The sequence below is a fragment of the Achromobacter sp. 2789STDY5608621 genome (assembly GCF_001299375.1).
In the GTDB taxonomy this organism is placed as follows: domain Bacteria; phylum Pseudomonadota; class Gammaproteobacteria; order Burkholderiales; family Burkholderiaceae_B; genus Achromobacter; species Achromobacter insuavis.
In genome coordinates, this window is record NZ_CYTU01000005.1 from 167,633 (window position 1) to 213,329 (window position 45,697).

Here is a 45,697-nt window from a genome sequence, read left to right on the forward strand (position 1 = left end):
GCAAGCTATGTTTCAGTCGATTGCGCCCCTGCCGGACGTGAAAACGGGGCCCAGCGGGCCCCGTCCGTCGCGCCTATCGCGCACGCCGCGCGCATCGCTCAGCTGGCGTCCCAGGCCGCCAGGTATTCCTTCCAGTGCGCCGCGTCGCTGGCCGCCAGCGTATCGCGCACCAGCGCGATTTCGGCATCGTAGGCGGTGCGGTCGATTTCGCCGCGCAGGAAGCGGAAGCGGCAATACACCAGCCAGGTGTTGACCACGTCGGTCTCGCAATAGGCGCGGACCTCGTCGGCGCGGCCCTGGCTCCAGGCCTCCCAGACCTTGCTGCCGTCCATGCCGAGCTTGCCCGGGAAGCCGCACAGCTTGGCCAGTTCGTCCAGCGGCGCGTTGGCGCGGCCGTTGTACTTGGCCAGCAGGTCCATCAGGTCGGTGTGGCGGGAGTGATAGCGCGAGATGTAGTTGTTGAACTTGAAATCGCGGTCTTCCTCGCCCATGTCCCAGTAGCGCGGCGCGGGCACGCCCTGGATCAGGCTGCGATAGTGCAGCACCGGCAGGTCGAAGCCCGAGCCGTTCCAGCTGACCAGCTTGGGCGTGTAGCGCTCGATGGTCTTGAAGAAACCGGCCAGCAAGGCGGCTTCGGGATCGTCGGGCTGGCCCAGCGTCTTGACGCGAAAGCCCTGGTCGTCGCGGAACACACAACCCACCACCGCGACCTTGTGCAGGTGCAGCGGCAGGAAGTCGTGGCCCACGGCCTCGCGGCGCGCGGTCAGCGCGCGCTCGACCACTTCGGCGTCGGGGACGTCGGCGCTCCAGCCGTTGAGCTTGCGCAGGCCGTCCGCGTCGGGAATGGTCTCGAGGTCGAATACCAGGGTGGGCGTCATTTGGCGGGCAGGTACTGCATCGGATCCACGGGGGTGCCCTGGCGGCGGATCTCGAAATGCAGGCGCGGCGAGGTGGTGTCGCTCTGGCCGATTTCGGCGATCTTGGCGCCGCGCTTGACGTCCTGGCCGGTCTTCACGAGCAGCGTGCGGTTATGCGCGTACGCCGTGATGAAGCCGTTCTGGTGGTTGACGATGATCAGGTTGCCCAGGCCGCGCACGCCGTTGCCGCTGTACATGACCTTGCCATCCGCCGCGGCGTTGACCGGGTCGCCCAGCGCGCCGGCGATGTCGATGCCCTTGCTGTTGTTGTTGAAGCCCTGCATGATCTGGCCGCCCGCCGGCCAGGCCCAGTTGATCACGCCGGCATCGGCGGCGCGGGTGACAGGCTTGTTCTCGGCCGGGGTCGGCGTGGGCGGCGGCAGCGACGCCGTGGCGGTGGCCGAGGTGTCGCCGGGCTGGTCCAGCGGACGCGGCTGAGGCTTGGTGCTGGCGATGGGCGCGGGTTGCGCGCCGCCGCCCGACGAACCGGACATCTTCAACACCTGTCCGACCGAAATCTGGTTGGGGTCGCTGAGGTTGTTCCAGCGCTTGACGTTCTCGACATCGACGTTGTTGGCGCGAGCGATCTTGTAGAGCGTGTCGCCCGGCTTGACGACGTAGCTGCCGCCCGGCTGGGCGGCGGCGGCCGGTTGCCCGCCGGCCAGGTCGACGACCGGCGCGCGCGTGCCTTTGGAAGCGCAGCCGGCCAGGATGGCCAGGCTGAGGACGCCCGCCACGAAAAGCGGGCGGCGCAGGCGCGTCATGGACACGCCAAGGGTCATATCGGTCAGTTGCAACTGCCCGTTGAGCATACGTTTCTCCTGTTTGCTCAAGATTGTATTCCGGCACGCAGCGGCACAAAGCGCACGGCCTCTAATTCAGTTCGTTTCCAGCTGGCCGCGCCCGTGCGTTCGATCAGCACCAGGCGCTGGTTCGAGCCCCCTTCGGGAGCGATCAGGCGTCCACCCGGCGCCAGCTGCAGGAGCAGCGCTTGCGGGATGGTCAGGCCGGCGGCAGCCACAACGATAGCATCGAACGGCGCCACGCCGGGCAGGCCCAGCATGCCGTCGCCGTAGATCAAGCGGATCCGCGTGGTCAGCCGCAAGGCGCGCAGATGCTCGCGCGCCAGCTCGTAGAGGCCGCGGATGCGCTCGATGGAATGGACCTCGCGCACGAACTGCGCCAGCACCGCGGCCTGGTAGCCGCAACCGGCGCCGACTTCCAGCACGCGGGTGGGCGTGCGGTCTTCGCAGATGGCGGCGATCATGCGCGCCACCACCCACGGTTGCGAGATGGTCTGCGAGTGGCCGATGGGCAGCGCCGCGTCTTCGTAGGCGCGGCTGGCCAGCGCCTCGTCGACGAACAGGTGGCGCGGCACCGCGGCCATGGCATTGAGCACGCGCTCGTCGCTGACGCCCTGTCCGCGCAGGCGCTGCACCATGGCCTGGCGCAGGCGATCGGAATTGAGCCCCAGGTTGCCGCCGGCAGCCGGCGTCGGCGCCTTGGCCTGGCTTTGCAGGGTGGCGGCCGAAATGCGGGTATTGCTGTTGGCCGGCGTAACGCCGGGACTGAGCCGTCCGGAATCGTAGCGGACCGGGCTGGGCCGCCCGGGCACGGCCTGGGAAACGTCCGGCTGGCTTATGCGTCGGCGCATAGCGGCTCCGCCCAGGTCCGGATTTCTTCGAGCTGGCCGTGCTGGGTCAGATCCAGGCGCAGCGGCGTGACCGACACCCTGCCCTGCGCCACCGCGTGGAAATCCGTGCCCGGCGTGGCGTCCGCGGCCTGCCCCACCGGCCCGATCCAGTAGACCGTGTCGCCGTAAGGGGTGGTGGTGCGCACCACCGGCTGCGACGGATGGCGCTTGCCCAGGCGGGTGACCTCGAAGCCGTGCATGTCGTCGAAGCGGCGGCTGGGGATGTTGACGTTCAGCAGCACCGGCGCGGCCAGCGGCTGGGCCAGGTGGCGCTCGACCACCAGGCGGGCGGCGCGGGCGGCCGAGTCGATGTGCTCCCAGCCCTTCTCGGCCAGCGAGAAGGCGATGGCCGGGATGCCGAACAGGTAGCCCTCGCTGGCGGCGGCGACGGTGCCCGAATAGAGCGTGTCGTCGCCCATGTTGGCGCCGTTGTTGATGCCGGACACCACCAGGTCGGGGCGCGTGTCCATCAGCCCGGTCAGGGCGACGTGGACGCAGTCGGACGGCGTGCCATTGACGGCGATGAAGCCGTTGGAGGCGGTGCGCACCGACAGCGGGCGGTTCAGCGTCAGGGAATTGGACGCGCCGCTGTGGTTGGTCTCGGGCGCGACGACGGTCAGATCGCCGAGGCCTTCCAGCGCCTTGACCAGCGCTTCGAGCCCAGGGGCCGAGTAACCATCATCGTTCGAAACCAGAATTCGCATTGTGCATCCGAAAGAAAATAAAACGCGGGTGGACCGGCTGGATTGTACCGTCCGCGGAAGGCGCCGGCATGTCCCCGTCCACCTGTCCCCCGATGACCCGCTCGCATACCCGTACCCGGCCCGGCCGGCGACCGGGGTAGAATCCGCAGCCACCGAGACAACTGCACGATAACAACGGACCCCTCTAGAACATGGCGATCACCGAACCGTCCCTGGCGTTCACCGCGGCGCTCATCCTGCTGGCCTACCTGATCGGCTCCGTGCCGTTCGCCGTGGTGGTCAGCAAACTCATGGGGCTGCAGGACCCTCGCAGCTACGGCTCGAAGAACCCCGGCGCGACCAACGTGCTGCGCACCGGCAACAAGACCGCCGCCGCCCTGACCCTGCTGGGCGACGCCGCCAAGGGCTGGTTCGCCGTCTGGCTGGCGGTCAAGCTGGCCCCCGGCATCGCCCCCGCCCCCCTGGCCGCGGTGGCCGTGGCGGCCTTCCTGGGCCATCTGTATCCGATTTTCCTGGGCTTCAAGGGCGGCAAGGGCGTGGCCACCGCCCTGGGCGTGCTGGTCGCCATCCAGCCCTGGCTGGCGGTCGCCACGGCGGCCACCTGGCTGATCATCGCGGTGTTCTTCCGCTACTCGTCGCTGGCCTCGCTGGTGGCGGCGTTCTTCGCCCCGGTCTACTACGTGTTCGGCTCGGGCCTGGCCTGGCATGCCCAGCCGGCCATGGGCGTGGCCCTGGCCATCATCGGCGTGCTGTTGTTCTACCGCCACCGCGCCAACATCACGCGCCTGGTGCAAGGCACCGAAAGCCGCATCGGCGGCAAGAAAAAGTGACGCCCCGTCCGGCGGGCCGGCATGGCCGCCGCGGCGCGGGATGAAAAAAAGGGGGCTGCGGCCCCCTTTTTCATTGCCTGTCTCGGTCAGGCGATATCGGCCAGGTCCCAGCGCGGCCGCACGGTGAAGCCGTGGGCGTCCGGGTCCAGCGTCACCAGCCCGGCCTTGACCCGCTCGGCCGCCGCGAAGGCGATCATGGCGCCGTTGTCGGTGCACAGCGCCAGCGGCGGGAAATAGGCCTGGGCCTTCAAGGGCTTGAGCGCGGCGGCCAGCTTGGCGCGCAGCAGCTGGTTGGCGCCGACCCCGCCGGCCACCACCAGGCGGCGCAGGCCGGTCTGCTTCAAGGCGCGGATCGACTTGGCGGCCAGCACCTCGACGATCGCGGCCTGGGTCGCCGCGGCCAGGTCGGCGCGGGTCTGTTCATTCAGCCCGCCGTCCTGCTCGGTGGCCTTGACCCGGGTCAGCACGGCGGTCTTCAGGCCGCTGAAGCTGAAATCCAGGTCGCCGCTGTGCAGCATGGGGCGCGGCAGGTCGAAACGCGTGGCATCGCCCTGCGTCGCCAGGCGCGCCAGCGCCGGACCGCCGGGATAGCCCAGGCCCATCAGCTTGGCGGACTTGTCGAAGGCTTCGCCGGCGGCGTCGTCCAGGGTTTCGCCCAGCAATTCGTAGCGCCCCACCCCGTCGACCCGCATCAATTGCGTGTGGCCGCCCGACACCAGCAGCGCGACGAAGGGAAACTCGGGCCGCGGATCGGCCAGCATCGGCGACAGCAGGTGGCCTTCGAGGTGATGGATGGGAATGGCCGGCAGGTGGCGCGACCAGGCGAACGACTGCGCCACGCTGGCGCCCACCAGCAGCGCGCCGGCCAGGCCGGGACCCGCGGTGTAGGCGACCGCGTCGATGTCCGACATTTCCAGGCCCGCTTCGCGCAGCACCTGGTGGGTCAGCGGCACCACGCGCCGGATATGGTCGCGCGAGGCGAGTTCGGGCACCACGCCCCCGTATTCCTGGTGCATGGCGATCTGGGTATGCAGGGCGTGCGCGAGCAGGCCGCGTTCCGTACAGACGGCTGCGACGCCCGTTTCGTCGCAGGAGCTTTCAAAGCCGAGAATAATCATGGCGGCAGAGTTTACAACTGATGCGAAAATACGCCCGTTTACAAAATGACCGAGGGCGGCAACGCCCCCTCCCGACAAACCGAGCCTGCAAGCACCCTGGGGATAAGAATGCTGGAGAAGCTATTCAACCTGCGTGAACACGGCACGACCGCGAGAACCGAGATCGTGGCCGGCCTGACGACATTCCTGACGATGTCGTACATCATCTTCGTGAACCCGGACATCCTGTCGTCCACCGGCATGGACCGCAACGCCGTGTTCGTCGCCACCTGCCTGGCCGCCGCGCTGGGCTCGCTGGTGATGGCGCTGATCGCCAACTGGCCGATCGGCATGGCGCCGGGCATGGGGCTGAACGCCTTCTTCGCCTTCACCGTGGTCAAGACCATGGGCTACACCTGGGAGCAGGCGCTGGGCGCCGTGTTCATCTCGGGCGTGATCTTCCTGATCCTGACCATCTCGGGCATCCGGGTCTGGCTGGTCAAGGGCATTCCGCATTCGCTGCGCAGCGCCATCGCCGCCGGTATCGGCCTGTTCCTGGCCATTATCGCGCTGTCGAGCGCCGGCATCGTGGTCGCGCATCCGGCCACCAAGGTGACGCTGGGCGACCTGACCACGCCGGGACCGCTGTTCGCCATCCTGGGCTTTTTCATCATCGCCTCGCTGGACGCGCTGCGCGTGCGCGGCGCCATCCTGATCGGCATCCTGGTGGTCACGGTGCTGTCGATGGCGCTGGGCTACAACGAATTCAAGGGCGTGTTCGCGGCGCCGCCGAGCCTGGCGCCGACGCTGTTCAAGATGGACATCCTGGGCGCGCTGCACACCGGCTTCGTGCACGTCATCCTGGTGTTCGTGCTGGTCGAGGTGTTCGACGCCACCGGCACGCTGGTGGGCGTGGCCAAGCGCGCCGGCCTGATGCCGGAGGGTCGCCCCAACCGCCTGGGCCGCGCGCTGTTCGCCGACAGCACCGCCATCGTCGCCGGCTCGATGCTGGGCACCAGCAGCACCACCGCCTACGTCGAAAGCGCCTCGGGCGTGCAGGCCGGCGGCCGCACCGGCCTGACCGCCCTGGTCGTGGCCCTGCTGTTCCTGGCCGCGCTGTTCATCTCGCCGCTGGCCGGCGCCGTGCCCGCCTACGCCACCGCGCCCGCCCTGCTCTACGTGGCCGGCCTGATGATGCGCGAGCTGATCGACATCGACTGGAACGACGTCTGCGAAGCCACCCCGGCCGCGCTGACCGCGCTGGTGATGCCGTTCACCTACTCCATCGCCAACGGCATCGCCTTCGGCTTCATCAGCTACGTGGTGCTCAAGACCGCCACGGGCCGCGTGCGCGACGTGCATCCGGCCACCTGGCTGGTGGCGATCCTGTTCGTGATCCGCTACGCATTCTTCCCGGAATAACGTCCGCCAGACGCGCCATGCGAAACCGCCGCGCTTCCGATCCGGAAGGCGGCGGTTTTTTCATGCCGGCGCGCGTCCCCGCCGTCAGGCCACGGCGGTCCAGACCGCGAGTTCATAGCCATCGAGGTCGGCGAAGTGGAAGCGGCGGCCGCCGGGGAAATCGAAGGCCTCGCGGCTGATGCGGCCGCCCGACGCCGTCACGCGGCGCTGCGCGTCAGCCAGGTCGTCGGCGTACAGGATCACCAGCGGCCCGCCCGGGCGCACCGGCTCGCCGGTGGTGAAGCCGCCCTTCAGGCGACCATCGGTGAATTCGGTGTAGGTCGGCCCGTAGTCGGTGAACGACCAGCCGAAGGCGTCGCCATAGAAGCGCTTGCTGCGCGCGATGTCGGCGACGTTGAATTCGATGTTGTCGATCTGGTGGTTGTTGCCGGTGGCGCCCATGCGTGTCTCCCGCGGATATCGAAGAAAACCGCATCATCTCGCGAATCGCCTGCCCACGTCTCGCCAAAGCGCGGCAAGTGCGACGCGGAACCCCGACAGTGACAGGCGCACCGGTGAAGCCGGCAGGGTCCGCACCTGCCCCAGCCAATCGCCGCCATTGAGGTCCGCTATCAACCCGCCGGCCCTCATGGTTGCTGTCGGAGGCGGTTGAATTCGCCGATACACTCCCCATGTATATAAGACTATGGAGCCGACCTTGTCTCGCCACACCCCGCATTCCTCCTGTCCCCGCCGCCGCGAGCGCCGCGCATGAGCACCCTCGCCCGTATCCCCTTCTCGGTGCTGGACCTGGCGCCGATCGTGCAAGGCCGCGATGCCGCCGACGCCTTCCGCAACAGCGTGGCAGTGGCGCAGCACGTTGAACGCCTGGGCTACAAGCGCTTCTGGCTGGCCGAGCACCACAACATCAACGGCGTGGCCAGCAGCGCCACGGCGGTGCTGATCGGCCACATCGCCGGGCACACCTCGACGCTGCGCGTCGGCTCGGGCGGCGTGATGCTGCCCAACCATGCGCCGCTGATCATCGCCGAGCAGTTCGGCACGCTCGAAACCCTGTACCCCGGCCGCATCGACCTGGGCCTGGGCCGCGCGCCCGGCAGCGACGGCGCCACGCAGCACGCGCTGCGCCGCGGTCCGCGCAGCGGCCTGGAATTCCCGGCGCTGGTCGAGGAACTGCGCGGATTTCTCGCGCCCTCGCGTCCCGGCCAGCCGGTGCGCGCGATTCCCGGCGAAGGCCTGGACATCCCCATCTGGCTGCTGGGTTCGAGCGACTTCAGCGCCCGGCTGGCGGCCGAGCTGGGCCTGCCGTTCTCGTTCGCCGGCCACTTCTCGCCCGAGGGCATGGCGGCGATGCGCCTGTATCGCCACCTGTTCAAACCGTCCGAGACGCTGGCCCGCCCCTACGCCATGATCGGCGTGCCGGTGATCGCCGCGGCGACCGACGAGGAAGCCCGCCGCCAGGCCACCACGCAGCAACTCAAGTTCCTGTCGCTGGTGCGCGGCAACCGCCTGCAGCTGCAGCCGCCGGTCGACAGCATGGACGGGCTCTGGAACGAGTGGGAACGCGAGGCCGTGAACCAGCGCCTGGGCGCCGCCATCGTCGGCGGCCCCGAGACCGTCAAGCGCCGGCTGGAGGCCCTGGTGGCCGAAACGGAAGCCGACGAAGTCATGATCGTGTCCGATTTCTTCGATATCGCCGATCGCCTGCGTTCCTTCGAGATCGTCGCCGCGCTCAAGCAGCGCGACGGCATGTCCACAACAACCGCGGCGTGAGGCCGGCGGCCCCGCCGTCAGCCCCGCAAGCCCCGCAGACTGCGCTCGCCACAGCGCCAACCATTGCGACGTGACCGGTCCCCGCTCTACTATGGACTGGCAGGACCGGCAATACCGCGTCGCCGAATCCGGTTCGGGGCATGCCTCCCCCGCGCCGCAGATATCGACTTTTTGCGCCGCGCCAGCGGCAAGGATCCAAAATGAGTATTGTTGAACTGACCAAAGACACTTTCCAGGAAGCCATCACGCCGGACGGCACCCTGATCGTGGACTTCTGGGCGCCCTGGTGTGGCCCGTGCCGCGGTTTCGCCCCGGTCTTCGAGCAGGCCGCCACCGAGCATCCGGACGTCACGTTCGCCAAGGTCAACACCGACGTCGAGCAGGAACTGGCCGGCGCGCTGGGCATCCGTTCGATTCCCACGCTGATGGTGTTCCGTGAAAAGGTCCTGCTGTTCTCGCAACCGGGCGCCTTGTCGGGCGGCCAGCTCAATGAGCTGCTTGCCAAGATCAAGGAAGTGGACATGGAAAAGGTCCACCAGGAAATCGCCGCGGCCCAGGACAGCCAGGACGCGTGATGCGCAAGGGCCCCTCGGGGCCCTTGTGTTTTTCACGCCAGTTGTTCCCAGGCCGAGCGGCCGCGCGTGATGTTGGCCGCCGTCATCTCCAGGTCGGCCACGGCGTCGCGCGGCACCGTGAAGCGCAACGCCACGCCGTCGGCGCTGAAATCCTCCTGCACGATCACCGCGCCGGCCTGCGCCAGCCGCGACTTCAATAGCGGCAGCTCGGCGAAGCCGCAGGCGCACGCCACCGTGGCCAGGTCCACGATCTCGGCGCGCGGACCGTTGCGCAGGCAGTTGGCGGCGCAACCGCCATAGGCCCGCACCAGCCCGCCGGCGCCCAGCTTGACGCCCCCGAACCAGCGCACCACCAGCACCGCCACGCGGTCCATGCCCTGCCCTTCGATCGCCTGCAGGATCGGGCGTCCGGCCGTGCCGCCGGGCTCGCCATCGTCATTGAAGCGGTATTCCTGGCCGATGCGGTAGGCCCAGCAGTTGTGGGTGGCCTCGGGGTCGCTGTGCGCCGCGAAGAACGCCATGGCCTCGTCGATGCTGGAGACGGGCGCGGCATGCGCGACGAAGCGGCTTTTCTTGATGTCTTCCTCGTGCGAGCAGACAGCGGTCAAGGTGGTGGTCATAGCCCGGCATTGTAAGGGCCGGATCCAGGCCGGACCCCGGCCGCGCCTGGCGCGGCCAGGACGGACGGCTCCGGCGCGCGGGCCTCAGCCGTGGCAGTCGGCGACTTCCTGGTCCAGGTAGACGTCGAAGGCCACGTCGCGCGCCCACTTGGCCGGCAGGGCCTTCCAGGCGCCGGCCCGCGCCCATTCGCGCATGCGCGCATCGAGCCAGGCCTGCGTGGCGGTGTCGGCCGCCGGCAGCAGCCACACGCGTTCCTGGCGGGCGCCGTCGGCGCCCAGCGTGGCCGAGAATTTCTTCCATTCGGGAAAGCGCATCAGCGGCTCCCACACCGCGTCGTCGACCAGGCCGATGTCGCAGCCGCCTTCGCGCACCGCCACCAGCGCGTCCGACGGCACGCGGTAGGTGCGCACCACCGCGCCCCAGCTGCGGGCCAGCGCCTGCGCGCCGACGGCGGCCTCGGCCATGCAGACGCTGCGGCCGCGGGCATCGCTGCCCTGGCGCATGCGGGTATCGCTGCGGATCACGGCCTTGGGACGCGCGGCGTAGCCGGTGGCGACCGCCGCCAGCGACGCGGGCAGCGCCTGCCCCGGCTGCGCGCGGTCGGCCAGCACCACGTCGACCTCGCCGGCGGCCAGCAGGCGGGCCGCGTCGGCGGCCGCCACCTGCCGCAGGCTGAACGGCAGGCCCAGATCCTGCGCCAGCTTCTCGGCCATGGCGAGGTCCAGCCCTTCGGGGGTGCGGATCTTGGCGCCGGCCGCCGGCGCGGGCGCCAGGTACGGCACGCCCACCACCAGCTCGCCGCGCTGGCGCGCGGCCGCCAGGCCGTCGGCCGGCGCCGCGCCGCTGGCCGCGGACAGCAAGGCCGATACGCCGATCAGGAGACAAAACACGCGCCGCATCCCTGGCCTCACACGTACTGGTAGCGCAGCAGCCGGTGCTTGAGGTTCTCGAGCACGAACTGGTCGATCAGCGCGGCCAGCACCGCGATGACCAGGATGTTGGTCATCACGCCGGTCATGTCGGCGATCTCGCCCGAATAGGCCAGCGAACGGCCCAGGCCCTTGCCGAAGCCGATCAGCATCTCGGCCGAAATCAGCGCGCGCCAGGCGTTGCCGAACGCCAGCTGGGCGCCGGTGATCAGCTCGGGCATGACGGCCGGCAGGTACACGCGCTTGACCAGGCCCCAGGGCGTGGCGCCCATGACGCGGGCGGCCGAGACGTGCACGCGCTGCACCGACTCGGTGGCGTTCATCACGCTCAGGGCCGCCGGGAAGAACGCCGACAGCGCCACCACCACGATGATCGGCGTGCTGCCGAAGCCCATCACGATCAGGAACAGCGGCACCCAGGCGATCGACGGAATCGACTGCAGGATGACGATGGCGCTGCGCAGCACTTCGCGAAAGAAGAACAGCACTGCCGCCACCAGGCCAAAACCGATGCCCGCCGCCAGCGCCAGGCCGTAGCCCGCGCCCAGCCGGCCCAGCGTGCCCATCAGGCTCTGGTGGAACGATTGCTTGCCCAGGTCTTCGAACAGGCGTTCGAGCACCGCCGGCACGCCCGGCATCAGGAAGTCGGGCAAGGCGAACGCCGCCGCCTGCCACAGCGCCAGGATGAACAGGACGCCCAGCACGCCCGCCAGATGCTTGCGGGCGCCGGTCACACGGGTCGATGCGCTCAAAGCTTGCGAGCCTCTTGCCAGGACAGGTCGACGATGCTGGAGACGTCGTACGGCTTGCCGTCGCGCGTCTTGAGCGAACCCTGGGCCTGCAGGATGTCGGCGATCTCCTGCATGCGCTTGGTGTCCTTCTCGGTCAGCTTGGGCGTGAACACCTGCGTGCTGATGGCCTCGGCGATCACCGTCTCGCGCGGCAGCTCGCCACGGTTCAGGGTCTTGAGCGTGGGCTCGGCGATGAAGTACGAGGCGATCAGCTTGGAGGCCTGGGCCGGTTCCTTCTGCAGCAGCGCGATGGCCTGGTTCTGAGCGTCCAGCGCCTTCCAGACGTCATCCTTGCGCTTGGCCAGCGTCTCGCCCGAGGTGATCACCACCATGCACGGGAATGGCCAGGCCTGGCCCACTTCGTAGATCTGCTTGACCGGCGCCACCAGCTGCGCGATGCGGTCGTAGGGTTCGAACAGGAAGGCCGCGTCGACGCGCTTGCCCACCAGCGACTGCACCGCCACCGCCGGGCTCACGCCCATCACGTTGACGTCGTCCGCGCCCAGGTTGCCCTGCTTGAGCACCACGCCCTTGAGCACCACGTCGGCGGTGCTGCCCTCGGCCTGCGAGGCCAGCGTCTTGCCCTTCAGGCCGGCGATGTCCTTGATGCCCGAATCGTCGCGCACGATCAGCGAGTGGTAGCCCTGCTGCGCGCCGCCCACCACCTTCAGGTCCGCGCCTTTCGAGGCCCAGGCCACGGCATTGGTGAAGCCCAGCACGCCGATGTCCAGCTGGCCGCCGACGATGGCCTTGATCAGGTCGGTGCCCGACTTGAACTCGATCAGCTCGGAATCCAGGCCGGCCTTCTTGTAGTAGCCGCCCTCCTGCGCCACGATGGCCTGCGCATCGTCCATCACGCGCAGGTAGCCGACGCGGAATTTCTCGGCGGCCATGGCGGGCGCCGCCGCCAGGAGCGCCGCGGCCAGCGGCAGGGACAGCCATTGCTTGAATTTCATGGGAAAAGCTCCAGGGAATCGAGGATGGCCGGCGCCGGTGGCGCCGTCCGTAAACCGGAAAATCAGGGAATCAGGCCGCCAGCGCCAGGTCGGCGTGGGCCGACGAACCGCCGACGGCGATGCCCAGCAGGCGCAGGATCTCGCGCTTCTCGGCGGCCAGGTCGGACAGGTCGTGGCTCTTGGCGCGATGGGCCAGGTTGAATTCGCGCAGCACCCGCGCCGGACGCGGGCTGAACACCACGATGCGGTCGGCCAGGAACAGCGCCTCGTCGACGTCGTGAGTCACCAGCAGCACGGTGGGCTTTTCCTGCGCGATCAGCTGGCGCAGCACGTCCTGCAGCGCCAGGCGCGTCAGCGCGTCGAGCGCGCCGAAGGGTTCGTCCATCAGCATGGTCTGCGGCTGCGCGATGAAGGCGCGGGCCAGCGCGGCGCGCTGGCGCATGCCGCCGGACACCTGATGCGGGTAATAGTGCTCGAAGCCGGCCAGGCTGACGCGCGCCAGCCACTCGCGCGCCGCCTCGCGGGCGCGCTTCTTGGGGGTCTTCTGGAATTCCAGCGCCAGCGCCACGTTGTCTTCCAGCGTCAGCCACGGATACAGCGCGTGTTCCTGGAACACCAGCGTGCGGCTGGGATGCGGGCCCGTCACGGCCTTGCCGTCAGCCAGCACCTGCCCTTGCGTGGGCTTTTCCAGGCCGGCGGCCAGGTGCAGCAGGGTCGACTTGCCGCAGCCGGACGGGCCGACCAGCGCGACCAGCTCGCCGGTCTTGAATTCGCTGGTGAAGCCGTCGACGACCGGCAGGTCGCCGAAGTGCTTGTGGACGTGGTCGAAAGTCAGGTTCATGGAACGAATCGTGGGCGCGCGTTGGGGAACGGGCCTAATCTAACAATTCGTTATATGAATCCAAACGATCAATATCGAATGTTCTTAAGACTTGTGGTTATAAACAAAGCACCTCAGGCCGCCGCCTGCGCGCGGCTGGCGTGGCGCTGCAGTCCGAATGCGATCAGGAAGCCCAGCAGCACCGACATCGCCGCCGCCAGGAAGATCGCCGGATAGCCGAAGCCGCCCGAGATGTAGCCCGCCACCGGGCCGGTGGCGCCCAGGGCCAGGTCCAGGAAGGCGGAATACGCGCCCAGCGCGGCGCCGCGGCTGCCGGCCGGCACGCGCGCCACGGCCTCGACGCCGATGGCCGGGAACACCAGCGCGAAGCCGCAGCCGGTCAGGGCCGCGCCCACCAGCGCGGCGGTGGGATTGGGCGCTAGCCACAGCAGCGCCAGGCCGGCGGCCTCGACCAGGAACGACACCTGCGCCACCTTGAAGCCGCCAAAGCGCGTGATGGTGCCGGCGAACAGCAGGCGCACGCCGATGAAGGCGCAGCCGAACGCGCTGAGCGCGTGCGCCGCGCCCTCCCACGAGAAGCTGGCGTAGTACAGCGCCACGAAGGCCGCCAGCGTGCCAAAGCCGACCGAGCCCAGCCCCAGCGCCATGCCGTGCGGGAACACCCGCAGCACCACGCTCTTGAAGGCCATGCGATGCCCGCCGACGATGGCCACCGCGGCCCGCGCCAGCGCCAGCCCCAGGCCGGCCAGGCCCAGCAGCAGCACCGCGCCGCCCAGCGCGCCCATGCTCCATTCGGTTTCCAGGTAGACGCCCAGCGGCGCGCCCAGCGCCAGCCCGCCGTAGGTGCAGATGCCGTTCCAGGAGATCACCCGCGCCGTGTGCAGCGGGCCGACCCGGGCAATCGCCCAGGTGGCCGAGCCGGTGCCGACCCAGCTTTCGCCGAAGCCCAGCGCCAGCCGGCTGACGATGATGGCGCCCAGGCTGAGCCAGGCGCTGCGCTCAAAGGCATAGGCCAGCAGCAGGAACACGCCGCTGGCGGCGCAGGCCGCCATGCCGATCACCACGGTCTGCTTGGGTCCGACCGTATCGGCCATGCGGCCGGCGTGCGAGCGGCTCAGCAGCGTGGCTACGTACTGCACGCTGATGGCCAGCCCCGCCAGCACCGAGCCGTAACCGAGCTGGCCGTGCACGTAGCCGGGCAGCACCGCGAGCGGCAGGCCGATGGCCAGGTAACAGATGAAGGTGAAAAAGGCGATCGCGACGATGCGCGAGGTCAACGCGAACGTCCCGATGGGCTGGCCATCGGGCGTGGTATGAGGTGTGGGAGGCATGGCTGACTGGGTGGAACCTGGCGCAACGGGCCAGGGTTTACCCGGATGATAGCCCAGCAGGATTGCGGCTGGCTGAACGGGATTCGGCCAGCCGCCTCGATGCGGGGATCAGGCTTGGGGGATCAGGCTTCGATACCGCGCGAGGACAGGTAGTCTTCGTAGCCGCCGCGGTAGTCGACGATCTCGCCCGAGGGCAGGATCTCGATCACGCGGGTGGCCAGGCCCGACACGAATTCGCGGTCGTGCGAGACGAACACCAGCGTGCCTTCGTACTTTTCCAGCGCGAACTGCAGCGATTCGATCGATTCCATGTCCAGGTGGTTGGTCGGCTCGTCGAGCAGCATGACGTTGTGGCGGCCCAGCATCAGGCGGCCGAAGGTCATGCGGTTCTTTTCGCCGCCGGACAGCACCTTGGGCGCCTTGGGCAGGTCGTCCGCCGAGAACAGCAGGCGGCCCAGCACCGAACGGATCGACTGGTCGTCGTCGCCCGGCTGGCGATGGTCGCCCATCCAGTCGAGCAGGTTGATGTCGGTCTGCAGGAACTGATCCGACACGTCCTGGGCCATGTAGCCCAGGTCGGCGTTTTCCGACCACTTGACGCTGCCGGCGTCCGGCGCCAGGTCGGTGGCCAGCAGGCGCAGCAAGGTGGTCTTGCCGACGCCGTTGGCGCCGATGATGGCGATCTTCTCGCCGGCATCGACCATGGCCGAGAAGTTGCGGATCACGGGCGCGTCGTAGGACTTGGACAGGCCTTCGACCGTGACCGCCAGGCGGTGCATGACCTTGTTCTGCTCGAAGCGGATGTACGGGTTCTGGCGCGACGAGGGCTTGACCACGACCTGCTCGGCCTTGATGCGGTCGATCTGCTTGAGGCGCGAGGTGGCCTGGCGCGACTTGGACTTGTTGGCGGCGAAACGGCGCACGAAGTCCTGCAGTTCGGTGACGCGTTCCTTGGCCTTGGCGTTGTTGGCCACCAGGCGCTCGCGGGCCTGGGTCGAGGCCAGCATGTAGTCGTCGTAGTTGCCCGGGTAGATGCGGATCTCGCCATAGTCCAGGTCGGCCATGTGGGTGCAGACCTGGTTCAGGAAGTGACGATCGTGGCTGATGATGATCATCGTGCTCTGGTAGCTGTTGAGCACGCTTTCCAGCCAGCGGATGGTGTTGATGTCCAGGTTGTTGGTCGGTTCGTCCAGCAGCAGCACGTCCGGGTTCGAGAACAGCGCCTGCGCCAGCAGCACGCGCAGCTTCCAGCCCGGCGCCACTTCGCGCATCGGCAGGTTGTGCTGGTCCACGGCGATTTCCAGGCCCAGCAGCAGCTCGCCGGCGCGGGCTTCGGCGGTGTAGCCGTCATATTCGGCGAACTTGGCTTCCAGGTCGGCCGCGCGCATGTAGTCGTCTTCCGACGCTTCCGGGTTGGCGTAGATCGCGTCGCGCTCGGACATCGCGGCCCACATCTCGGTGTGGCCCATCATCACCACGTCCAGCACGCGCAGGTCCTCGAAGGCGAACTGGTCCTGGCGCAGCTTGCCCAGGCGCACGCCCGGCTCCAGCGAGACGTTGCCGGCCGACGACTCCAGGTCGCCGCCGATGATCTTCATGAACGTCGACTTGCCGGACCCGTTGGCCCCGATCAGCCCGTAGCGGTTGCCTTCCCCGAACTTGACGCTGACGTTCTCGAAAAGGGGCTTGGGACCGAACTGGATGGTGAGATTGGCGGTGGATATCACGGTGGTGTCTTGGGGGGAATCTTGGTTTTGAGGTCGCGCAGCGGCCAAAGCGGATGCGGCGAAACCCGATAGTGTACCAAGCCCATCTGTCCGGAGCTTGCCACGCAAGCGCACAGGCGTGGCGCTCGGGCTGGCGTCGAGTGCCATTTGTTGTCTTAAAGTAAAAATTTGTATTAAATCGGGTACCATTGCGCCCTCGACACGCGCGCTTCCTGCCCGCCGGGCCATGGAGGCTGACTCAACCCCTAGCCGCCGTCCCGTGACCGATTCGTCCCCGCCTTCCGGAAACGTCAAGTTCTATTTCCGCTCATTGATCGTCGCCGCGCTGGTCGCGATCACCATGTTGTGGGCGACGCCCCGACTGACGCCCAGTTCGGATCTGCTGACCTACGCCATTGCCCGACTGCAGGCGCGGCTGGTGGGCGGCTATTACAGTCCCGCGCATCGCAACGACACCACCGTGGTGCTGATCGACGACGATTCGCTCGATCCGCAAAAAGGCGCCTGGCCCGTCCCCTACCGCACGCATGCCCGCTGGCTGCGCAATATCGGCCTGATCCACAAGCCCCGCGCCATCTTCCTTGACATCACCTTCGGCCGCGAACGGGACGACCCGACCTTGCCGGAGCTGGTCTCTGCCCTGTGCGAGCTGCGGGACGCCGGCGTGCCGGTGTTCCTGGCCGCGCTGCCTGGCGACGATGGCGGACTGCGGCTGCGCGATGGCCTGGCCACGCCGGCCGGCCAGCCGCCCTGCTTCACCCTGGTGGACGTGCGCTATTCGGCCAGCAAGGTCGACCGGCTGGTGTGGAGTTATCCGCTCTGGTCCGACGGCGACACGCGCAGCGCCGCGCTGGCGATGGCGCAGGACGTGGCCGGCATCGCGCTGCCCAAGGGCGAAGAGGCCATGGCCCTGACCTGGGGGGTCGACAACCTGGGCCAGCGGCCTTTCTCGCCCGACTGCCGCCTGGCGCGCGGCGGCTATCCCGAAATGCTGCCGGGTTACGTGCGCAGGCTGCTGTACGGCCCCGAGGCGAGCAAGCCGATCTGCCCCTACACCCGCACGCTGACCTTGTCCGAACTGCGCGCCGCCGATACCGACCAGGCCCGCCTGGAGGACCTGCTCACGGACCGCTACGTCATGATCGGCGCGGCGTTGAGCGGCTTCAACGACACTGTGCTGTCGCCCGTGCACGACGTGATCCCCGGGGTCTTCATGCACGCCATGGCGCTGGACAACCTGCTGACCTACCGGGACCACTACAAGCGCGCGCTGGAATGGGAAATCTGGCCACCCAACATCCTGTGGCTGCTGGGCATCCCCATCGTCATGGCGGCGCACTTCCTGCACTGGCTGGCCCAGTGGCTGGCCGTGCAACTGCGCGAAATCAATGGCTGGACCAGACGCTGGCTGGTGCCGCCGAAATCATGGCGGCTGACCGCGGCGACGCCCCCGGCCGAGGGCACCGAGATGCTGCCGCAGCGGCCCGCGCGGTGGATCGCGCTGGGCGCCGCGCGCGGCCCGCTGACGCGCCTGCGCCTGCTGCGCGCCATCTGCGCCGATCGCGCCTGCCGCCGCTGGCTGGCGCGCAAGGTCGCGGAAAAGCTGCTGATCGCGCTGGCGCTGACACTGGGCAAGGCGGCCTCCATCCTGCTGTCTTCGCTGGTGGTCATGTACATCGTGCTGATTGCGCAGGAATGGGTGGACGTCGGCACCCTGCCCATTGTCGACCTGGCGGTCATGGCGCTGGCCGCGCACTGGCTCGGCTGGACCGACACCGTCACCAAGTTTCTCGGCGGCAAGCCCAAGGCGGACACGACCACCCCGCCCCCGGCGCCGCCGCAATCTTCCGCCAAACCTCAGGAGTAGAACCGCATGATCCAGCCTTCCTCCATGATTGCCGCCGCCCTCGCGGCGTTGGCCCTGTACGGCGCGCCGGCCCTGGCGGCCGACCAGATCGTCGGCGCCAGCCTCAAGCCGCTGCCGCTCTATGCACAGCCGGGCGGCGGAACGCCGGCCGCCCAATCCGATGGCCAGGGCATGCCGTGGCCGGTACTGGAAAGCCGCGAAGAGTTCTACCGGGTGAAGGTGAACGGCGCCGACTACTGGGTGGACAGCATGCAGGTGCGCGTGGCGCGCAATTCGTCGGCGCAGTGCGGCCCGGTGGTCAAGCGCGTGCCCGGTCCCACCGGCTCCACCGCCGGCGCCGGCGAAAATGCCTGCCGCTGACATGGCGATGCCCTTCCATCACGCGCCCCGCCTCGCGGCCCTGACCCTGGCGATGGTCCTGGCTGGCTGTGCCAACATGCCCGGCGCCGGCCTGTCGTTCAAGACCGGGGAATTGCCGCCCGCCCCCACCGACCGCAAGTGGCCCGACGCCGACCGCGACGCTCGCAATCAGCGCGCGCAACACATGGGCCTGGTTGCCATGCCCGAGATGCAGGGCTACCTGAACGGCCTGCTCGGCCGTATCAAGGATGCCGCCGGCGTGCCCGGCTGGCCAGGCGCGGTGTACGTCACCGCTTCCCCGGCGCTGGAGGCCTACAGCACCGGCGCGGGCAATATCTACCTGTCGATCGGATGGCTGTCGTCCGCGGAGTCCGAGGACGAGATCGTCGCCATCCTGTCGCACGAATTTGGCCACATCTACCTGGACTATCACCAGCTGGAAGCGGCCAATACGACCAGCGACCAGGTCGCCACGCTGGCGGCGCTGGGCGTGGCCCTGGCGCAAAAGGCCGGCAGCGCGACGGGCTGGAGCCCGGTGGACAGCGTGATCGCTTCCTATGCCTTCGGCAAGGACGTGCTGGTCCCCGCCTGGAACCGGCAGCAGGAGGAAAACGCCGATCGCTTCGGCGCCACCGTCAGCCTGCGGCTGGGCTATTCCTACACGCAAGGGTTCAAGGCCTTCCTGGAGCGTCAGGCCACCTGGGAAACGGACAACGCCAGGATCCAGGAAGAAGACCGCAAGCGCATGGTCGAGCAGATCAAGCAGGCCGCCGCGCAGGATGCGCGCAAGCAAGCCAAGGCCTCGGGCAACCAGGTCGCGCCGCTGACCGAGATGCAGGCGTCGCTGAGCTCTGGCCTCGCTGGCGCCAGCGAAGACCTGCGCAATGGCCTGGACGACATCTGGAAAAAGCTGACCGTCAGCCATCCCAGCACCGAAGCGCGGCTGACCTCGCTGACCGGGCAGGTCACGCCGCTGATGGCCGGCAAGCCTCGCCCCGCGGCCACCATCGCGCCGTGGGACAAGGCGCGCGCGCAACGTCGCAGCGCCACCGTGCTGAAGAACTATCAGAGCGCCAACGCCGCGCAACAGGCGCTGCAGGCGCAGGACTATGTCCAGGCGCGCAAGCTCGCGGCCCAGGCCGCCTCCGGCCCGACCGCACAGCAGGCGTTGCCGCTGCTGGCGCTAAGCATGGCGCAAGGCGAACCCGGCAAGCCGTCCGCCCGCGCCGCCGCCCTGCTGGACCGCAACCTGCAATCCGAGGGCGACCGCGCCTGGCGCATTTATGTCCTGCGCGCCAACAATCTGCTGGGCTCGGGCCAGCGCGCACCCGCCACCGCGGTCATGAACCAGGGCTTCGAGTATTTCAAGGATGCCGGCCTGGCCTGGCCGGAGGCCATTGCCTTCTACGGGCAGACCGACAGCTGGGACAGGGCGCGCAAGCTGGCGCAGGAATGCGCGTCGCGCTTTCCCAGCTATGCCGGCGCCTGCAACAAAGCCGCGCAGACACCCGCCGAGCAGGCCGAGGCCAAGCGCCGCGGCGAGCAGAAGGCGCAGTCGTTGGTCGACAGGCTGTTCAAGAAGTGAAGCACGCCACGCGGCGGGCCTTGCGGCCCGCCCGCGTCAATGATGGTGTTCGTCCAGCACCAGGTGGGCCAGACCCTTTTCGGTGGCGATGCCGACCTTCTGGCCGATCGGCAGCGTCGCCTTGGTGGCCACGTGGCCGTACGGCAGCCCGGTCACCACCGGCACCTTGACCGTCTTGCGCAGCCAGGCCACCACCTCGTGCAGGTCGTAGCCCTTGTCGTGCGGCGCCAGCTTGTAGTCCGAGAAGCGGCCCAGCACGATGGCCTTCTGCTTGCCCAGGATGCCCGCCTGCCACAACTGGATCAGCATGCGTTCGATGCGGTACGGGTGCTCGGCCACGTCTTCCAGGAACAGGATGCCGCCGCGCACCTTCGGCATGTACGGGGTGCCGATCAGCGAGGCCAGCATGGCCAGGTTGCCGCCCCACAGGATGCCGCGGCAATCGACCGGGTCGGCGTCCTGGGTCTCGAAGCTGAGGATTTCCAGCTCGCCGCGCATCACTTCGCCGAACAGCGCTTCGGTCAGGTCGTCGACCTTCTTGCCGCCGAAGTCGTAGATGGCGGTGGCGCCGGTGTAGCTGACCGCGCCGGTCTGCGCCAGCAGCGCCAGGTTGAAGGCGGTGAAATCGCTCATGCCGACGAAGCGCTTGCCGCTGTCGGCCATGGCCTTCCAGTCAACCAGGTGCAGCAGCCGGCCCATGCCGTAGCCGCCGCGCGTCACCATGACGATCGGCAGCTTCTGCTTGGCGGCGCGCGTCAGGCTGGCCAGGCGCTGGGCGTCGGTGCCGGCAAAGCGCTGGTGTTCGGCCAGCGCGGTGCGGTCCAGCGCGGTCTTGAAGCCCTGCGCGGCCAGGCGCTCGCGCGCCAGCTCGACGGTCTGCGGGTCGCGCACCGCCGACGACGGCGAGATCAGGTAGATGCCGCGCGCGTCCGGGAAGCTGTGGACGTGGCCCGGCTCGTGGTCGTGGCTGTGGTCGTGGCCGCAGGCCTCGCCGCATTCGTGATCGTGGTCGTGCGCGTGGCTGGCGTGGTCATGCGCCGGGGCGGCGGCCGCCCTGGCGCCGCGCGCCTTGGCGCCTCGGGTGTTGCTCATGCGATGGATTCCTTGGCGCGGCGTTCGCGGAAGAACCGGCGCAGCAGCTCGCCGCAGGGTTCCGCCAGCACGCCGCCGGTGACTGAGGTGTGATGATTGAGTTTGGGCACCGAGCCCACGTCCAGCACGCTGCCGCAGGCGCCGGTCTTGGGGTCGTAGGCGCCGAACACCACCCGCGCCAGGCGCGCATGCAGCATGGCGCCGATGCACATGACGCAGGGCTCCAGCGTGACGTACACGGTGATGCCCGGCAGCCGGTAGTTTTCCAGGGCGCGCGCCGCGCCGCGCAGGGCGACGATCTCGGCATGCGCGGTGGGGTCGTGGTCGATGATGGTGCGGTTGTAGCCGCGCCCCAGGATGTCGCCCTGGGCCGAGACCACCAGCGCGCCCACCGGCACCTCGCCGATGTCATAGGCCGCCCGCGCCTCTTCCAGCGCCAGCGTCATGAATTCGGCGTCCTGCGCGGTCCAGGGCGGCACGGCCGCCATGGCGATCGGCTCAACCACGGTACACCCGCGACTTGAGCGCGATGCGGCCGGCCAGGCTGGTCACGGCCTCTTCGAGCCACTGGTAGAGCTCGGCGTTCTCGTCGTAGCGCGCCTGGTTCAGGTTCGACACCCGGCCTTCCTCGATGAAGCCCCAGGCGCGGCTGCGCTTGTCGCGGTGCTTCGGATCCCAGACGCCGAAGGCGTAGCCGCCGGCGCGCCGGATCAGCGAGAAGCACGGAATGTCGGTGTAGCCGTCGCCAACGAACACCATCTGGTCGAACGGCACCCGCAGGCGGTCCTCGGGCACCTTGCGGTTGACCTCGAACGGCTTGTTGCGGAAATCGCGGCCGATGATGCCCTTCTGGATGTGGAACAGGTAGCGCGTCTTGTCGGTGAAGCTGACGATGCGGCGCGGAAACTCGATGCCGCCGTCGGCGCCGTAGGTGAATTCGGAGGCCCAGATCTCGGTGAACTCGTGCGCGATGGGCGTGGAGCGGACCACGTCGCCGATGCCGCTGGAGATCAGGTAGAACTCCAGCTGCACCTGCGGCTGCGCCGCCCGCACCGCGGCGCGCAGGCGCTGGAACAGCGTGACCACGCCATCGTGCAGTTCGAGACGCGCGCCCCAGTCGCGCAGCCGCTGCTGCGTGATGAGGCCATGCTTGCCCTCGCGCGAGAGCTGGATCATCTGGTAGAGATAGGCCGGGACCGGGTCCCAGTCCTGGTTGGACAGCAGCGGATCGACCTGGTCTTTCCAGAAGGACGCCGTGTCCACCCCGATGCTGTCCAGGAAACCGGACGTGCTGTCCGAGGCCAGCGTGTCGTCGAAGTCGAAAATCAGGGCGATGACGTCGGACATGGATATGCGTAAGTAAGGGCGACAGCCGCCATTTTGCCTGATTGTGGCGGCGGCCGGGGCGCGGGGAAGGACGCATCGCCCCTCCCCTGGCGCCATCGATCGCCCGTTACTGGCGCATCGGCGCGGGCGGCGGCGGCGCCATGCCCGGAGCGGGCGCCATGCCGGGCGCGCCAACCGGCGGCGGAGGCGGCGGCACCGTGCCGGCGGTGCCAGCCGGCACCTGGATCACGGTTTCACGCAGCACGCCGCCGCCCTGCACGCTGCCGCGCACCTGGGTCGGAGAGGTCATCTGCGTGATGCAGTCCTGGCGCGAATCGGCCGGCAGGCGATTGCAGCGGTCCAGCATGTTCTGCTGGTGCTGGTCGGTGGTGCCGTCGCTCAGGCGCTGGCGGTTGGCTTCCTCGCGGGCGGCGCCCGCCTCGCGCATGCAGGCGGTGCGCTCCTGGCCGGTGCTGCCGTTCTTGCAAGCCGCCACATCTTGTTCATATTGCGCCTGGATGCCGGCGCGGCCGATCGGATCGGCCGCCTGGGCCGCTCCCGCGGCCAGCATCAGGCCAGCCGCGCAAAGGGATGCCGCAAGGCGTTTGGTGTGCATGGGACGTACATTCATGGCCAGCTCCTTGGAGAAAGAGGATTGAACCCGAACGGCGCGGGCCTGGCTGGGCCGGCACCGTCTGCTTGATACAACTATCCCACGATGACACGACGGGGACATGTCCAGCAACGTGCAATCGTAAGCCGAAGTTTCCGATGCTGCGACGCAATATTCATTGCGCCAACGCAATTCGTCCCCGAAAAAGCGCCGATACGTCCCCGTGTACCCGGCGCCGCCCTGCCCGCTACCTCGCGTCCAGGTCGGCGTCGGCCTTGGTCAAACGGTTACGGTAAACCGCCGCGCGCATCAGCAGCATCGCCGTCACCGGCGACGACACGATCAGCAGCAACGTGATGATCACTTCATGGAACACGGGCCGCGACGACAGCGCCGAGAACACCAGGATCGACGCCGCCAGCACGCAGCCGCAGCCCAGCGTGTTGCCCAGCGTGGGCGCGTGGATGCGGGCGTAGAAGGTGCGAAAGCGCAGCAGCCCGGCCGAGCCGGTCAGCGCCAGCAGGCCGCCCAGCACCAGCAGCACGCTGGCCGGAATGCTGGCCCACAGGGGAAGATTGTCGATCATGGCTCGATCACCTCGCCGCGCAGCAGGAAGCGGGCCATGGCGGTCGAACCCACGAAACCGAACAGCGCGATCAGCAACGCGATGTCGAAGTACACCGACGTGCCCGAGCGGATGCCGAACACCAGCATGGTCAGCATGCCGTTGATGTAGAGCGTGTCCAGCGCCAGCACGCGGTCCTGCGCGGTGGGGCCGCGCAGCAGGCGGATGGCGGCGAACACCATGCCCAGCGCGAAGCACACCAGGGCAAAGGACGCCGCCCAGTAGAGTATGGCGTTCATTCGAAGATCTCCATCAAGGGGCGCTCGTAGCGGTCCTGCACCAGGCGCACCCAGTCTTCCTCGTTCTGCAGGTCGAGCACGTGCAGCTTGAGGCGGTGGTCATCGCCCAGTTCGACCCAGACGGTGCCGGGCGTGTAGGTGACGATGCAGGCCAGCATCGCCAGGCCATGCGGATCGCGCATGGTCAGCGGGATCTTGATGAACCCGGGCGAGAAATCATTGCGGCGCGGATTCAGGATCAGCTTGGCCACCGCGATGTTGGACTTGATGATGTCCACCGTCACGTGCCAGAACAGCGGAATCGCCTTCCACAGACGGCGCGGCCGCGCCTTCAGCGGCCGCAGGCGCGAGGCGGCCCAGGTGAACCACAGGGCCAGCGCCACGCCCAGCGCGATCTGGCCGGCCGACAGGCTCTCGTTCAGCACCAGCCACAGGACGAACAGGAATACCGGCAGGAAGAGGAAATAGAGGCGGCGCATCAGTTTCCTCCCAGCGTGGCGCGCACCGTCTGCGCGGACATGACGGCGTCGATATAGCTCTTGGGCTGGTCCAGCGAACGCGCGGCGTCATCCAGGTAGGCCGACACCGGGCCCGCGCCCGCCGCCAGGCCCACGCACAAGAGCAGCAGGACCGCCACCGGCCCCGCCTCGATCACACGCAGGCGCGGCGTGCTGCGATCGTCGCTGGCCCAGAACACGCGGATGCCGGTGCGGCCCAGGCCGATCAGCCCCGCCAGGCCGGACACCAGCACGGCCGCCACCAGGATCCAGGCGTCCATCGGCGGCGCCGACTCGTTGGCCGCCGAGACCGCCGCCGACAGCAGCGAGAACTTGGCGACGAAGCCGGACAGCGGCGGCAGCCCGGTCACCAGCAAGGCGCAACAGATGAAGGCCAGGCCGAGGAACGCCATGGCCGCCGGAATCGCCACCCCGACCACGTCGTCGGAACGATTCACCGAGGCCGGGTCGTCCAGGTCGAATGCGTCCAGCGTCACCGCCAGCACGTTGGCGCCGAAGCTGCGGGTGCGTTCGATGAGTTCGGCCAGCATGAAGAACGCGCCCGTGGTCAGCACCGAACTGATCAGGTAGAACAGCGCCGGGCCGGTCAGCGTCACGCCGGGCATGCCCAGCGCCGTCAGCAGCGTGCCGGCCGAGACGATCACGCAATAGCCCACCATCTTCTCGAGCTGCTGCGTGGCCAGCAGGCCCAGGCCGCCGAACAGCAGCGTGGCCAGGCCGGCCGCGAACATCCAGTCCAGGCTGAACGCCGCCGGCGCGCCGGTCGGCAGCAGCAGCGAACCGATGCGCAGCAGCGCGTAGATGCCGACCTTGGTCATGATCGAGAACATGGCCGCGATCGGCGCGCCGGCCGAGCCGTAGCCCTTGACCAGCCAGAAGTTCAGCGGCCAGGCGCCCGCCTTCACCAGGAAGGCCACGCCGAGGATGGCGGCGCCGGCCTCGAACAGCATGCGGTCGGAACCGGTCAGGTTGCCGGCGCGCAGCGCCAGGTCGGCCATGTTGAGCGTGCCGCTCACGCCGTAGATCAGCGCAATGCTGATCAGCAGCAGGAACGAGGCCACCAGGTTGACCGCGATGTACTGCAGGCCGGCGCTGACGCGCGCCACGCCCGAGCCGTGCAGCAACAGGCCGTAGGACGCGGCCAGCAGCACCTCGAAGAACACGAACAGGTTGAACAGGTCGCCGGTCAGGAAGGCGCCGTTCAGGCCCATCAGCAGGAACTGGAACAGGGAATGGAAATGCACCCCGGCCCGGTCCCAGCGCGCCAGCGCGTAGGTCAGCGAGGCCAGGCCCAGCACCGCGGTCAGGGTCAGCATGACCGCGGCCAGGCGGTCCACCACCAGCACGATGCCGAACGGCGCGGGCCAGTCGCCCACCAGGTAGACGCCGACGCCATGCGGCCACACGTCCGGCACGGCGCCGCCGGCGACCGCCAGCAGCGCGATGGCCGCGGCCAGCTGCGCCAGCGTCGACAGCATGGCGATCGCGCCGCGCGTGTAGCGGCGGGTGTCGCCCAGCATCAGCATCACGGCGCCGGCCAGCAGCGGCGTGATGATGGGCAATACGGGAAGATGTTGCAGCCAGAAACTCAAGATTGGGACTCCCGTCCATCGACGTGGTCGGTGCCCGTCAAGCCGCGCGAAGCCAGCAGCACCACCAGGAACAGCGCGGTGGTGGCGAAGCCGATCACGATGGCCGTCAGCACCAGCGCCTGGGGCAACGGATCGGCGTACCAGGAAGGATCATGGGCCATGGCTGGGTCCACCACCGGCGGCCGGCCCGAGGTCAGGCGGCCCATGCCGAAGATGAACAGGTTGACCGCATATGAGACCAGCGACAGGCCCATGATGAACTGGAAGGTGCGCGGCCGCAGCAGCAGCCAGACCCCCGAGCCCGCCAGGACGCCGATCGCGACGGCGTAAATCAATTCCATCAGGCTTCCCCCGTTTGTGCGGCGGCCGCCTGGCTTTCGGCGGCAGCCTTGCGTTGTGCGCGCAGCGATTGGTGGGCCAGCGCCACCAGCACCAGCACGGTGGACCCGACCACCAGCATGTAGACGCCGAGGTCGAACAGCAGCACGCTGGACAGGTGCACGTGTCCCACCAGCGGCAAGGCGATGTCCCAGGCCAGCGCGGCCAGGAACGGTTTGTAGGCGAGCCAGGCCGTCACCGCCGCCGTGCCGGCGAACAGCAGGCCGATGCCGATCCAGTTCTGCGGGTTCAGCCGGCTGCGCGACTCGACCCAGTAGACCCCGCCCACCATGTACTGCAGGATCACGGCCGTGGCGAAGATCAGCCCGCCCACGAAGCCGCCGCCGGGCTGGTTGTGGCCGCGCAGCAGGAAGTACACGGAAATCAGCGCCGCGGTCGGCAGCAGCAGGCGCACCAGCACCGTCGGCACCATCATCGGGCCGGTCGGCACGATCGTCTTGATGTCCGGCGCGGCCGGCACCGGCCCGTCCTGGTCGATCTGCTGGCGCGGCAGGTCGGCGCTCTCGGCGGCCGGCCGGAAGCGGCGCAGCAGCGCGTACACCGTCAGCGCCACGATGCCCAGCACCGTGATTTCGCCAAAGGTATCGAAGCCGCGGAAGTCCACCAGGATCACGTTGACCACGTTGGTGCCGCCGCCGTCGGGCAGCGCGCGGTCGACGAAATACGAGGAGATCGTGTCGGTCTGCGGCCGCACCAGCACCGCGTACGCCAGCGCCGCCATGCCGGTGCCGGCGGCGGTGGCCATCAGCAGGTCGCGCAGGCGACGGCCGCGGGCGCGCAGGGTCGCCCCCAGGCCCTCGTCCTCGTCCTGCTCGATGCGGCGCGGCAGCCAGCGCAGGCCGAGCAGCAGCAGCACCAGCGTCACCACCTCGACCGACAGCTGCGTCAGCGCCAGGTCGGGCGCCGAGAACCAGACGAACGTGAGACAGGTCACCAGGCCCGCGCCGCCGGCCAGCGCCAGCGACGCCAGGCGGTGGTACTTGGCCTGGTAGGCCGCGGCCACGGCGCAGACGCAGCCCACCAGCCACAGCAGGGCGAAGGCCGGATCGACCGCGGCCGGACGGCCGGCGCCTTCCAGCCAGCCGCCTGCCCGCAACGGCAGCCAGGCCACGAACAGCGTGCCCAGCACGATCAGCAGCATCTGCACCTGCAGGCGCGACGAGGCCAGCCAGCGCAGCAGCCAGGCGGCGGCGACGCTGGAGCCGTCGAGCAGCGTCTCGAACGAGCGGCGGCCGTCCAGGCGGTAGATGAACGGCACCCGGCCGGGGTTGGCGCGCTGGTGCGCGCGCAGCGCCAGGTACAGGATGACGCCCGAGGTCATGGCCACGAAGCTCATCACCAGCGGCAGGTTGACGCCGTGCCACACGGCCAGGCTGTATTCGGGCATATCGGCGCCCAGGATGCTCTGCGCGGCGGTGGCCAGGAACGGGCCGAGCGTCACGCCCGGCAGGATGCCCACCACCAGGCACATCAGCACCAGCAGGCCGCTGGGCAGCAGCATCCAGCCGGGCGGCTCGTGCGGCGCGCGCGGCAGATCGGTGGCCGGCGGGCCGAAGAACACCTGCAGGATGAAGCGCAGCGAATAGGCCACGCTGAAGGCCCCCGCCACCGTGGCCGCCAGCGGCAGGCCCACCTTGGTGATCCAGTCGCCGCTGACGAAGGTGGTCTCGGCGAAGAACATTTCCTTGGAGATGAAGCCGTTGAGCAGCGGCACCCCGGCCATCGAGGCCGCCGCCACCATGGCCAATGTGGCCGTGATCGGCATGGCCTTGTACAGGCCGGACAGGCGGCTCAGGTCGCGCGTGCCGGTCTCGTGGTCGACGATGCCGGCCGCCATGAACAGCGAGGCCTTGAAGGTGGCGTGGTTGACCATGTGGAACACCGCCGCCACCAGCGCCAGCGAGCTGTTCAGCCCCAGCAGCAGCGTGATCAGGCCGAGGTGGCTGATGGTCGAATACGCCAGCACCCCCTTCATGTCCTGCTGGAAGATGGCGGCGTAACCGCCCAGCACCAGCGTAATCAGCCCGGCGCCGCCGATGATCCAGAACCACTCGTCGGTGCCGGACAGCACCGGCCAGAAACGCGCCAGCAGGAACACGCCGGCCTTCACCATGGTGGCCGAGTGCAGGTAGGCCGACACCGGCGTGGGCGCGGCCATGGCGTTGGGCAGCCAGAAATGGAACGGGAACTGCGCGCTCTTGGTCAGCGCGCCCAGCGCCACCAGCACCAGCACGGCCGGATACCAGGGGTCGGCGCGCACCACGTCGCCGGCGGCCAGCACGCGGTCCATGTCGTAGCTGCCGACGATGTGGCCCAGGATCAGCACCCCGGCCAGCAGGCAAAGCCCGCCGGCGCCGGTCACCGTCAGCGCCATGCGCGCGCCGCGGCGGGCGTCCAGGCGGTGGTGCCAGTAGGCGATCAGCATGAAAGAAGCCAGGCTGGTCATTTCCCAGAACATGACCAGCTGGATCAGGTTGCCCGACAGCACCACGCCGAGCATGGCGGCCATGAAGGCCTGGAAGAACGAGAAGAAGCGCGGCACCGGGTCTTCCGGCGACATGTAGTAGCGCGCGTACAGCACCACCAGCGCGCCCATGCCCGAGACGATCAGCGCGAACAGCCAGGCGTAGCCGTCCATGCGCAGGGTGAACTGCAGGCCCAGGGCGGGCGCCCAGGGAATGTCGACGCGGACCACGCCGCCGCCGGCGACCTGCGGATAGAGACTGGCGACCAGAACCGCGCAGGCCAGGGCGATGATGCCCGCCAACCAGGCCTCGGCATTGCGGGCGTTGGAAGGCAGCAGCGCGGCGCACAGGCTGCCGGCGAACGGCAGAGCGAGGATCAGTATCAGCGACATGGCGTTCCGAGAATGTCCGGGCCCCCTCCCGCCAGCGCAGCAGCGAGAGACGAAACAGACCGGGGATTGAAAAACGGACGGAACCCTGGCCCGGTGCGTCGCTGCACTACACGTTGCCCCGCGGGGACATCAACCAACGCCCATTGAACGGCGCGGACAGAAACAAACGCAATAGTTTTCTTGCAAGACCGGCCAAGAATCTCATCCGAAAAATATCAGATTCTTGTAAGTTATGCAGAGATTTATGCGCGTACCTGGGGGATGACGACATGATCGCTGCGCAATCATTACGCATCGATGACCGGCCCCAATTTCGTTCAAGTTCTTGTCAGCATACGTTTTTTTGCGTCATCGTCGCGCTTCGGGCCGGCTTCCGCCGGGGTAAAAATACCCACACGGAACGCAGGGGGAATACCGATTGACCGGTTCCCTATAACTGTGTGGAATGGCGCCCACGAAGCGACGGCCGGCCGGCATCCGGGTCCGGCGCGCTTCACCGACGCCGGCCAACGAAGCCGGCCGGCTCGGATTTCAATAATATGGAGAAGACTCTTGACCGTGCTGTCCCAAGCCAAGGCCGTCCTGGCCACCGCCCTCGCCGGCCTCTGCCTCAGCGGCGCCGCGCACGCCGCTGACGCCTACCCCAACAAACCCATCCGCCTGATCGTGCCGTTCGCGGCCGGCGGCACCACCGACATCGTCGCCCGCGTGGTGGCCGAAGGCCTGGGCCGCGAACTCGGCCAGGCCGTGGTGGTGGAAAACCGCGGCGGCGGCGGCGGCTCGATCGGCGCCGACGCGCTGGTCCGTTCCGCCCCGGACGGCTACACGCTGGGCGTGGCCACCGTCAGCACCATGGCCACCAACCCGGCCACCAACCCCAAGAACCCCTACAACCCGCTCAAGGACTTCGCGCCCATCACCAACATGGTGAACGTGCCCAACGTGCTGACGGTCAACCCGGCCGTCCCGGCCAAGACCATGGCCGAGTTCATCGCCCTGCTCAAGGCCAACCCGGGCAAGTACAGCTACGCCTCGTCCGGCGCCGGCGGCATCGGCCACCTGGACGGCGAGCTGTTCAAGTCGCTCACCAAGACCGACATGGTGCACGTGCCCTACCGCGGCTCGGGCCCGGCCCTGAACGACGTCATCGCCGGCCAGGTCAACGCCCAGTTCGACAACCTGCCCTCGTCCATGCCCCACATCCAGGCCGGCAAGCTGCGCGCCCTGGCCGTGGCCGCGCCCAAGCGCCTGCCCACCCTGCCGGACGTGCCCACGTTCTCCGAAGGCGGCCTGCCGGAAATGGACAACATGGCCTGGTACGGCCTGGTCGCCCCCGCCGGCACGCCGCAGGCGGTGATCGACCGCATCCACGACGCCACCGTCAAGGCGCTGAAGGATCCCAAGATCATCCAGCGCCTGGCCGACGGCGGCTCGCTGGTCGACGGCAACACGCCGGCCGAATACGCCGCCCAGATCAAGCGCGAACTGGAGCTGCGCCAGCGCATCGCCAAGGAACGCAACATCCAGTCGACGAACTGAGGCTTGTCGCGCGGCCTCGCCGCGTGACCCGGGCGCCAGTCCGTCTGCCCGCCGCCACGCCGTGCCGGCGGGCCCTTTCCGAGGCCGCCGGCACAATGCGCACCCTGCGCGGCGCCAGATTCGGACAGTCCCACGCCACATCGGCGATCGCCGGGCAGATGACGCGCCCGCGCTCTGCTACCATTTCGCCCGTGCGAATCGATTTCTCCCATCCTTCCGACACCGCTTGCGTGCTTTGCGCCCTGCGCTCGACCCTGTTGAGCTCGCAGGAAGTCGCCGCGCGTTCCGCCTACGCGCGCTCCAAGCCCGGCTAATCGCCGGCATCCCCCCTTCCCGCTTTCCGTCACCGGCCCGCCGCCGGCCGCCTGCACGCCCGTACCTTTGTTGCGCGTGGCGCGGTTCGAGGCCGGCCGGCGCGACCGCCCTGCCGCATGGCCGGGCGGTCTTGCCACGTTTTCCGTCCGCGCGCCGACTATGACCGGCGGGCGGCGCCACGCCTTGATTGCCACCGAACGCCATGCAACTCACCAAGAAATTCGTCAAAGCCAAGAACCCCTGCGCGGGCGGCTACAAATGGTTCCTGCGCGACCACAACGGACAGGGGGACTACCAGGCCGTCCTCGATGCCCTGGTGGCCGACGGGCGCGTGGGTGACGCCTGCTGGCTGCTGGACCAGTTCGGTCCGACCGACGCCGTGCTGAAGCTGGACACGCTCGACGCCCACGCCATCGTCTTCGCCGGCACGCTGGAGGTGCGCATGGGCATCAACGTCGACAGCGTGGTGCGGGCCGGGCGCAGCATCGTCACCGGCGGCGGCATCCGCGCCGGCGAATCGATCGTGGCCGGCGAGAACATCGCCGCCGGCGCCAACATCGCCAGCGCTGGCGACCTGCGCGCGGGCGGCGACGTGTCCGCCGAATGGGGCATCGAGGTCGCCGCCGCCTTCGACTGCCGCGGCAACCTGCGCGCCAAGTGGGACATCTGCGCGGGCCAGGACCTGGCCGTGACCGGCCACCTGCGGGCCGGCCAGGACGTGCAGGTGCAAGGCGCCCTCAAGTGCGGCCAGGGCATCAAGGCCGGCGGCGGCGTGCAGGCCGCCAAGGACATCGATGCCGCCTGCGGCATCCAGGCCGGCGCCGCCATCGCCTGCGGCGGCCACCTGGCCGCGGGCTGGGGCCTGATCGCCGGCGAAGACATCCGCGCCGACGGCTCGATCCGCGCCGGCGAAGGCGTGCAGGCCGACGGCCGGATCGAGGCCGGCGACGGCCACGGCGTCTATGCCGGCCTGAACGTGCGCCTGGACGCCTGGGCGGTCTGCGCCCGGGTCCAGGCCCGCGAACGGCCGGCGCAACTGGTCAGCGGCCACTGGGCCGGCCAGGAAGAAGCCGCGCACGCGTAACGCGAACCAAGCCGGGCACGGGTAGCGCGGACCAAGCCGCGCAACGGGCGTGGCGCGGACGGCGTCGTGGCAACGCCCAGGCGCAACGAGGCACCGCGCGCGATGCAAGCCCGTCAGCCGCCTGGGCGCACGGCCGCTGGCGTGCGCAACACCAGCATCAGCCCCAGCAGGATCCCCGCCATGCCGCCCAGGCTTAAGAGCGACAGGCGGTTGCCCAGCACCAGGTAGTCCAGCGCCGCGGTGCCGGCCGGCACCAGGTAGAACAGGCTGGTGACGTTGACCAGGTTGCCGGACTGGATCATGCGGTAGAACAGCAGCGTCGCGCCGACCGAGATCACCAGGCCCATCCACAGCAGCGGCAGCACGAAGCCCACGCTCCAATCCGCGTGCAGCGGCTGGAACGGCGCGAACAGCAGGCACAGCGCCAGGCTCACCACGTACTGCAGCGGCATCACGTCCATGGGCGCCTGGCGCACGCGCTTTTGCAGGATGGCGCCCGCCGTCATGCTGGCCAGCGCCGCGAACGCGAAGGCCATGCCGGCCATCGAGAACCGCGCCATGCCGATGCTCTGGAACATCACCATCGCCAGTCCGCACAGGGCCAGCAGCAGGCCCGCCAGCCGCAGGGGCGGATAGCGGCGCTCCAGCAGCGCCAGGGTCAGGATGGGTTGCGCCCCCAGCAGCGTGGCCAGCACGCCCGGCGTGATGCCGTGGTCCAGCGCCAGCAGATAGCAGATGGAGTAGCTGCCGATCAGCAGCAACCCGGTCAGCGCGACGATGCCGCGCGTGCCGGGAGCCGGCAGCCAGCGCCGCCGTGCCAGGCAGATCACCAGCAGCACGGCCAGCGCCAGAACGAAGCGCAGCAGCAGGAAGCCGAAGGCCGAGGCGTGCGCCAGGCCCCATTTGGCGAAGATCGCGCCGCCGCTCCACAGCAGCACGAACAAGGAAGTGGAGCCGTAGGCGGCCCACGCATTGCGATTGAAAGACATGAAGATTTCTACCTGTCGGGTATGGAACAGGCTCCCGCGGCGTGCGCGCGTCTTGCGGCGCGCGAACGGATCAGGCGTGGACGCGCGGCGGGCGGGCGCGAACGCAAACGCATCAGCGCGGCGGATCCAGGCGGTAAGGCGGGAGCGGGAAGTGAGTGGCGGTCAGCCGACGACGGCGACCACGGGCGGATAGGCGCCCGCGACACCGACGACGACATCGCACGGCGGCGAAGCCACCGGCGGCGATACGACCGTCGAGACGACAGGAGAAACAACGGGAGGCGACACGCCGTGCCGCAGGCTTGCGCGCACGCCGGCGCCGGCTGCGCGAGCAGCGAAGGCGGATTCGGCGGAAGGCGTGAAGTCGGGCATGTGAAGCGCGTCGGGTTCGGTGATGAACCCGTGTAGGCTACCGGCGCGACGCGCCAGCGTCAAGCGCCGATGCGGCGCTGCTCGACGCCGAGGTCGCGCCAGGCCTCGCCATGGCAGGTGAACATCAGGATCTGGTGGCGCGTGGCGGCATCGAACAACGCGCGCTTCATCAGGTCGCGGCGGTCGTCGTCGGTGTGCACCAGCGCATCGTCCAGCAACAGCAGCGTCGGCCGTCCGGCCTCGCGCAGCAGGTCGGCGTAGGCGAAGCGCGCCAGGATGCCCAATTGTTCGCGCGTGCCGAAGCTGAGCGCGTCCAGCGGATCCTCGCCGCCCGCGCGTTGCAGGGCCGCGGGCAGCAGCGCCTCGTCCAGGCGCAGCGCGGACTCGGGGAACAGCAGCGCCAGGTAGTGGCTCAGGCGGCGCGCCAGCGGCGCCTGCAGGCGCTGGGTGGCGGCGTCGCGCTTGCCGGCCAGCAAGGTGGACAGCAGCTCCAGCGCCTGCGCGCGGCGCTGGAATTCGTCGCGGCGGCGCTGCAGGCGCTCGCAGGCGGCCTCGGCCTCGGACAAGCGTTCGCCCAGGCCCTGCGCGCCGGCCTGCTCCAGCTTGCCCAGCAACTGCTGGATCTCGCTGTGGCGCTTGTGCTGGGCGTCGCGTTCGATGGCGGCGGACTTTTCGTAGCGCTGCGCGTCCTGCTCCAACAGTTCCGGCCGCAACGCTTCCAGGGCGGCCTGCGCCTGGCGCAGGCGTTGTTCGAGCAGGTCGTGGCCGCTGCGGGCCTCGGCCAGCCGGCCAGCGCGGGCCTGGCGCTGCGTCGTGCGTTCCGCCGATTGCAGGTCGGCGCCGCGCGCGGCGGCCTGGGTTTCGAGCAACTGGGCACGGGCGCTGTCGGCATCCAGCGCGCGCTGCGCGGCCGCCAGGTCCTGCTCGGCCTGCGCCGCGCTGGCCTCGGCATCGCGCAACGCCTGGCGCGCGGCGGGCGCATCGACGTCGTCCGCCTCCGCCGCCGGCGGCAGCAATGCCAATCGCTCGGCCAGTTGCGCGCGCCGCGCCTGGGCTTCGTTGCGTTGGCCGCGCAATGCGTCCACGCCTTTGGGCGCATGGATCGCCAGCGTCTTGCGCATGGCTTCGAGTTCGCGCTGCAAGGCGATGCCGCGCGCGTGGCGTTCCTCGGCCTCGGCCGCGTGGGCCACGCCCAGGCGCGACAGCAAGGCCGCGCTGGCCGCCTGCATGTCGGCCAGTTCGCGCTTGAGCGCCGGCAGGTCCTGGCCGCCCGGCGCGATGCGCAGCCGGCCCAGGCCGGGCAGCTCGAGTTCGGCCGCGGCGGTCAGCAACAACTCGCCGCTGCCGGCCAGCGTGGCGCCATCGAGCCGGACCTCGCGGCCCGCATCGAGCGCATACGACAGGCGCGTGGCGATGGCCTGCTGGCGCAGTTGCAGGTCGCCCAGCGCGCGTTCGCTCTTGCGCAAGGCCTGGATGTCGGCGTCGGCGATTTCGATGCGCACGGCCTCGGCCTTCAAGGTCGACCCCTGCTCGATCAGGCGGGTAGCTTCTTCGAGCGCGCCGTCCAGGCGTTCGATGTCGCGCGCCAGCTGGCCGAGCTGGTGTTCGAGGTCGCGGCGGTCGGCCACCGCCTGCACCGCGGCGACCCGCTGGCGCGCCTGTTCGGCGGCGGCGGCGTGCGTGTCGCGCAGCGCGCGGGCGCGGGCCAGCGGCTCCTGGGCCTGCCGGACCGCGGCGCGGGCGGCCTGCGCCTGCGCCACCAGGGCCTGCAATTCGGTTTCGTCCTGCTGGTCGCGGCGCACCTGTTCCTGCAGCACGGCCAAGGTCTCGGCCGCCTGGCGCTGTTCGCGTTGCAGCCCTTCGACCGCCTCGCGTTCCTTGGCCACGGCCGCGAGCCGCGCGCGCGCCTCGGCGGCGCGGGCCTCGAAGTCCTTCCAGGGCTGGCCGGCCTCGGCGCGCGCGTGTTCGGCGCGCAGCGCCGCCAGCCGGTCGACGTCGGCGTCGAGCTGGGCCTTGGCCTGGGCGCATTGGTCGCGCTCGGCCTGGGCGGCGGCGAGCGCGTCCTCGGCGTCCTTGTAGATGCCCTTGGGGCGGCCGTTGCGCGCATCCAGCAAGGTGGCGCGCTCGGCGGCGACGCGCTCGTAGAGCCGGTCGCCGTCGCCGGAGGCCAGCTCGCCCGACAACTGCGTCAGGGCCTCGCGCAGATGCCCGCCGGCGTGGCCGGCCGCGGTTTGCAGGTTCTGGCCGTCGCCCTGCTGGATCCACAGCAGGCCCGGCACGCCGGCCAGGTCAGGCTTGCTCTGGCCGCGCGCGGCCAGCTCGAAGCCCAGCAACGCGGCCAGCGCGTTCTCGGCTTCCTCGCCGTCCAGGCGCTGGGCGCCGTCGTCGATCAGCAGCTCGCAGCGGGCGCGCGACAGGAAGTGCTTTTTCAGTTGGTAATCATGGCCGGCATGGCTGAAGGCAAGCTCGACGCCGGGGCGTGCGCCGCTTTCGCCGCGCGGCGCCAGGTCGGACACGGTGCGGGTGCTGTAGCGTTCCAGGAACGCGGCGCGGATGGCCGCGGCCACGGTGCTCTTGCCGGCTTCGTTGGGACCGACGAACAGGTTCAGGCCATCCTGCAAGCCGTCCAGCACCAGGGGCTGGCGGAACTTGCGGAATTCTTCGAGGGCGATGCGCGTGAGCTTCATTGCGCGCCTCCCTGGGCCGCGCCATCGCGCTGGAACCGCAGCAGCAGCCGCAAGGCCTCGCCGGCCACCGCCGCCTGGTCGGGATCGGCCTGCATGGCCTGCAGTTGCGCGGCCACTTCGCCGACATAGCCGCTGGCGCCCAGTTGCGCCAGGTCGGCCTCGTCGGGCTCGAGCAGCAGGCCGGAGAAATCGGGCAGCACCGCCCTCGCCTGCGCCGCCGCCTGGTCCACGGCGCGTTGCAGCGCCTCCCAGGTCGGCACGTTGACGTGGCCTTGCAATTCCAGCCGCAGCACGTCTTCGGCGCGCAGCGCCGCCAGGCGTTCGGCCAGCGCCTGGGCGTCGGTCGGCAGGCTCAGGGTTTCGGTCCAGGCGGACCAGCGGTACTTGCCGGTGGGCACGCGCTCGACCTGCGGCGTGGCGCCGGGCGCGGCGATGCGCACGTCCAGCGCGTAGCCGGGCTCGTTGCCGCGGAAGCGATCCTGTTCGGGCGTGCCGGCGTACCAGGTGCGATCGTCGATGGCCAGGCAGCCGTGCCAGTCGCCCAGCGCCAGGTAGTCGAGCCGCGCGCGGGCGGCGCGGTCGGGCGCGATGGGGTTGGTGGCGTCGATGGTGTCGGGCAGGCGGCCGGCGACGCTGCCATGGGCCAGGCCCACGCGGAAGCGGCCGGGCTCGGATTCGAGCGCGTCGAAGGCCTGGGTGACGTCGTCGTAGGTATGGCGCTGGGTCAGCGGGGCGGCCAGCACCGCGAGGTTCTGCGCCGGCAGGTCGACCACGCCAGCACGCAACGGCACCCGCACGTTGGGCGCGATGCAGCCCAGTTGCGCGGCGCGGCTCCAGACGCTGTCGGCCAGCGCCGCGTCGTGGTTGCCGGCGATCATGACCCACGGCCCGGCGTAGGCGGCCAGCGCGGCGAACAGGCGGCGGATGGTGCGGTCGGACACGGCCTGCGTGTCGAACACGTCGCCGGCCACCAGCACCGCGTCGACCTGGCGTTCGGCCGCCAGCGCGGCGATGCGCGCGACGACATCGAAGCGGGCCTCGGCCAGCAAGGCGGCGTCATCGGTTTCGAACTGGCCGTACTGACGGCCGATCTGCCAATCGGCGGTATGCAGGAAATGGATCATGCCGCCGATTGTAGAGGCCGGCGCCGATTCCCTGTGGCGTCAACGGGCCTGAAAGTGTCGCGGCAATGTCGCGCTGCGCCCGATGGAACAACGGCCCGGCCGGCATCGTGCGCCGGGCGGGCCGTCGGGACGCCGGCTTGTGGCCGGCGCCGGAGGAAAGGATGCGGGAAACAGGCCGGAATCAGGCGCCCTTGCCGTCCAGCACCAGCGGCCGTTCGGCCGGCGCGTGGCGGTCGTAGCGCGACAGCGCCAGGCCGTCGGTGCGGATCTGCGGACGCTGGCCCAGCACCTGGTCGGCCACCAGCTTGCCGGAGCCGCAGGCCATGGTCCAACCCAGCGTGCCGTGGCCGGTGTTCAGGAACAGGTTGCCGTAGCGGGTCGGGCCGACCACGGGCGTGCTGTCCGGCGTCATCGGGCGCAGGCCGGTCCAGAACTCGGCGCGGGCCACGTCGCCGCTGCCGGGGAACAGGTCGTTGACGACCAGCTCGAGCGTCTTGCGGCGGGCGTCCTTCAGGCGCAGGTCGAAGCCCGACAGCTCGGCCATGCCGCCGACGCGGATGCGGTCATCGAAGCGGGTGACGGCGATCTTGTAGGTTTCGTCGAGGATGGTGGAGACGGGCGCGGCGGCCTCGTCCTTCATGGGGATGGTCAGCGAGTAGCCCTTGACCGGGTACACCGGCAGGTCCAGGCCGAGCGGCTCCAGGAAGCCGCGGGTGTAGCTGCCGAAGGCGGCGACGTAGCGGTCGGCCGTCAGGACCTCGTTGCCGACGCGCACGCCGGTCACCTGCCCGCCGGCCGTGTTCAGGCCGGTGACGGACTGGTTGTAGCGGAACTCCACGCCCAGCGCCGCGGCCATTGCGGCCAGGCGGGTGGTGAACAGGCGGCAGTCGCCGGTCTCGTCGTTGGGCAGGCGCAGGCCGCCGGCCAGCTTGTGCAGCGAGCGCGCCAGCGCCGGCTCGGCGCTCACCAGGCGGTTGCGGTCCAGCAGCTCGTAGGGCACGCCGACCTCTTCCAGCACCGCGATGTCGCGGCGCGCGGCTTCCATCTGGGCCTCGGTGCGGAACAGCTGCAGCGTGCCACGGGTGCGCTCTTCATAATGGATGCCGGTGTCGGCGCGCAGCTCGCGCAGGCAGTCGCGGCTGTATTCGGCCAGGCGCAGCATGCGTTCCTTGTTGACCGCGTAGCGCTCGGCCGAACAGTTGGCCAGCATCGCCGCCATCCACTTCAGCTGGTACAGGCTGCCGTCCAGGCGGATCGCCAGCGGCGCGTGCTTCTTGAACAGCCACTTGATGGCCTTCAGCGGAATGCCGGGCGCGGCCCAGGGCGTGGAATAGCCCGGCGACACCTGGCCGGCGTTGGCGTAGCTGGTCTCCTGGGCGGCGCCGGGCTGGCGGTCCAGCACCGTCACTTTGGCGCCCTGGCGGGCCAGGTAATAGGCGGTGGTGGTACCGATGACGCCGCTGCCGAGGACGATCACATGCATGATTCTTTCCGAAGTTTGGATTTGGTCAGGAATTTCGGTAGTCTATGAGCCTCATCACAGTGAAAAACACTGAAGATTTTCGTTCGGCAGTGGTTTTTCCCGGCCAACCGCCCTTTTTCGACCGCCAGAAGTGAAATGCGCGACCTCGACCGTATCGACCTGAAAATCCTGGATATCCTGCAGCGGGAAGGCCGCATTTCCGTCACGGAACTGGCCGAGCGCGTCAGCCTGTCGGCCACGCCCTGCTCCGACCGGGTCAAGCGCATGGAACGCGAAGGCGTGATCGCCGGTTACCATGCGCGCGTCAATCCGGCGGCGCTGGGCAAGAACCTGCTGGTGTTCCTGGAGATCAAGCTCTCGGCCAAGTCGGGCGACGTGTTCGACAAGGTCAAGAAAGAGCTGCTGTACGTCCCCGAGGTCATGGAGTGCCACCTGGTGTCGGGCGATTTCGACTATCTGGTCAAGGCCCGCCTGACCGAAATGAATGAATACCGCCGTCTTCTTGGCGAGATCCTCAAGCGCCTGCCCGCGTCGGCCGAATCGCGCAGCTATGTGGTGATGGAGGAGATCAAGGAGACCCTGTACCTGCCCGTCGACCGGTAGCGCCTCGCGCGACTTGTTACCGGACCCCGCGCCGCCTGCTGCTATGCTGCGGCCCTTCCGGTCCGCGCGGCGCGCTGGACCCGACCCCGATTTCCTGGCTTCATGACTATGACCCGTCTCTACAAATACTTCTTCCGCGGCCTGATCACCGTGCTGCCGCTGGCGCTGACGATCTACCTGCTGTACATCTTCCTGGCCTGGACCGAGGCGGTGGCGCTGACCTTCCTGCGCCCCTTCATCGGCGGCTTCTACTTTCCCGGCCTGGGCCTGCTGCTGGGCATCCTGGGCATCCTGGCGATCGGCTACCTGGTGTCCAAGGAGCGCGTCAAGCGCGTGATGGCGCTGCTGGAAATGCCGTTCACCAACCTGCCTGTGGTCAAGAGCATCTATTCGTCGCTCAAGAGCTTCGCCGACTACTTCTCGCCCAGCTCCAAGGCCACCGCCCAGCAGGTCGTGATCCTGCGCATCCCGGGCCAGCAGCTGGAGCTGGTCGGCCTGGTGACGCGCCGCAACCTCGACGGCCTGCCGGAAGGCTTCACGCAGGGCGACCGGGTCGCCGTCTACCTGCCGATGGGCTATATGATCGGGGGCTATACCGTGTTCGTGCCGCAGGAATGGGTGCAGCCGATCCAGATGTCGGTCGAGGAAGCCATGCGCTCGTCGCTGATCGCCTGGATGGCGCGCGCCGAATCCCCCAGCGGCCGCCCGGTGGCGCCGGCCGACGTCCCGCCCATGCCGCCGGCCCCGCCGGCTCCTCCCGCCGGCGGCAACGTCCCCGGCGGCCAGGGCTGAACGCCCCCGCGCGACGCCCGATTTCCCTTCAACGCCCGATTGCTCCATGCCCATCATCGAATTCACGCTTGCCGAAGGCAGCCCCTTTATTGAAGTCAACCAGCTGCTCAAGGCCACCGGCGTCTGCGACAGCGGCGGCGCCGGCAAGATGCTGGTGGCCGAAGGCCACGTGAGCGTGGGCGGCGAGATCGAAACGCGCAAGACCGCCAAGATCCGTCCTGGCCAGATCGTCACCTGTGGCGACGTGCGTATCGTGGTGCGCGCGTCATGAAGTTCAAGATGTCGCAGAACTCCATCTTCGCGGTGCTGCTGCGCTCGCCGTGGTGGATGAGCGCCGGCGTGGCGCTGCTGCTGTCGGTGGGCGGGTTCGCCGCGCTGCCGCTGGAGTACGCGGCCATGGGCGTGTTCGCCGCCGTGCCGTTCGCGGTCATCGCCATCATGGCGGCCTACAAGCAGTTGCGCGCGCCGTCGGGCGCCCGCGTCGACGCCGTGGCGCAAGCCGCCGCGGCCATGTCGTGGCAGCAGTTCGCCGCCACGGTCGAGGCCGGCTTTCGCCGCGATGGCTGCGAGGTCGAACGGCTGCAAGGCCCCGGCGCCGATTTCGCCCTGACCAAGGACGGCCACGTCGCCATGGTCGGCGCCAAGCGCTGGAAGGCCGCGCGGGTCGGCGTCGAGCCGCTGCGCGAACTGCAGGCGGCGCGCGAAAAGCGCGGCGCGCGCGAGGCCATCTATATCGCGTTGGGCGAGGTGTCCGAGAACGCCTTGCAATACGCCCGCGCCGAAGGCGTGTCGCTGATGACGGCGCCGGAACTGGCCAAGCTGCTGCGCGACCTGAAACCCTGACCGCCGGCGCCGGGCCGCGCGCCCGGTTGCCGATCCCCGCCGCCGCGGGCGCACGCCCCGGCGGCGCCGGACGCAACCCGGAGACCCTGCCGCATGATCCCTCGCCTGCTGGCCGATGCCGTCCTGATCGTGCACGGCCTGTTCGTCGCCTTCGTCGTGTTCGGCGGGCTGCTGACGCTGTGGCGCTGGCGCCTGGCCTACCTGCACCTGCCCGCGCTGGCCTGGGGCGCGATGGTCATCGGCATGGGCTGGATCTGCCCGCTGACGCCGCTGGAAGTCTCGCTGCGCCAGCAGGCCGGGCAACAGGGCTACGCCGGCGGCTTCATCGAGCACTACATCCTGGCGGTGATCTACCCGGACGGCCTGACGCGCGGCATCCAGATCCTGCTGGCGGCGCTGCTGGTCGCCGGCAATCTGCTGGTGTACGCCCTGTGGGCGCGGCGCCGGCTGGCGGCGCGACGCGCCGTCGGTCCGGTCTGATTGTCCGATTATGAGATAATCAGTATCAATTCTCATTACAACGCACTCATGCGATGCGCCCGGCTCCCCCCGGACCACGGCCCGTCCCTGCCCTTTGCCTGTCTCGCCGTGCTGGAGCGCTACTACCGCGAACTGCTCAATTTCTGCACCCGGATCATCAGGAATTCGGATGCGGCGGCGGATGCCGTGCAGGAGACCTACGCCCGCGTGCTGTCGGCGCAACAGGGCGAGCGCGAACTGATCGAGCCGCGCGCCCTGCTCTACCGGACCGCGCGCAATCTGCTGACCGACCAGTACCGCCGCAGCGTCGTGCGCGGCGAGGAACAGCCCCGCGCCGCCGACGGCGATGACATCGCCCTGGACGAGATCGCCGCGCCCGCCGCGTGCCAGCCCGAGACCGCGGCCATGTCGACGCAGGCGGTCGACGCCCTGCTCGCCGTGATCTCCGCCCTGCCGCCGCGCTGCCGCCAGGCGTTCGTCATGCACCGTTTCGACGGCCTGTCCCACAGCGACATCGCCGCGCAAATGGGCATCTCGCGCAAAATGGTGGAACAGCACATCAAGGTGGCGATGCAGGCCTGCCGCCGCGCCAAGTCCGACTGGGACGCCCGCGCCGGCGGCGCCGCGCCGGCGCCGAGCCACGAACCCTTGCAGCCATGACCCTGAATCCCGCGCCATCCGAATCGCCAGACGCCGCGGCCGACGCCGCCGCGCTGGACTGGCTCGTGCGCCGCAAGGACCGGCCCGATCCCGCCACCGAAGCCGCGTTCCGCGCCTGGCTGGCGGCCTCGCCTGGGCATGCGCAGGCCTATGCCCGCTGGGATGCCGACTGGTCGATGCTGGACGCCGTGCCGGACAGCGCGCGCGCCGCGTTGCGCGCCCTGGACGCCGCCCCGGCGCGGCCCGGCGCGCCGGCCGCCAGCCGCGCCGCGGGCAGCCCGCCCGCGCCCCGACGCCGTCCCGGATGGCGTCTGGCGACCGCCGCGCTGGCCGTCTGTGCGGCGTTGCTGTGGGCCGTCTTCGCGCTCTTGCCCGCCGCGCCCCAATACCGCGCGCAGTACGCCACCGCCCCGGGCGAACAGCAGGAAATCCGCCTGCCCGATGGCAGCCGCCTGATCCTGGACTCGTCCACCCGCGTCGAGATCGCCTTCTATCCAAAGCGGCGCGAAGTGACGATGGCCGAGGGCCAGGCCATGTTCGAGGTCCAGCCCGATGCCGTGCGCCCGTTCGACGTCGTCTCCGACCAGGTCCGCGTCACCGTGGTCGGCACGCGCTTCAATGTGCGCCACACGCCGTCGGTGCCGGGCTACGCGGGCCTGCAGGTGGAGGTGGCGGCTGGCCACGTGCGCGTCGCCCCCGAGCACCCCGCCGGCTGGTGGCAGTTCTGGCTGCCCGACAGCCGCCGCTACCGCGCCGACCTGATCGCGGGACAGCGCCTGGCGGTCAGCGCCGCCGGCGTCCCCGGACGCGTGACGCCCATCGATGCCGCCGCCGTGGCGCCCTGGCTCGACCACCGCCTGGCCTTCGACAACGCCACGCTGGCCCAGGTGCTGGCGGAATTCGGCCGCTACGGCCATCCGGCGCCCGCACTGTCCGACCCGGGAGTCGCGGCCTTGCGGCTGACGGGCACGTTCGACAGCCGCAATCCGGCCGGTTTCTACCGGGTGCTACCGCAGGCGCTGCCCGTGCGCGTGGATACCCGCAACGATCCGCCGACCCTCGAACCGGCCCGATGAGCGGCGCCGACATAGGGTTTTTTCAGCCTGCCGCGTCTACATGAGAAGTGTCTCCATTCTCATGTTCAGACGAGGACTTGCATGCAACACCCCCGCTTCACTCTCGCGCCCCTGACCCTGGCGCTCTGGCTGGCGCTGGCCGGCCCCGCGCAGGCCCAGCCCGCCGCGCCGGATGCCCGCATCCAGGCCACTTTGCCGGCGCAGCCGCTGGGCCAATCTCTCAACGCGCTGGCGCGCCAGGCGGGCCTGGACCTGATCGCCGGCGGCGCGCTGGTGCAGGGCCTGACGGCGCCCGCCGTCTCCGGCAACCTGACGGTGCGCGAGGCCTTCGAGCGGGTGCTGGCGGGCAGCGGCCTGACCGCCCGCATCGACGGCGGCGCCGTGGTGGTGTCGCGCGAGACCACCGCGCCGGTGCAGCAACTGGAGCAGATCACCGTCACCGGCAGCGAGGAAACCGCCACCAGCCCGGTCTACGGCGCGGTGGCGCGCCGCACCTCCACCGGCATCAAGACCGACAGCGACCTGCTGGAGACCCCGCAGTCGGTGTCGGTGGTGACCCGCGACCAGATCGAACTGCAGGGCGCCACGGGCATCGACGAATCGCTGCGCTACACCTCCGGCGTGGTGGCCGCCGCCTACGGCCAGGACCCGCGCGGCGACTGGATCCGGGTGCGCGGCTTCGCCCCCGCCAAGTACCTGGACGGGCTGCCGCTGCCCGACGGGTCGTGGACGGCCAACACCCGCTACGAACCCTATGCGCTGGAACGCATCGAGGTGCTCAAAGGCCCGTCCTCGGTGATGTACGGCGCCCTGCCGCCCAGCGGCTTCATCAACGCCGTGAGCAAGCGGCCACAGGCCGAGGCCGCGCATGAACTGGGCCTGTCCTACGGCACCGACGACCGCAAGGAACTGACCGGCGATTTCACCGGCCCGCTGACCGAAGACGGCAAGCTGCTGTACCGCGTGGTCGGCCTGGCGCGCGACAGCGGCACGCCCAGCCACTACGGCTACGACCGGCGCTACCTGCTGGCGCCGTCGCTGACCTGGAACCCCAGTGCCGACACCAGCCTGACCGTGCTGGCCATGCTGCAGGGCGCGCGCTCGCGCGGCTGGGGCGGCTTCCTGCCGGCCCAGGGCACCCTGCTGCCCAACCCCAACGGCAAGATCCGCCCCAGCTTCTATGGCGGCGAGCCCGGCTTCGACCGCTACGAAAAGAACACCCAGTCGCTCGGCTACCTGTTCGCGCACCGCGTCAACGGCCAGCTCACCTTGCGCCAGAACGCGCGCATGAACTGGACCGACGTGGACCATCCGTCGGTGGGCCTGCTGGGCTTCGCGCCCGGCAGCCTGACCACCCTGAACCGCTACACCTACACGCCGCGCGAGAACTCGCGCATGTTCTCGATCGACAACCAGGCCGAGTACAAGCTCGACACCGGCCCGCTGTCGCACACCTTGCTGGCCGGTTTCGACTACAAGCGCTCGCGCAACGACTACGCGGTGGGCATGGGCTTTGACGCCCCCACGCTGGACGCCTTCAATCCGGTCTACGGCACCCAGCCGATCAAGAAGCCCGACGACACCCAGCACACGCTGCAGGTGCAGCAGCAGATGGGCGTCTACCTGCAGGACCAGATCCGCTGGGGCGGCTGGGTCGGCACGCTGTCCGGGCGCCACGACTGGGTCGACACCAAGACCCGCGACCTGCTGGCCGACACCCGCACCAACCAGCAGGACCGCAAGTGGTCCGGCCGCGTGGGCCTGAACTACCTGTTCGAATCGGGCCTGTCGCCGTATGTCTCGTACGCCACGTCGTTCGAGCCGGCGATCGGCCGCACCTATTCCGGCACGCCGTTCGTGCCGGTGACCGGCTCGCAGGTGGAAGCGGGCCTGAAGTACCGGCCGCCCAACAGCGAATCGCTCTACACCCTGGCGGTGTTCGACCTGCGCCAGAAGAACGTGCTGGTCACGGACGTCAACGCGCCGGTGTTTGGCTACGAGATCCAGCAGGGCGAAATCCGCTCGCGCGGCGTCGAACTGGAAGCGCGCGCCCAGGTGACCAGCGGCGTCACGGTGATCGGCAGCTATACCTACACCGACGCCAAGGTCGAGCAGTCCACCGACCCCGCCACGGTCGGCAAGCAGGTGCAATCGCAACCTCGCCACCAGGCGGCGCTGTGGGTCGACTACCGCTTCCCGCAGGACATCGCGCCGGGCTTCGGCCTGGGCGGCGGCGTGCGCTACACCGGCAGCAGCTACGGCGATTCGGCCAACCAGTGGAAGAGCGGCTCGAACACGCTGGTGGACGCGCAGGCGCACTACACGCGCGGCAACTGGCGCCTGCTGCTGACCGTGAACAACCTGTTCGAC

Annotated in this window: 45 protein-coding genes; 17 read left to right on the plus strand and 28 right to left on the minus strand. The window is 69.4% G+C overall.

The window, feature by feature from the left end; all coding sequences use genetic code 11:
* Positions 1-98: 98 nt before the first annotated feature.
* Genes AOZ53_RS07895 through surE form a run of 4 tightly spaced genes read right to left on the minus strand, consistent with a single transcriptional unit; the run spans position 99 to position 3,314 of the window.
* Positions 99-878: a 3'-5' exonuclease gene (locus AOZ53_RS07895; RefSeq protein WP_006394707.1), complete on the minus strand. Its 780-nt coding sequence runs from the start codon at positions 876-878 to the stop codon at positions 99-101.
* Positions 875-1,729 carry a peptidoglycan DD-metalloendopeptidase family protein gene (locus AOZ53_RS07900; RefSeq protein WP_054477118.1) on the minus strand — a complete coding sequence of 285 codons (855 nt, stop codon included), beginning with the start codon at positions 1,727-1,729 and terminating at the stop codon, positions 875-877. The genes AOZ53_RS07895 and AOZ53_RS07900 overlap by 4 nt, the downstream gene beginning before the upstream one ends.
* 17 nt (positions 1,730-1,746) lie before the next feature.
* Positions 1,747-2,571, minus strand: a complete 825-nt coding sequence (locus AOZ53_RS07905; protein WP_054431357.1) for a protein-L-isoaspartate(D-aspartate) O-methyltransferase — start codon at positions 2,569-2,571, stop codon at positions 1,747-1,749.
* Positions 2,556-3,314, minus strand: coding sequence for a 5'/3'-nucleotidase SurE (surE, locus tag AOZ53_RS07910; protein WP_054431356.1), 759 nt, complete (start codon positions 3,312-3,314; stop codon positions 2,556-2,558). The genes AOZ53_RS07905 and surE overlap by 16 nt, the downstream gene beginning before the upstream one ends.
* A 191-nt stretch (positions 3,315-3,505) precedes the next feature.
* On the opposite strand from surE, the gene plsY reads away from it, so the two are divergent.
* Positions 3,506-4,144, plus strand: coding sequence for a glycerol-3-phosphate 1-O-acyltransferase PlsY (gene plsY, locus AOZ53_RS07915; RefSeq protein WP_054487481.1), 639 nt, complete (start codon positions 3,506-3,508; stop codon positions 4,142-4,144).
* Positions 4,145-4,230: 86 nt separating this feature from the next.
* Here the strand turns inward: plsY and tsaD are convergent, their stop codons facing one another.
* A complete protein-coding gene (tsaD, locus tag AOZ53_RS07920) occupies positions 4,231-5,262 on the minus strand; it encodes a tRNA (adenosine(37)-N6)-threonylcarbamoyltransferase complex transferase subunit TsaD (RefSeq protein ID WP_054487483.1) in 1,032 nt (343 codons plus the stop codon).
* A 108-nt stretch (positions 5,263-5,370) separates the two neighbouring features.
* On the opposite strand from tsaD, the gene AOZ53_RS07925 reads away from it, so the two are divergent.
* Positions 5,371-6,663: an NCS2 family permease gene (locus tag AOZ53_RS07925; RefSeq protein ID WP_054431353.1), complete on the plus strand. Its 1,293-nt coding sequence runs from the start codon at positions 5,371-5,373 to the stop codon at positions 6,661-6,663.
* Positions 6,664-6,747: 84 nt separating this feature from the next.
* Here AOZ53_RS07925 and AOZ53_RS07930 read toward each other — a convergent pair whose 3' ends face one another.
* The gene (locus AOZ53_RS07930) at positions 6,748-7,104 is read right to left on the minus strand and encodes a VOC family protein (protein ID WP_054477113.1); all 357 of its coding nucleotides are present in this window, start codon (positions 7,102-7,104) and stop codon (positions 6,748-6,750) included.
* A 309-nt stretch (positions 7,105-7,413) separates the two neighbouring features.
* Here AOZ53_RS07930 and AOZ53_RS07935 point away from each other — a divergent pair, with 309 nt between their 5' ends.
* Both AOZ53_RS07935 and AOZ53_RS07940 read left to right on the plus strand, forming a co-directional pair.
* The gene (locus tag AOZ53_RS07935) at positions 7,414-8,436 is read left to right on the plus strand and encodes an LLM class flavin-dependent oxidoreductase (protein WP_054431351.1); all 1,023 of its coding nucleotides are present in this window, start codon (positions 7,414-7,416) and stop codon (positions 8,434-8,436) included.
* A gap of 200 nt (positions 8,437-8,636) precedes the next feature.
* Positions 8,637-9,011, plus strand: coding sequence for a thioredoxin family protein (locus tag AOZ53_RS07940; protein WP_006394697.1), 375 nt, complete (start codon positions 8,637-8,639; stop codon positions 9,009-9,011).
* A gap of 32 nt (positions 9,012-9,043) precedes the next feature.
* Here AOZ53_RS07940 and AOZ53_RS07945 read toward each other — a convergent pair whose 3' ends face one another.
* The 7 genes from AOZ53_RS07945 to AOZ53_RS07975 all read right to left on the minus strand — a co-directional run bounded on the left by AOZ53_RS07945 (position 9,044) and on the right by AOZ53_RS07975 (position 16,207).
* A complete protein-coding gene (locus AOZ53_RS07945) occupies positions 9,044-9,631 on the minus strand; it encodes an IMPACT family protein (RefSeq protein ID WP_054431350.1) in 588 nt (195 codons plus the stop codon).
* An 84-nt stretch (positions 9,632-9,715) separates the two neighbouring features.
* Positions 9,716-10,531 (minus strand): transporter substrate-binding domain-containing protein, encoded by an 816-nt coding sequence (locus AOZ53_RS07950; protein ID WP_054487486.1) that lies wholly within the window; start codon positions 10,529-10,531, stop codon positions 9,716-9,718.
* Positions 10,532-10,539: 8 nt separating this feature from the next.
* The gene (locus AOZ53_RS07955) at positions 10,540-11,313 is read right to left on the minus strand and encodes an ABC transporter permease (RefSeq protein ID WP_049073452.1); all 774 of its coding nucleotides are present in this window, start codon (positions 11,311-11,313) and stop codon (positions 10,540-10,542) included.
* Positions 11,310-12,308: an ABC transporter substrate-binding protein gene (locus tag AOZ53_RS07960; protein ID WP_054417511.1), complete on the minus strand. Its 999-nt coding sequence runs from the start codon at positions 12,306-12,308 to the stop codon at positions 11,310-11,312. The genes AOZ53_RS07955 and AOZ53_RS07960 overlap by 4 nt, the downstream gene beginning before the upstream one ends.
* Positions 12,309-12,378: 70 nt before the next feature.
* Positions 12,379-13,149 (minus strand): ABC transporter ATP-binding protein, encoded by a 771-nt coding sequence (locus tag AOZ53_RS07965; RefSeq protein ID WP_054487488.1) that lies wholly within the window; start codon positions 13,147-13,149, stop codon positions 12,379-12,381.
* A 113-nt stretch (positions 13,150-13,262) separates the two neighbouring features.
* The gene (locus AOZ53_RS07970; protein WP_054477107.1) at positions 13,263-14,480 is read right to left on the minus strand and encodes an MFS transporter; all 1,218 of its coding nucleotides are present in this window, start codon (positions 14,478-14,480) and stop codon (positions 13,263-13,265) included.
* Positions 14,481-14,602: 122 nt separating this feature from the next.
* On the minus strand, positions 14,603-16,207 hold the full coding sequence (locus tag AOZ53_RS07975) for an ABC-F family ATPase (protein WP_054431345.1): 1,605 nt from the start codon (positions 16,205-16,207) through the stop codon (positions 14,603-14,605).
* Between the two features lie 259 nt (positions 16,208-16,466).
* On the opposite strand from AOZ53_RS07975, the gene AOZ53_RS07980 reads away from it, so the two are divergent.
* The 3 genes from AOZ53_RS07980 to AOZ53_RS07990 are packed head-to-tail and all read left to right on the plus strand — an operon-like array spanning position 16,467 to position 20,019.
* Positions 16,467-18,074 carry a CHASE2 domain-containing protein gene (locus tag AOZ53_RS07980; protein WP_197286464.1) on the plus strand — a complete coding sequence of 536 codons (1,608 nt, stop codon included), beginning with the start codon at positions 16,467-16,469 and terminating at the stop codon, positions 18,072-18,074.
* 6 nt (positions 18,075-18,080) lie between these two features.
* Positions 18,081-18,434 carry a hypothetical protein gene (locus tag AOZ53_RS07985; RefSeq protein WP_054431343.1) on the plus strand — a complete coding sequence of 118 codons (354 nt, stop codon included), beginning with the start codon at positions 18,081-18,083 and terminating at the stop codon, positions 18,432-18,434.
* A complete protein-coding gene (locus AOZ53_RS07990; RefSeq protein ID WP_231689846.1) occupies positions 18,421-20,019 on the plus strand; it encodes a M48 family metalloprotease in 1,599 nt (532 codons plus the stop codon). The genes AOZ53_RS07985 and AOZ53_RS07990 overlap by 14 nt, the downstream gene beginning before the upstream one ends.
* 36 nt (positions 20,020-20,055) lie before the next feature.
* On the opposite strand, the gene AOZ53_RS07995 is transcribed toward AOZ53_RS07990, so the two are convergent.
* The 10 genes from AOZ53_RS07995 to AOZ53_RS08040 all read right to left on the minus strand — a co-directional run bounded on the left by AOZ53_RS07995 (position 20,056) and on the right by AOZ53_RS08040 (position 29,280).
* Positions 20,056-21,111, minus strand: coding sequence for an LD-carboxypeptidase (locus AOZ53_RS07995; RefSeq protein WP_054431341.1), 1,056 nt, complete (start codon positions 21,109-21,111; stop codon positions 20,056-20,058).
* Positions 21,108-21,599: a tRNA adenosine(34) deaminase TadA gene (gene tadA, locus AOZ53_RS08000; protein ID WP_054431340.1), complete on the minus strand. Its 492-nt coding sequence runs from the start codon at positions 21,597-21,599 to the stop codon at positions 21,108-21,110. Before tadA ends, AOZ53_RS07995 begins: the two co-directional genes overlap by 4 nt.
* Before the next feature lie 10 nt (positions 21,600-21,609).
* Positions 21,610-22,458, minus strand: a complete 849-nt coding sequence (locus tag AOZ53_RS08005; RefSeq protein WP_054477100.1) for an HAD family hydrolase — start codon at positions 22,456-22,458, stop codon at positions 21,610-21,612.
* Positions 22,459-22,564: 106 nt separating this feature from the next.
* The gene (locus AOZ53_RS08010) at positions 22,565-23,068 is read right to left on the minus strand and encodes a hypothetical protein (protein WP_231689845.1); all 504 of its coding nucleotides are present in this window, start codon (positions 23,066-23,068) and stop codon (positions 22,565-22,567) included.
* Positions 23,069-23,297: 229 nt separating this feature from the next.
* Positions 23,298-23,636, minus strand: coding sequence for a monovalent cation/H(+) antiporter subunit G (mnhG, locus tag AOZ53_RS08015; protein ID WP_054431337.1), 339 nt, complete (start codon positions 23,634-23,636; stop codon positions 23,298-23,300).
* Positions 23,633-23,914: a K+/H+ antiporter subunit F gene (locus AOZ53_RS08020; RefSeq protein WP_006394683.1), complete on the minus strand. Its 282-nt coding sequence runs from the start codon at positions 23,912-23,914 to the stop codon at positions 23,633-23,635. Before AOZ53_RS08020 ends, mnhG begins: the two co-directional genes overlap by 4 nt.
* On the minus strand, positions 23,911-24,393 hold the full coding sequence (locus tag AOZ53_RS08025) for a Na+/H+ antiporter subunit E (protein ID WP_054477098.1): 483 nt from the start codon (positions 24,391-24,393) through the stop codon (positions 23,911-23,913). Before AOZ53_RS08025 ends, AOZ53_RS08020 begins: the two co-directional genes overlap by 4 nt.
* Positions 24,393-26,024: a monovalent cation/H+ antiporter subunit D gene (locus tag AOZ53_RS08030; protein ID WP_054431335.1), complete on the minus strand. Its 1,632-nt coding sequence runs from the start codon at positions 26,022-26,024 to the stop codon at positions 24,393-24,395. The genes AOZ53_RS08025 and AOZ53_RS08030 overlap by 1 nt, the downstream gene beginning before the upstream one ends.
* On the minus strand, positions 26,021-26,365 hold the full coding sequence (locus tag AOZ53_RS08035) for a Na+/H+ antiporter subunit C (RefSeq protein WP_006227452.1): 345 nt from the start codon (positions 26,363-26,365) through the stop codon (positions 26,021-26,023). Before AOZ53_RS08035 ends, AOZ53_RS08030 begins: the two co-directional genes overlap by 4 nt.
* Complete coding sequence (locus tag AOZ53_RS08040) at positions 26,365-29,280, minus strand: monovalent cation/H+ antiporter subunit A (RefSeq protein ID WP_054431334.1); 2,916 nt, start codon at positions 29,278-29,280, stop codon at positions 26,365-26,367. Before AOZ53_RS08040 ends, AOZ53_RS08035 begins: the two co-directional genes overlap by 1 nt.
* Before the next feature lie 552 nt (positions 29,281-29,832).
* On the opposite strand from AOZ53_RS08040, the gene AOZ53_RS08045 reads away from it, so the two are divergent.
* Complete coding sequence (locus AOZ53_RS08045) at positions 29,833-30,819, plus strand: Bug family tripartite tricarboxylate transporter substrate binding protein (RefSeq protein ID WP_054431333.1); 987 nt, start codon at positions 29,833-29,835, stop codon at positions 30,817-30,819.
* 517 nt (positions 30,820-31,336) lie between these two features.
* A complete protein-coding gene (locus AOZ53_RS08050; protein ID WP_054487492.1) occupies positions 31,337-32,218 on the plus strand; it encodes a hypothetical protein in 882 nt (293 codons plus the stop codon).
* A 113-nt stretch (positions 32,219-32,331) separates the two neighbouring features.
* On the opposite strand, the gene AOZ53_RS08055 is transcribed toward AOZ53_RS08050, so the two are convergent.
* The 5 genes from AOZ53_RS08055 to AOZ53_RS08070 form a co-directional block, all read right to left on the minus strand.
* Positions 32,332-33,207 (minus strand): DMT family transporter, encoded by an 876-nt coding sequence (locus AOZ53_RS08055; protein WP_054487494.1) that lies wholly within the window; start codon positions 33,205-33,207, stop codon positions 32,332-32,334.
* Between the two features lie 162 nt (positions 33,208-33,369).
* Entirely contained in the window at positions 33,370-33,579 is a 210-nt protein-coding gene (locus AOZ53_RS34115; RefSeq protein WP_156333309.1) for a hypothetical protein, read from the minus strand.
* A gap of 59 nt (positions 33,580-33,638) precedes the next feature.
* On the minus strand, positions 33,639-36,266 hold the full coding sequence (locus tag AOZ53_RS08060) for an AAA family ATPase (protein WP_054487496.1): 2,628 nt from the start codon (positions 36,264-36,266) through the stop codon (positions 33,639-33,641).
* A complete protein-coding gene (locus tag AOZ53_RS08065; RefSeq protein ID WP_054431329.1) occupies positions 36,263-37,390 on the minus strand; it encodes a metallophosphoesterase family protein in 1,128 nt (375 codons plus the stop codon). Before AOZ53_RS08065 ends, AOZ53_RS08060 begins: the two co-directional genes overlap by 4 nt.
* Before the next feature lie 181 nt (positions 37,391-37,571).
* Positions 37,572-38,873, minus strand: a complete 1,302-nt coding sequence (locus AOZ53_RS08070) for a D-amino acid dehydrogenase (protein WP_054431328.1) — start codon at positions 38,871-38,873, stop codon at positions 37,572-37,574.
* Positions 38,874-39,008: 135 nt separating this feature from the next.
* On the opposite strand from AOZ53_RS08070, the gene AOZ53_RS08075 reads away from it, so the two are divergent.
* From AOZ53_RS08075 to AOZ53_RS08110, 8 genes are all read left to right on the plus strand, one after another.
* Complete coding sequence (locus AOZ53_RS08075) at positions 39,009-39,476, plus strand: winged helix-turn-helix transcriptional regulator (RefSeq protein ID WP_054431327.1); 468 nt, start codon at positions 39,009-39,011, stop codon at positions 39,474-39,476.
* Between the two features lie 108 nt (positions 39,477-39,584).
* Positions 39,585-40,268: a DUF502 domain-containing protein gene (locus AOZ53_RS08080; RefSeq protein ID WP_054431326.1), complete on the plus strand. Its 684-nt coding sequence runs from the start codon at positions 39,585-39,587 to the stop codon at positions 40,266-40,268.
* Positions 40,269-40,314: 46 nt separating this feature from the next.
* On the plus strand, positions 40,315-40,539 hold the full coding sequence (locus AOZ53_RS08085) for an RNA-binding S4 domain-containing protein (RefSeq protein WP_054431325.1): 225 nt from the start codon (positions 40,315-40,317) through the stop codon (positions 40,537-40,539).
* Entirely contained in the window at positions 40,536-41,111 is a 576-nt protein-coding gene (locus tag AOZ53_RS08090) for a restriction endonuclease (protein ID WP_054487498.1), read from the plus strand. The genes AOZ53_RS08085 and AOZ53_RS08090 overlap by 4 nt, the downstream gene beginning before the upstream one ends.
* Before the next feature lie 93 nt (positions 41,112-41,204).
* On the plus strand, positions 41,205-41,591 hold the full coding sequence (locus AOZ53_RS08095) for a DUF2784 domain-containing protein (RefSeq protein WP_054431323.1): 387 nt from the start codon (positions 41,205-41,207) through the stop codon (positions 41,589-41,591).
* A gap of 48 nt (positions 41,592-41,639) precedes the next feature.
* The gene (locus AOZ53_RS08100) at positions 41,640-42,251 is read left to right on the plus strand and encodes a sigma-70 family RNA polymerase sigma factor (RefSeq protein ID WP_231689844.1); all 612 of its coding nucleotides are present in this window, start codon (positions 41,640-41,642) and stop codon (positions 42,249-42,251) included.
* Positions 42,248-43,327 (plus strand): FecR family protein, encoded by a 1,080-nt coding sequence (locus AOZ53_RS08105; RefSeq protein ID WP_054477085.1) that lies wholly within the window; start codon positions 42,248-42,250, stop codon positions 43,325-43,327. Before AOZ53_RS08100 ends, AOZ53_RS08105 begins: the two co-directional genes overlap by 4 nt.
* Positions 43,328-43,408: 81 nt before the next feature.
* Positions 43,409-45,697, plus strand: a 2,289-nt coding sequence (locus AOZ53_RS08110) for a TonB-dependent siderophore receptor (RefSeq protein WP_054487500.1), incomplete at its 3' end; no start/stop codon positions are given.

What these genes read in the sequence shown, in the direction of transcription:
- AOZ53_RS07895 (WP_006394707.1), bottom strand. Translation starts at nt 878, where the DNA reads ATGACGCCCACCCTGGTATTCGACCTCGAGACCATTCCCGACGCGGAC.
- AOZ53_RS07900 (WP_054477118.1), bottom strand. Translation starts at nt 1,729, where the DNA reads ATGCTCAACGGGCAGTTGCAACTGACCGATATGACCCTTGGCGTGTCC.
- AOZ53_RS07905 (WP_054431357.1), bottom strand. Translation starts at nt 2,571, where the DNA reads ATGCGCCGACGCATAAGCCAGCCGGACGTTTCCCAGGCCGTGCCCGGG.
- surE (WP_054431356.1), bottom strand. Translation starts at nt 3,314, where the DNA reads ATGCGAATTCTGGTTTCGAACGATGATGGTTACTCGGCCCCTGGGCTC.
- plsY (WP_054487481.1), top strand. Translation starts at nt 3,506, where the DNA reads ATGGCGATCACCGAACCGTCCCTGGCGTTCACCGCGGCGCTCATCCTG.
- tsaD (WP_054487483.1), bottom strand. Translation starts at nt 5,262, where the DNA reads ATGATTATTCTCGGCTTTGAAAGCTCCTGCGACGAAACGGGCGTCGCA.
- AOZ53_RS07925 (WP_054431353.1), top strand. Translation starts at nt 5,371, where the DNA reads ATGCTGGAGAAGCTATTCAACCTGCGTGAACACGGCACGACCGCGAGA.
- AOZ53_RS07930 (WP_054477113.1), bottom strand. Translation starts at nt 7,104, where the DNA reads ATGGGCGCCACCGGCAACAACCACCAGATCGACAACATCGAATTCAAC.
- AOZ53_RS07935 (WP_054431351.1), top strand. Translation starts at nt 7,414, where the DNA reads ATGAGCACCCTCGCCCGTATCCCCTTCTCGGTGCTGGACCTGGCGCCG.
- AOZ53_RS07940 (WP_006394697.1), top strand. Translation starts at nt 8,637, where the DNA reads ATGAGTATTGTTGAACTGACCAAAGACACTTTCCAGGAAGCCATCACG.
- AOZ53_RS07945 (WP_054431350.1), bottom strand. Translation starts at nt 9,631, where the DNA reads ATGACCACCACCTTGACCGCTGTCTGCTCGCACGAGGAAGACATCAAG.
- AOZ53_RS07950 (WP_054487486.1), bottom strand. Translation starts at nt 10,531, where the DNA reads ATGCGGCGCGTGTTTTGTCTCCTGATCGGCGTATCGGCCTTGCTGTCC.
- AOZ53_RS07960 (WP_054417511.1), bottom strand. Translation starts at nt 12,308, where the DNA reads ATGAAATTCAAGCAATGGCTGTCCCTGCCGCTGGCCGCGGCGCTCCTG.
- AOZ53_RS07965 (WP_054487488.1), bottom strand. Translation starts at nt 13,149, where the DNA reads ATGAACCTGACTTTCGACCACGTCCACAAGCACTTCGGCGACCTGCCG.
- AOZ53_RS07970 (WP_054477107.1), bottom strand. Translation starts at nt 14,480, where the DNA reads ATGCCTCCCACACCTCATACCACGCCCGATGGCCAGCCCATCGGGACG.
- AOZ53_RS07985 (WP_054431343.1), top strand. Translation starts at nt 18,081, where the DNA reads ATGATCCAGCCTTCCTCCATGATTGCCGCCGCCCTCGCGGCGTTGGCC.
- AOZ53_RS07990 (WP_231689846.1), top strand. Translation starts at nt 18,421, where the DNA reads ATGCCTGCCGCTGACATGGCGATGCCCTTCCATCACGCGCCCCGCCTC.
- AOZ53_RS07995 (WP_054431341.1), bottom strand. Translation starts at nt 21,111, where the DNA reads ATGAGCAACACCCGAGGCGCCAAGGCGCGCGGCGCCAGGGCGGCCGCC.
- tadA (WP_054431340.1), bottom strand. Translation starts at nt 21,599, where the DNA reads ATGGCGGCCGTGCCGCCCTGGACCGCGCAGGACGCCGAATTCATGACG.
- AOZ53_RS08005 (WP_054477100.1), bottom strand. Translation starts at nt 22,458, where the DNA reads ATGTCCGACGTCATCGCCCTGATTTTCGACTTCGACGACACGCTGGCC.
- AOZ53_RS08010 (WP_231689845.1), bottom strand. Translation starts at nt 23,068, where the DNA reads ATGAATGTACGTCCCATGCACACCAAACGCCTTGCGGCATCCCTTTGC.
- mnhG (WP_054431337.1), bottom strand. Translation starts at nt 23,636, where the DNA reads ATGATCGACAATCTTCCCCTGTGGGCCAGCATTCCGGCCAGCGTGCTG.
- AOZ53_RS08020 (WP_006394683.1), bottom strand. Translation starts at nt 23,914, where the DNA reads ATGAACGCCATACTCTACTGGGCGGCGTCCTTTGCCCTGGTGTGCTTC.
- AOZ53_RS08025 (WP_054477098.1), bottom strand. Translation starts at nt 24,393, where the DNA reads ATGCGCCGCCTCTATTTCCTCTTCCTGCCGGTATTCCTGTTCGTCCTG.
- AOZ53_RS08035 (WP_006227452.1), bottom strand. Translation starts at nt 26,365, where the DNA reads ATGGAATTGATTTACGCCGTCGCGATCGGCGTCCTGGCGGGCTCGGGG.
- AOZ53_RS08040 (WP_054431334.1), bottom strand. Translation starts at nt 29,280, where the DNA reads ATGTCGCTGATACTGATCCTCGCTCTGCCGTTCGCCGGCAGCCTGTGC.
- AOZ53_RS08050 (WP_054487492.1), top strand. Translation starts at nt 31,337, where the DNA reads ATGCAACTCACCAAGAAATTCGTCAAAGCCAAGAACCCCTGCGCGGGC.
- AOZ53_RS08055 (WP_054487494.1), bottom strand. Translation starts at nt 33,207, where the DNA reads ATGTCTTTCAATCGCAATGCGTGGGCCGCCTACGGCTCCACTTCCTTG.
- AOZ53_RS34115 (WP_156333309.1), bottom strand. Translation starts at nt 33,579, where the DNA reads ATGCCCGACTTCACGCCTTCCGCCGAATCCGCCTTCGCTGCTCGCGCA.
- AOZ53_RS08060 (WP_054487496.1), bottom strand. Translation starts at nt 36,266, where the DNA reads ATGAAGCTCACGCGCATCGCCCTCGAAGAATTCCGCAAGTTCCGCCAG.
- AOZ53_RS08065 (WP_054431329.1), bottom strand. Translation starts at nt 37,390, where the DNA reads ATGATCCATTTCCTGCATACCGCCGATTGGCAGATCGGCCGTCAGTAC.
- AOZ53_RS08070 (WP_054431328.1), bottom strand. Translation starts at nt 38,873, where the DNA reads ATGCATGTGATCGTCCTCGGCAGCGGCGTCATCGGTACCACCACCGCC.
- AOZ53_RS08075 (WP_054431327.1), top strand. Translation starts at nt 39,009, where the DNA reads ATGCGCGACCTCGACCGTATCGACCTGAAAATCCTGGATATCCTGCAG.
- AOZ53_RS08080 (WP_054431326.1), top strand. Translation starts at nt 39,585, where the DNA reads ATGACCCGTCTCTACAAATACTTCTTCCGCGGCCTGATCACCGTGCTG.
- AOZ53_RS08085 (WP_054431325.1), top strand. Translation starts at nt 40,315, where the DNA reads ATGCCCATCATCGAATTCACGCTTGCCGAAGGCAGCCCCTTTATTGAA.
- AOZ53_RS08090 (WP_054487498.1), top strand. Translation starts at nt 40,536, where the DNA reads ATGAAGTTCAAGATGTCGCAGAACTCCATCTTCGCGGTGCTGCTGCGC.
- AOZ53_RS08095 (WP_054431323.1), top strand. Translation starts at nt 41,205, where the DNA reads ATGATCCCTCGCCTGCTGGCCGATGCCGTCCTGATCGTGCACGGCCTG.
- AOZ53_RS08100 (WP_231689844.1), top strand. Translation starts at nt 41,640, where the DNA reads ATGCGATGCGCCCGGCTCCCCCCGGACCACGGCCCGTCCCTGCCCTTT.
- AOZ53_RS08105 (WP_054477085.1), top strand. Translation starts at nt 42,248, where the DNA reads ATGACCCTGAATCCCGCGCCATCCGAATCGCCAGACGCCGCGGCCGAC.